At 40.6% G+C, this 57,671-nt stretch carries 50 protein-coding genes, 1 tRNA gene and 1 pseudogene (1 of these 52 running past the window's edge); 23 read left to right on the plus strand and 29 right to left on the minus strand.

Features of this window, described 5'->3' with window-relative positions; all coding sequences use genetic code 11:
- Positions 1 to 93 (plus strand): annotated as a pseudogene (locus H6G18_RS25350) (IS982 family transposase); the annotation flags it as partial.
- A gap of 120 nt (positions 94 to 213) precedes the next feature.
- Here H6G18_RS25350 and H6G18_RS17925 read toward each other — a convergent pair.
- Positions 214 to 669, minus strand: a complete 456-nt coding sequence (locus H6G18_RS17925; protein ID WP_190408457.1) for a YraN family protein — start codon at positions 667 to 669, stop codon at positions 214 to 216.
- Between the two features lie 163 nt (positions 670 to 832).
- Between H6G18_RS17925 and nrtS the strand changes: the two genes are divergently transcribed.
- The gene (gene nrtS / locus H6G18_RS17930) at positions 833 to 1,075 is read left to right on the plus strand and encodes a nitrate/nitrite transporter NrtS (RefSeq protein WP_242040396.1); all 243 of its coding nucleotides are present in this window, start codon (positions 833 to 835) and stop codon (positions 1,073 to 1,075) included.
- Between the two features lie 22 nt (positions 1,076 to 1,097).
- Here nrtS and H6G18_RS17935 read toward each other — a convergent pair whose 3' ends face one another.
- The 5 genes from H6G18_RS17935 to H6G18_RS17955 form a co-directional block, all read right to left on the minus strand.
- Positions 1,098 to 1,532 (minus strand): hypothetical protein, encoded by a 435-nt coding sequence (locus H6G18_RS17935; RefSeq protein WP_190408458.1) that lies wholly within the window; start codon positions 1,530 to 1,532, stop codon positions 1,098 to 1,100.
- Between the two features lie 98 nt (positions 1,533 to 1,630).
- Positions 1,631 to 2,482 (minus strand): polysaccharide deacetylase family protein, encoded by an 852-nt coding sequence (locus H6G18_RS17940; protein WP_190408459.1) that lies wholly within the window; start codon positions 2,480 to 2,482, stop codon positions 1,631 to 1,633.
- 39 nt (positions 2,483 to 2,521) lie between these two features.
- Positions 2,522 to 3,241: a GDSL-type esterase/lipase family protein gene (locus tag H6G18_RS17945; protein ID WP_190408460.1), complete on the minus strand. Its 720-nt coding sequence runs from the start codon at positions 3,239 to 3,241 to the stop codon at positions 2,522 to 2,524.
- A gap of 110 nt (positions 3,242 to 3,351) precedes the next feature.
- Positions 3,352 to 4,023 (minus strand): hypothetical protein, encoded by a 672-nt coding sequence (locus H6G18_RS17950; RefSeq protein ID WP_190408461.1) that lies wholly within the window; start codon positions 4,021 to 4,023, stop codon positions 3,352 to 3,354.
- A complete protein-coding gene (locus H6G18_RS17955; protein ID WP_190408462.1) occupies positions 3,998 to 5,269 on the minus strand; it encodes an urease accessory protein UreH domain-containing protein in 1,272 nt (423 codons plus the stop codon). The genes H6G18_RS17950 and H6G18_RS17955 overlap by 26 nt, the downstream gene beginning before the upstream one ends.
- Positions 5,270 to 5,465: 196 nt before the next feature.
- On the opposite strand from H6G18_RS17955, the gene H6G18_RS17960 reads away from it, so the two are divergent.
- Positions 5,466 to 6,461 (plus strand): M20/M25/M40 family metallo-hydrolase, encoded by a 996-nt coding sequence (locus H6G18_RS17960; RefSeq protein WP_190408503.1) that lies wholly within the window; start codon positions 5,466 to 5,468, stop codon positions 6,459 to 6,461.
- Positions 6,462 to 6,592: 131 nt separating this feature from the next.
- On the opposite strand, the gene mgtE is transcribed toward H6G18_RS17960, so the two are convergent.
- The 6 genes from mgtE to H6G18_RS17990 all read right to left on the minus strand — a co-directional run bounded on the left by mgtE (position 6,593) and on the right by H6G18_RS17990 (position 12,559).
- Positions 6,593 to 7,987, minus strand: a complete 1,395-nt coding sequence (mgtE, locus tag H6G18_RS17965) for a magnesium transporter (RefSeq protein WP_190408463.1) — start codon at positions 7,985 to 7,987, stop codon at positions 6,593 to 6,595.
- A 243-nt stretch (positions 7,988 to 8,230) separates the two neighbouring features.
- Positions 8,231 to 9,676 (minus strand): hypothetical protein, encoded by a 1,446-nt coding sequence (locus tag H6G18_RS17970; RefSeq protein ID WP_190408464.1) that lies wholly within the window; start codon positions 9,674 to 9,676, stop codon positions 8,231 to 8,233.
- The gene (locus H6G18_RS17975; RefSeq protein WP_190408506.1) at positions 9,673 to 9,816 is read right to left on the minus strand and encodes a hypothetical protein; all 144 of its coding nucleotides are present in this window, start codon (positions 9,814 to 9,816) and stop codon (positions 9,673 to 9,675) included. The genes H6G18_RS17970 and H6G18_RS17975 overlap by 4 nt, the downstream gene beginning before the upstream one ends.
- A gap of 37 nt (positions 9,817 to 9,853) precedes the next feature.
- On the minus strand, positions 9,854 to 11,176 hold the full coding sequence (locus tag H6G18_RS17980) for a ferredoxin reductase family protein (protein ID WP_199311740.1): 1,323 nt from the start codon (positions 11,174 to 11,176) through the stop codon (positions 9,854 to 9,856).
- A 168-nt stretch (positions 11,177 to 11,344) separates the two neighbouring features.
- On the minus strand, positions 11,345 to 12,157 hold the full coding sequence (locus tag H6G18_RS17985; RefSeq protein WP_277875608.1) for a superoxide dismutase: 813 nt from the start codon (positions 12,155 to 12,157) through the stop codon (positions 11,345 to 11,347).
- Positions 12,158 to 12,205: 48 nt separating this feature from the next.
- Complete coding sequence (locus tag H6G18_RS17990) at positions 12,206 to 12,559, minus strand: phage holin family protein (protein ID WP_190408466.1); 354 nt, start codon at positions 12,557 to 12,559, stop codon at positions 12,206 to 12,208.
- 742 nt (positions 12,560 to 13,301) lie between these two features.
- On the opposite strand from H6G18_RS17990, the gene H6G18_RS17995 reads away from it, so the two are divergent.
- The 3 genes from H6G18_RS17995 (at position 13,302) to H6G18_RS18005 (ending at position 17,564) form a co-directional block, all read left to right on the plus strand.
- Entirely contained in the window at positions 13,302 to 13,730 is a 429-nt protein-coding gene (locus H6G18_RS17995) for a hypothetical protein (RefSeq protein WP_190408505.1), read from the plus strand.
- 411 nt (positions 13,731 to 14,141) lie between these two features.
- Positions 14,142 to 15,815, plus strand: coding sequence for a mechanosensitive ion channel family protein (locus tag H6G18_RS18000; RefSeq protein WP_190408467.1), 1,674 nt, complete (start codon positions 14,142 to 14,144; stop codon positions 15,813 to 15,815).
- 270 nt (positions 15,816 to 16,085) lie between these two features.
- On the plus strand, positions 16,086 to 17,564 hold the full coding sequence (locus H6G18_RS18005; RefSeq protein ID WP_190408468.1) for an alpha-amylase: 1,479 nt from the start codon (positions 16,086 to 16,088) through the stop codon (positions 17,562 to 17,564).
- 140 nt (positions 17,565 to 17,704) lie between these two features.
- On the opposite strand, the gene H6G18_RS18010 is transcribed toward H6G18_RS18005, so the two are convergent.
- Positions 17,705 to 18,289, minus strand: a complete 585-nt coding sequence (locus H6G18_RS18010; RefSeq protein WP_190408469.1) for a DUF2459 domain-containing protein — start codon at positions 18,287 to 18,289, stop codon at positions 17,705 to 17,707.
- Positions 18,290 to 18,696: 407 nt separating this feature from the next.
- Between H6G18_RS18010 and H6G18_RS18015 the strand changes: the two genes are divergently transcribed.
- Positions 18,697 to 21,738, plus strand: coding sequence for a DUF4912 domain-containing protein (locus tag H6G18_RS18015; RefSeq protein ID WP_190408470.1), 3,042 nt, complete (start codon positions 18,697 to 18,699; stop codon positions 21,736 to 21,738).
- A gap of 91 nt (positions 21,739 to 21,829) precedes the next feature.
- On the opposite strand, the gene H6G18_RS18020 is transcribed toward H6G18_RS18015, so the two are convergent.
- From H6G18_RS18020 to rppA, 11 genes are all read right to left on the minus strand, one after another.
- On the minus strand, positions 21,830 to 22,369 hold the full coding sequence (locus H6G18_RS18020) for a DUF6174 domain-containing protein (protein WP_190408471.1): 540 nt from the start codon (positions 22,367 to 22,369) through the stop codon (positions 21,830 to 21,832).
- A 117-nt stretch (positions 22,370 to 22,486) separates the two neighbouring features.
- A complete protein-coding gene (locus H6G18_RS18025) occupies positions 22,487 to 23,398 on the minus strand; it encodes an ABC transporter ATP-binding protein (RefSeq protein ID WP_190408472.1) in 912 nt (303 codons plus the stop codon).
- Position 23,399: 1 nt separating this feature from the next.
- The gene (locus H6G18_RS18030) at positions 23,400 to 24,173 is read right to left on the minus strand and encodes an ABC transporter permease (protein ID WP_190408473.1); all 774 of its coding nucleotides are present in this window, start codon (positions 24,171 to 24,173) and stop codon (positions 23,400 to 23,402) included.
- A gap of 165 nt (positions 24,174 to 24,338) precedes the next feature.
- Entirely contained in the window at positions 24,339 to 25,796 is a 1,458-nt protein-coding gene (locus tag H6G18_RS18035; RefSeq protein ID WP_190408474.1) for a BamA/TamA family outer membrane protein, read from the minus strand.
- Between the two features lie 273 nt (positions 25,797 to 26,069).
- Positions 26,070 to 27,308, minus strand: a complete 1,239-nt coding sequence (locus tag H6G18_RS18040; protein ID WP_190408475.1) for a glycosyltransferase — start codon at positions 27,306 to 27,308, stop codon at positions 26,070 to 26,072.
- Positions 27,305 to 28,384: a glycosyltransferase family 2 protein gene (locus H6G18_RS18045; protein WP_190408476.1), complete on the minus strand. Its 1,080-nt coding sequence runs from the start codon at positions 28,382 to 28,384 to the stop codon at positions 27,305 to 27,307. The genes H6G18_RS18040 and H6G18_RS18045 overlap by 4 nt, the downstream gene beginning before the upstream one ends.
- Before the next feature lie 19 nt (positions 28,385 to 28,403).
- On the minus strand, positions 28,404 to 29,579 hold the full coding sequence (locus H6G18_RS18050) for a glycosyltransferase family 4 protein (RefSeq protein ID WP_190408477.1): 1,176 nt from the start codon (positions 29,577 to 29,579) through the stop codon (positions 28,404 to 28,406).
- 5 nt (positions 29,580 to 29,584) lie between these two features.
- Positions 29,585 to 30,565 (minus strand): hormogonium polysaccharide biosynthesis glycosyltransferase HpsE, encoded by a 981-nt coding sequence (hpsE, locus tag H6G18_RS18055; RefSeq protein ID WP_190408478.1) that lies wholly within the window; start codon positions 30,563 to 30,565, stop codon positions 29,585 to 29,587.
- A gap of 17 nt (positions 30,566 to 30,582) precedes the next feature.
- Positions 30,583 to 31,578: a hormogonium polysaccharide biosynthesis glycosyltransferase HpsE gene (gene hpsE / locus H6G18_RS18060; protein WP_190408479.1), complete on the minus strand. Its 996-nt coding sequence runs from the start codon at positions 31,576 to 31,578 to the stop codon at positions 30,583 to 30,585.
- Positions 31,579 to 32,216: 638 nt separating this feature from the next.
- Complete coding sequence (locus H6G18_RS18065) at positions 32,217 to 32,999, minus strand: TIGR01548 family HAD-type hydrolase (protein WP_190408480.1); 783 nt, start codon at positions 32,997 to 32,999, stop codon at positions 32,217 to 32,219.
- Positions 33,000 to 33,111: 112 nt separating this feature from the next.
- Complete coding sequence (gene rppA, locus H6G18_RS18070) at positions 33,112 to 33,786, minus strand: two-component system response regulator RppA (protein ID WP_190408481.1); 675 nt, start codon at positions 33,784 to 33,786, stop codon at positions 33,112 to 33,114.
- A 211-nt stretch (positions 33,787 to 33,997) separates the two neighbouring features.
- On the opposite strand from rppA, the gene H6G18_RS18075 reads away from it, so the two are divergent.
- Positions 33,998 to 34,579 carry a hypothetical protein gene (locus tag H6G18_RS18075; protein WP_190408482.1) on the plus strand — a complete coding sequence of 194 codons (582 nt, stop codon included), beginning with the start codon at positions 33,998 to 34,000 and terminating at the stop codon, positions 34,577 to 34,579.
- Between the two features lie 147 nt (positions 34,580 to 34,726).
- On the opposite strand, the gene H6G18_RS18080 is transcribed toward H6G18_RS18075, so the two are convergent.
- The gene (locus tag H6G18_RS18080) at positions 34,727 to 35,584 is read right to left on the minus strand and encodes an acyl-CoA desaturase (RefSeq protein WP_190408483.1); all 858 of its coding nucleotides are present in this window, start codon (positions 35,582 to 35,584) and stop codon (positions 34,727 to 34,729) included.
- A gap of 269 nt (positions 35,585 to 35,853) precedes the next feature.
- Between H6G18_RS18080 and H6G18_RS18085 the strand changes: the two genes are divergently transcribed.
- The 5 genes from H6G18_RS18085 (at position 35,854) to H6G18_RS18105 (ending at position 41,461) form a co-directional block, all read left to right on the plus strand.
- Positions 35,854 to 37,068, plus strand: coding sequence for a TetR/AcrR family transcriptional regulator (locus H6G18_RS18085; protein WP_190408484.1), 1,215 nt, complete (start codon positions 35,854 to 35,856; stop codon positions 37,066 to 37,068).
- 345 nt (positions 37,069 to 37,413) lie between these two features.
- Positions 37,414 to 37,851: an NUDIX hydrolase gene (locus tag H6G18_RS18090; protein ID WP_190408485.1), complete on the plus strand. Its 438-nt coding sequence runs from the start codon at positions 37,414 to 37,416 to the stop codon at positions 37,849 to 37,851.
- A 423-nt stretch (positions 37,852 to 38,274) separates the two neighbouring features.
- The gene (argZ, locus tag H6G18_RS18095; RefSeq protein WP_190408486.1) at positions 38,275 to 40,386 is read left to right on the plus strand and encodes a bifunctional arginine dihydrolase/ornithine cyclodeaminase; all 2,112 of its coding nucleotides are present in this window, start codon (positions 38,275 to 38,277) and stop codon (positions 40,384 to 40,386) included.
- A 333-nt stretch (positions 40,387 to 40,719) separates the two neighbouring features.
- Positions 40,720 to 41,223 carry a DUF2085 domain-containing protein gene (locus H6G18_RS18100; protein WP_190408487.1) on the plus strand — a complete coding sequence of 168 codons (504 nt, stop codon included), beginning with the start codon at positions 40,720 to 40,722 and terminating at the stop codon, positions 41,221 to 41,223.
- Between the two features lie 4 nt (positions 41,224 to 41,227).
- On the plus strand, positions 41,228 to 41,461 hold the full coding sequence (locus tag H6G18_RS18105; RefSeq protein ID WP_190408488.1) for a hypothetical protein: 234 nt from the start codon (positions 41,228 to 41,230) through the stop codon (positions 41,459 to 41,461).
- Positions 41,462 to 41,504: 43 nt separating this feature from the next.
- Here the strand turns inward: H6G18_RS18105 and H6G18_RS18110 are convergent.
- Positions 41,505 to 41,576, minus strand: a tRNA-Gly gene (locus tag H6G18_RS18110).
- A gap of 346 nt (positions 41,577 to 41,922) precedes the next feature.
- Here H6G18_RS18110 and H6G18_RS18115 point away from each other — a divergent pair.
- The 5 genes from H6G18_RS18115 to H6G18_RS18135 all read left to right on the plus strand — a co-directional run bounded on the left by H6G18_RS18115 (position 41,923) and on the right by H6G18_RS18135 (position 46,613).
- Positions 41,923 to 42,798 carry an Npun_R2479 family HD domain-containing metalloprotein gene (locus H6G18_RS18115; RefSeq protein WP_190408489.1) on the plus strand — a complete coding sequence of 292 codons (876 nt, stop codon included), beginning with the start codon at positions 41,923 to 41,925 and terminating at the stop codon, positions 42,796 to 42,798.
- A gap of 322 nt (positions 42,799 to 43,120) precedes the next feature.
- Positions 43,121 to 44,269, plus strand: coding sequence for an ABC transporter permease (locus H6G18_RS18120; protein WP_190408490.1), 1,149 nt, complete (start codon positions 43,121 to 43,123; stop codon positions 44,267 to 44,269).
- Between the two features lie 97 nt (positions 44,270 to 44,366).
- Complete coding sequence (locus tag H6G18_RS18125) at positions 44,367 to 45,257, plus strand: ABC transporter permease (protein ID WP_190408491.1); 891 nt, start codon at positions 44,367 to 44,369, stop codon at positions 45,255 to 45,257.
- A gap of 91 nt (positions 45,258 to 45,348) precedes the next feature.
- Positions 45,349 to 45,552 (plus strand): hypothetical protein, encoded by a 204-nt coding sequence (locus H6G18_RS18130; protein WP_190408492.1) that lies wholly within the window; start codon positions 45,349 to 45,351, stop codon positions 45,550 to 45,552.
- A 164-nt stretch (positions 45,553 to 45,716) separates the two neighbouring features.
- Positions 45,717 to 46,613: an ROK family protein gene (locus tag H6G18_RS18135; protein ID WP_190408493.1), complete on the plus strand. Its 897-nt coding sequence runs from the start codon at positions 45,717 to 45,719 to the stop codon at positions 46,611 to 46,613.
- 17 nt (positions 46,614 to 46,630) lie between these two features.
- Here H6G18_RS18135 and H6G18_RS18140 read toward each other — a convergent pair whose 3' ends face one another.
- Together H6G18_RS18140 and H6G18_RS18145 are read right to left on the minus strand one after the other, a co-directional pair.
- On the minus strand, positions 46,631 to 47,053 hold the full coding sequence (locus tag H6G18_RS18140) for a hypothetical protein (protein ID WP_190408494.1): 423 nt from the start codon (positions 47,051 to 47,053) through the stop codon (positions 46,631 to 46,633).
- A gap of 185 nt (positions 47,054 to 47,238) precedes the next feature.
- Positions 47,239 to 48,876: a CTP synthase gene (locus tag H6G18_RS18145; protein ID WP_190408495.1), complete on the minus strand. Its 1,638-nt coding sequence runs from the start codon at positions 48,874 to 48,876 to the stop codon at positions 47,239 to 47,241.
- Between the two features lie 96 nt (positions 48,877 to 48,972).
- On the opposite strand from H6G18_RS18145, the gene H6G18_RS18150 reads away from it, so the two are divergent.
- The 3 genes from H6G18_RS18150 (at position 48,973) to H6G18_RS18160 (ending at position 52,080) form a co-directional block, all read left to right on the plus strand.
- Positions 48,973 to 50,727 (plus strand): N-acetylmuramoyl-L-alanine amidase, encoded by a 1,755-nt coding sequence (locus H6G18_RS18150; RefSeq protein ID WP_190408496.1) that lies wholly within the window; start codon positions 48,973 to 48,975, stop codon positions 50,725 to 50,727.
- 437 nt (positions 50,728 to 51,164) lie between these two features.
- Positions 51,165 to 51,755, plus strand: coding sequence for a ParA family protein (locus H6G18_RS18155; protein ID WP_190408497.1), 591 nt, complete (start codon positions 51,165 to 51,167; stop codon positions 51,753 to 51,755).
- 28 nt (positions 51,756 to 51,783) lie between these two features.
- Positions 51,784 to 52,080 carry a CopG family transcriptional regulator gene (locus tag H6G18_RS18160; RefSeq protein ID WP_190408498.1) on the plus strand — a complete coding sequence of 99 codons (297 nt, stop codon included), beginning with the start codon at positions 51,784 to 51,786 and terminating at the stop codon, positions 52,078 to 52,080.
- A gap of 3 nt (positions 52,081 to 52,083) precedes the next feature.
- Here the strand turns inward: H6G18_RS18160 and H6G18_RS18165 are convergent, their stop codons facing one another.
- Positions 52,084 to 52,605 (minus strand): GerMN domain-containing protein, encoded by a 522-nt coding sequence (locus tag H6G18_RS18165; RefSeq protein ID WP_190408499.1) that lies wholly within the window; start codon positions 52,603 to 52,605, stop codon positions 52,084 to 52,086.
- Positions 52,606 to 52,846: 241 nt separating this feature from the next.
- Between H6G18_RS18165 and H6G18_RS18170 the strand changes: the two genes are divergently transcribed.
- Together H6G18_RS18170 and H6G18_RS18175 are read left to right on the plus strand one after the other, a co-directional pair.
- Positions 52,847 to 54,310: an integrase gene (locus H6G18_RS18170; RefSeq protein ID WP_190408500.1), complete on the plus strand. Its 1,464-nt coding sequence runs from the start codon at positions 52,847 to 52,849 to the stop codon at positions 54,308 to 54,310.
- Positions 54,311 to 54,413: 103 nt separating this feature from the next.
- A protein-coding gene (locus tag H6G18_RS18175) for a PAS domain-containing sensor histidine kinase (RefSeq protein ID WP_190408501.1) crosses the window boundary here: on the plus strand, positions 54,414 to 57,671 show its 5' portion. 60 nt of this gene lie beyond the right edge of the window; the window shows 3,258 of its 3,318 coding nt (coding positions 1–3,258); the start codon lies at positions 54,414 to 54,416; the stop codon falls past the right edge of the window.

Here is a 57,671-nt window from a genome sequence, read left to right on the forward strand (position 1 = left end):
ATTGCTGCCAAAATCGCCTCTCACACACTACGCAAATTGCTTCGCCGCCTTTTTGGTATTGATGTTCTCACCTTCCAGTCTCATTCTCTTTAATTCACATTAGACGTAATTGGTAATTGATGATATATCTCATTCACAACCAGTTACCAATGTCCTAAAATTTTGATTTTCCAGTAGCAAATTGAGAAGTAATAATTACACCTACGGGCTATATTAATCGATTAGACAGTCAAAAGCCCCCGCAATATATTCTTGTAACTGAAACTGATATTCTCCAACTAAAAAGCTAGTTATGGTGTCTTGAGTAGCGGATAACTCATGATGCTGTTTTGTCATTATTTGACAAGAAACTATAGCCACATCAAAGCGACAGGAATACTCTGCTTTTTCAGGGTATTTAGTTAAAAAAATCTGTGATGTTCTCTCAATTTTTGCTTGCTTTTTCAGCGTAATTGCACCTCTTCCCCCATCATCCCAGTTACCTGGACTGCGAGTTTTGACTTCGACAAATGCCAGTATAGATTCTTGATTAGTTCCATCATATTGAGCGATGATATCAATTTCTCCCCAACGGCAAGAAAATTGACGATGTAAAATCATCCAACCCGCAGATTGTAACCATTGGGCTACGAGGTCTTCGCCTAAATTGGCAATATTTAAAGATTGCATAAAAAAATATATAATCTAGAGTGTGATATGACAGACTAGAATGTTAAATCATGCTTTTCTTGTGGAATGGACTAGAAGACCATCCTGTGTAGGTAAGATGCACACATTACAAAAATCTATTTTATGCAATCTTTAAGGTCTGCCAGTCCAATACTATGAATCTATGGCAAAAAGTAGAAAATTCCTCAAAGGCTATTTTGCTAGCCTGATAGAGCCTAAGTTTGTGCCAACTGCTTTGAAAGTTGCGGTTGTTGTTGGCTCCATTTTATTTGCTATAAATCATGGTAGCGCTTTATTAACAGGAAATATGGGACGCGATCGCTGGATTTCAGCAATTCTAACTTATGTAGTACCCTATTTCGTAAATATTCATGGTCAATATATTAGTATCCACCGACGTAAATAAGTTTGTATTTAAGCTGGAATTGTCAAAGCCATTCTCCTCCCCGGAAACGCGAACGGGGAAAGATAATTCTCATAATGCTTTGGGAAGCAAGAAAAACTGCTAACCAAACAACGCTGTAGTGAAAAATTAAACCATCAATAGGTAGGATTTCTTTGGGTATAGGTAATGGTAAGAAACCAAAAAGTTTAGCTCCACAAAAGACAAATATGAATTCCCAAATACCAGCCATGAGTTGATAAGCACCAGGCCAATCTCGATCCCAACGGAACTTTTGCAGATAATTATAAAGGACATCCCACCCTAAACCAAAGATAGCCACATAGGCTAATATCCAAAAATAAACAGAATCAGCACCGGGGCCAATTAAACCCATTGCAAAAGGCAATGATACTAATACACCAACAGTAGCAAGTAATAATAGTCTAGTTTGCCAACGACCAAATAAAGTTGGAGTCATGTTGCTTCGCTCCTAATTTAACAATCAATAAATTTAGGGGATTGTCTGCTTTTAATTTTTCTCAAGTGAATGAATTATGACGAATTACGAATTAAATTTTACGGTTTCATTTCTAGTAATTCGTTAACTGTGACAAATTTGTAACCTTGTTGTTTCAATCCATCAATGATTGCTGGTAAGGCTTGTACTGTTCTTCGGCGATCGCCTCCACCATCGTGCATTAAAACTATATCACCGGGTTTTGCACTTTTGACAACATTTTTCACAAATACTTGATATTTAGCGCGGGGGTCAGTATCAGCTGAAGTCAAAGACCACATAACTACAGCGTTTTTTTGGTTTTTAGCGTAAGTTGCTAAACCATTGTTTAAGACTCCTCCAGGGGGTCGAAATAACTGAGTTTTCACTCCTGTAGTTTTGTAAATTAAATCTGATGTGCGTTCAATTTCACTCTTGGCTGTAGCTTGATTCATCCGCTTATACCAATGATGCCAAGTATGATTACCAATAGCATGACCTTCAGCTACAATTCGTTTAGCCATGTCGGGATTTGCTTGTATGGCTTGTCCTACCCAAAAGAATGTTGCTTTTATCTGATTTTGTTTAAGAATATCCAAAATTTCTGGAGTGGTTTTAGGCCAAGGGCCATCATCAAAAGTTAGGGCAATGACTTTTTCATTGCTATTAAGTTGTACCTTATAGACTGTTTTCCCTTGATATTGCACCGGCACAGTAAAGTTAAGGTTAGTCGGTTTAACTACTGGGGGTGATTGGGGTGTAACTGGCGATTGTACCTGATTGCTGGAAACAGGTACATCTTGGGTGACTATTGCAGATGGATGTTTACGAAACGCTAAAAGAGTGCCGACTGTAATAGAACAAGTTACCAAAAAAGTGGCGATCGCTATCACGCCAATAAATTTTTCTCTCTTTACGGGGTTGTTGGTCATCTCAAAATTCCCAAAACTCACCCCATGATAAGCGATTAGTTAAATCAGCTGATAATCAGGTCGAGCATGATAGGCTGCTAACGGTTCCCAATTAATTACATCTTCCAACAAAGCTTGATAACCGAAGGTGTTGGGATGCAGTCCATCTTCGCTTAGACGTTTGTTTCGCCAAGTGTCACCCCGTGACATCCATTGGTCGAAAATATCTAAATAGGGAATTTGCCGTTGATTGCAAGCAATCTTCGTTGCTTCTTTGTAGCGGTATTGATCGGCATGATTAAAATAAAAGCAATTTAAAAAAGGCATTTTGGCTTCATCTACTGGAACCATACCCACAAATAATACGGGGCAAAGTTGCTGCGCTTGATCTAGTAGAGAAGCGATTTCTGATTCAAATACAGCAAAATCTGTACAGTTACGTCCATTAAGACGGGTTAACCGCGCTGAATCATTTACGCCGACAGAAAGGATAATCAAATCGGGGACACGATTCCGCAATTCGCCACGATGACGAAATTCTACCTCTAACCTTTGTGCTACTTGCTGGGTGCGATCGCCTCTGACTCCCAAATTATACAGGACATGACCAGAGCTATCGGGCAACATCCACCAGCGCCGCAATTGCTCTACCCATCCGCCTTTCTCTGGGTCGCCGAAGCCATATACTAAACTATCCCCCAGTGCGATAATCTTCAAAGGCTGGCATTGAGTTGGCGATAAAGACAGCTGCATTGAGGAATGAATGGGAAATGTTGGCATCTTAAAAGACTATATTTTATATCTTTACAAGATTCTATACATTTCTACACCATTACAGGGTATATTTTCTTTCTTTTGTCCTGAAAGCTTGGTATTGCGGATAATTAAAGTTATTCAATATCGGGGGGTTTTGCATCATTCTTATTTCCCCTGAAAGTTAATTGCCAAGCAGTAAAGATTATGCCCAAGGCAGCTAAAATCGGCAGAGCGATCGCCCATAATGGTAGAGATTTTAATTCACCATCTACTGCATCATTCTTGATATCTGGCGCATTTTGTGTATTTACTTTATTAGTTCCACCCGCTACAGTCACCTCAAATTTGAACTCAAAGGGTTGAAAGTTTGCCCCAGGCGTCGGTTTACCACTTAGCTCTAGTTGATAAATCCCCGGTTTGGGAAAGGTAATTTTTGCCCCTGGTATGCCCTGATAACGTTCAGCATTCACGGATGTTAAAGATGGCTCCAACAGTGCTGGTTCTCCTGGTATATGAGGTTCGGCGTAAACTGCTAACTGACAATTACATTGCTGGAGAGGAATTGCTGTACCACCTTTACGGGTGAGGGCAAACCAAGCTTGTGTCGGTTCCCCTGCACGGGGATTATCATTCGGTTCGATGTGTAGTGTACCGCCAACATCTGTTGATACTTGTACCTTATGGGCAGTAGCCGGGTAAATATTAGTTATGGATAGAGTTAAAAAACTGAGAAATAATATTGGTGTTGATGCCCAGGTTTGCTGTTGGGCTTTGGTTACTTTACGGTGACTTGGTAGGGGGGACATAAAACTTCTCTAAGGCTAACTTTGACCAAAAAAAGTGCGAGCGCGCCAGCAACACGGCGAGAATTATAATTCCTAACAGCACTGTTGCTAACTTATTCCCCCACGTTGATTGTAGAGAACCCAAATAATGAGAACCAATCAACACTGCATGAATCGCACTCAAAAGCAAAGCCGGTACACTCAATAAATGAATTTGTCGCCAGTGCTTGCCTAAAGATTTTTGCCATGATTCCCAACTTGTGAAAGCTGCGGGGGTCATTAATATCAATGCTACAGCACCCGCCGTCATCCCTACTTGAAATTGTGGCGGTAAAAAGAAGAAGGCGGCAAAATTCCATTGCAATGAATGTTCAATCATGTGAGTGGTATGTACCACAGATAACACAAATGCCCCTACCCCCAAGGCGCGACGGTAACGTAGAGGTGATACCCAAACTTTACTGACAGGACGAGCAATCAGCGCCAAAATCAAGCAGAATAGGGCTGCGTGTCCGGTGTAATCTGCCATTGTGTCACCAGTCCGCAGCAAGGTAATTGTCCCAATAGTTAAGGTAATCCAACCACCTAAGCGAAATAATTGACTACGCCTATCTTGACTTACCAAGGAAGTAGACACACCCACACCAAGCATTGTAGGGAGTGTTCCCAAACCAAAAGCCAGCATCGTTGCCCCACCCATCCATAAATTACCAGTCTCCGCCGCTTTAATTTGAGCAGCGTAAAGGAAGCCACAGGGCATCAAACCCCAAGTCATGCCTAAAAGTGTAGGTGTCCACCAGCGCGGTTGTAGAGAAAGTTTGACCATTCCTGCGCTCAGGCGGTTGTGTAAGTTTCCCTTTAATAGAGGGTGTAATACAGGAATGTGAGGCAGTAAATTAGGTGCTAATTGTCCTAACCCAAACCAAATCAACATGACACCAGTAATAATTGCCATGACACGGCGGAAGTCGCTACCTATACCCGCTAACTGTCCGCCTTGGAGTAACACCGAACCGACTCCCCCAAGTCCAGCACCAACAAGGGCATAACTCAACATCCGCCCCAAGTTGAGGAGAAAATGAAACTTTAATTGCTGTTGCCAAGTCGGATTGGTTTTGGTGGGTGATGTTTTTCCCTGAGAGTCTTTTTCAGGAGTGGTGTGTTGATGAGACAGGGAAAACGCTACTGTTAGCGGCCCACACATCCCGAAGCAATGCCCAAAACTGCCCAAGAACCCCAGGATGGTGATGAGTGATAAATCTAACATAAGGAAAGTCTTGAGGCACTTTTGTAATAATCCACCAATCTAAAGTTATTGGGTAAAGGGAATAGAGAAAGAAGCTTTTTCTGAAACTTTTATTCCCTGCAAGGTTGGCTCGACAGAATACTAGGGCAAAACTTTAAGTCATATTAGTAACTTTGTCAAAAGACGAACGGTCAAACTTATTGGTTAATAGTCAATGATGAAAAAACGGATTTGGCTGACATTGCTGGTGCTGGTGGTAATTGTCATTGTGGGTAGTAGGAGTAGTGCATTTTTTGAGCAGCGTTCCTTGCCAGAAATGGTTGAGAGTCAGCCAGTAGCAACACCTCAACCACAACTGGAGCCTCAGGAAGTCAAGAATGAGTTAAAAATATCTGTTGATAAATTATTAGCTCATGTTCAAAAGTTAAATTTTCAACGCTACACAACGACGGAGCGATCGCGCACTCGGACGTATATCATTAATGAACTACGAAAATTTGGCTGGACACCAAATCTGGAAAAGTTTTCTGGTGGTGTCAATGTCTTTGCTGAACGCCAAGGAACTGAAAATACAGCCGATGCAATTTTAGTAGCAGCTCATTATGACACTGTACCTGGTTCCCCTGGTGCTGATGATAACGCTAGTGGTGTGGCTGTCTTACTGGAAATAGCCAGACTGTTTGCTTCCCATCCCACACCCAGGACTTTGCAGTTAGCTTTTTTTGACCTTGAGGAAGCCGGACTAATTGGTAGCAAAGCTTTTGTTACTAACACTCAACGCTTGGAAAAACTCCAGGGTGTGATAGTTATGGATATGGTTGGTTATGCTTGTTACACTTCTGGCTGTCAGAAATATCCGGCAACATTGCCTGTCACCCCACCCAGTGACAAGGGTGATTTTTTAGTAGCAGTAGGTGATATTGAAAATTTACCTTTACTTAACGCTTTTAACAATTCTGATACAAAGAATCTACCCACCGTCCTGACTTTACCAATTCCCCTGAAAGGTTTACTCACGCCTGATACACTCCGTAGTGATCATGCCCCATTTTGGTATCAGGGAGTGGGTGCGGTGTTAGTTACAGATACGGCGAATCTGCGTACACCCCATTATCATCAACCTAGTGATACACCCGAAAATATTGAGAAGCCCTTTTTTGTTGGCGCTGCACAATTGGTAGTTAATGCAACTAATAGCTTGTTAAAGAGTTGATGTATTTTCAGGTACTACCCACAAGTAATACCAATTCAAAATTCAAAATTCAAAAACCGATGTTCGTAGTAAGTACTTTAGTCCTTACTACGAACATTGAATTATTTACACCGTTCTACTTAGGCAAAAGTTCATATTCTTAAAATCAATCTTGCTACATTGAAATAAACTAAAACTCCAAACACATCAACCGCAGTGGTAATAAATGGTGCTGACATTAAAGCAGGATCTAACTTCATAGCACGAAATAAGAAAGGTAAAGCTGCACCTGCAAATGAAGCCATGATCGAAATTGCAAATAAACTTATACCTACAGCTAGTGATACTCCCACATTTCCTTGAAGAAAAGTAGCCCAAACTGTGACGACCACTCCTAGCATTGCACCCAAAACAATACCTGCGGTTGTTTCTTTGCGGATAATTTTTCCAGCTTGGTTACTGCGGACTTCTTGGGTATTTAAACCTCTAATTACTACTGTTGAAGACTGCGCTCCTACATTTCCGCCAGTATCAATTAACAATGGAATAAATGCAGCTAGGGAAACTACTTGTTCTAAAATATCTTCTTGACCACTAATAACTGTACTTGTCAGAGTATTAGTAAGTAAAAGAATCAACAACCAAGATACTCGTCTACGAGCTACTGTAAACAAGTTAGTTTGAAAATAGTTGTCAGCAGCAGATTCTAATCCTCCCAATTTATAAATATCTTCTGTTGTTTCTTGTTGTAAAATATCAAGAACATCATCAACAGTCACGATACCAACTAATCTTTTTTCATTATCTACTACAGGTACGGCAAGAAAGTCATAACGTTGAATCGTGCGAGCAACTTCTTCTTGATCGGTGTCGGTATGAACATAGACTACATCTCTAGTCATGATGTTACCAATGATGTCTTCTGGTTGGGCTGTAATCAAATTTCGCAAAGAGAAAGTTCCCGTTAAACGACGAGCATCATCAGTAACATAAATGTAATAAATCAGTTCGCTTGCATCGGCCAGACTGCGAATCCTTTCGAGAGTCTGGGTTATGGTCATATTTTCTTTAATTGATAAATATTCTGGGGTCATGATTCGCCCCGCAGTATTGGGTTTATAACCCAATAGCAAGGCTGTGCTATCCCGTTCCGCCGGTGTTAGTTGTTGTAATAATCGCCGGACGACTTTTGCTGGTAATTCGTCAAATAACCTGGCGCGGTCATCGGGTGACATTCTATCAAGAATTTCCTGCACATCTTGACGCTTAAAATCTGAAATTAGCGCCTGTTGGACATTGGAATCAAGATATTCAAATACTTCGATCGCTTCTTCTTTTGATAATAAACGAAAGGCGATCGCTTGCATCGGTTCTGGTAAATTACCGATAACTTCGGCAATATCTACATACTGAACCGGAATCAATAAAGCTTTTGCTCCTTCATAGTTTTCCTGAGAGAGCAATCTTTCTAGTTGTGCTTGTACAAGTTCTTGTAATTCTTGCCGGGAACTAGTCGGTTGGTACGTAGGTGGAGTTTCTTGGTTCACTGCAAGCCTCCTGTATTTACAAATATATAGAAGCAGGTGTAATTTTAGTATATTTATTTTTGAGTATCAAGTGTTACATAAATAGACACAATTAAATATAAAAGATTTTTTTTAGTGATTATTTGATTAATCTCTCATCAGTTTTTAGAGGGCTAAAGCCCTTAATACAAACTTTAATTTTATTAAAAATTTGTAATTACTAGGGCAGTTATTTTTAATTAATAAACTTAGATTGGTTGAATTTTATTGACCTTTTTTAACTAAAGAATTTGATGAAATCTGAGAATAAGATTTAATTTTATACTGTAACTGCTCGGCTTCATCAATTAGTTGCTCAATACCAAATTCCTCCACACCTCTAACGTAGTTAATTTTAATTTCCTCTAAAAGGTCTATAAGTAAACTTTGAATTTCCTGCATATTATGTTTTTTCTGTAACTCTGCTTCTAAAGCATCACGAAAGTTTCTGCTCAAACGTTCTGTAATTTCTGCTGCTATTGGGTCTTCTATCGCATTAACTAAATTTTTATATGCAGTTTGAGAGATAAATTTAGATAAATTTTCTGTCAGTTGGGCTGGTAGTTGCTGCAACGCCGGAAAATATTGTAACTGCTGCCAAACTGGTAATTGATTGAGGGTTGTAGTAATGCTGTGATGTAATAAGTCTTCAATATCTGGCTGTACTTTTGGTAACACATCATAAACACTGACGTTAACTACCCGTTTAGTTAAAGCTGCAACTTCATTAGTGTTATTTATTTGTACATAAGGTTGACGACTTTCAGGGTGAAGCAACCACGTAGTTACATCTCCTCGTTTAATAGCAGATTGCATTTGATCAATTACTTGAATACCGACCATTTCCGTCAATTGTGAGGCAAAACCAATGACAAAATCACGTTGTGCTTCTGCTTGTAAGGGTGCTAAATCCAATAATTCTGTTTGGTATAAGCGGATTAATACAGGAATTACTCTGAGCGATCGCCAAAATGGTAATAATAAGAAAATGTCGTACCAACGTCGTAATAAAGCTTTCAACCAACTCAATTTAGGATGATGGCGTTTAATCAAGGAGATACGTACTAATAAATCTAGAGCAAATATAATTATAAATGGTAAATCAATCAGCCAAAACCAATCAACGAATTTACCAAATTTATTAATATCCCGGTAGTAATTAATAGCAATCAAAGGTTGAATTTGAGTATTCCAAAAATTGATTTCTTGCTGCCAACCTCTACTTTGTAAGTGATTTTGACTCCAAAAAGTTGTAAAAGCATCACGACCAGAGTTTTCACCAGTCCTCTGCCGCAATTCATCTTTAATTTTTTCTAAAATATTACTTTGGTCGGTAACAGCAAATGGGTTATCTTCAATCATTTGTAGACTAAGTTGACGCAGTTGTGAAAGTTGATTTTCTACCTGTGATGAAGGTAATCCCGTAGCTATGACTTGTGCTTGTAAATCCTCCACCTGCGTTAGATAATTCACTGTTTCTGGATGAGGTTTTATCCCCTTGACTGGATCATATAAACGAGTAATTTCGGGGATAAATTGCCAGTAAAAATCCCTTGCATATATATAACTGATGTCAAAAAATACCAACACCAAATTAATCAGGGCAATAATGGCAATAAGACGTTCTCGCCAAAGATGGCGGCGTTCAAAATGGGGCGTGTATTTTGTCATTGTAGATTTGTTGGCACAGTATTTAAAGGATTTCTGTCATCCATCGTTTCTAGATTCTCTGCGGGACGATTTTGTATCCAGGCAAACATAGCTGCACCGCCAACTAAAATTAGGGTAATGCCTGTGACAATTTGAAGCATGATACTGTAACGCATAATTGAGAAATGAAAGTAAGGACTAAACAAGGTTGAAGTGTTCCATGTGAATGTTTGTTGGTGGAACTTCTAGTTGATGCAAAGCTAACTCTACTTGATCCATCATTTTGGGAGATGCACAGATGAAGTATTGGCGGGTAGCGCGGCGTTTCGGGATGTAACGTTGCAAAAGTTCTTTGTCTACATAACCTGTTTCACCTGACCAATTTTCCGGTGGTTCCTTGAGGACATGAACGACAGTTAGGTCTATCTTTTCTTTGAGTTGTTCTAATTCTTCACGGAATGTGATGTCTTCCCAAGTCTTACTGGCGTAAATTAATAAATAAGGGCGTTCATCTTTTCGCTCGGCGTGGGTACTCAATATACTAATCATGGGTGTAATTCCGATACCCCCAGCAATCAGCACAAAACCGGCTGCATCTTCATAACGGTCTGCGGTAAAAACTCCATAGGGGCCATCTAAGAAAGCTTTGGTTCCGGCGGGGACATCTTTAATAGTATTGGTGAAGTCTCCCAAGGCTTTGATGCTAAACTCTATTTTTTCTATGTTGTCACCATTGGAAGACATGGAAAAGGGATGTTCTCGCATTCTGAAAGGAGAAATATCCAAGGTAATCCAGGCAAATTGACCGGGTTGAAATGGAAAGCCGTTGTGTCCTACTGGGCGTAGTGCAAGTGTCCACACATTACCGCGTTCTGGGCGTACTTCTTCGACTAGATAAGGCTTTTTCAGCATTAACCAAGGTTTAACCAAACGCACATATACTAGTAACCAGAGAGCAGTGAAAGCGATCGCACTCCACAATACAGCCTTCCAAAACAATCCCAAGTAGTTCTGCACACCAATGGCGTGTCCCAATCCCAAACCAACTGTTAACACTGCTAAAATTCCATGAGCAGTACGCCAAGGTTCGTAAGGGATATTTAGTTTCTGTCGCCAAATGGTGGTAATTACTAATACAATTAACGCCAAAGTTGCTGTGACAGCCATCCTTGCGCGCCACGGTGCTGTGAAAATGTTTAATAGTTGCAGTGTTTCTGGCTCTACTATAAACAAAATTAAGGGATGAATCAGGACAAAGGCAAAGGCTACAAGGGAAATGTAGCGGTGAAATTGAAGGATAATATCAACACCGTAGGAAGATTCTATCCGATTAATTCGGGCGGTGAGAGCAAATTGTAATGCCATCATTGCTAAAGCAATAAAACCCAAAGCCACGGAAAAATCGACCCAAAACCCTCGCCCCGAAGGTGCAGGATAGATAAGCAAAATTGTTAAGGGTGATAGGGCGACAAATATATATGCACCAATCCAACCAGCTGCAATCACAACTGGGCTTTTCATCAATAAACTTCTCATATTAATTTGTAGTGCGTCATTAAAATGGAGTCAAACAGGTTTTTTATTGAAATTATTTATTGCTCTGCGTGTGTCAGTTGTTAAGTAGGGTGGGAAATACCCACCCTACAGATACTCAAATTTTTCAAGAATCAAATCGGATTCTTATATGAATTACGAATTATTTTGTTGTGAAGCTTGGGCGCGTCTATTAATTTCTGTCCAGTTGACTACATCCCACCAGTTATTTAGATAGTCAGCCCGGCGATTTTGATATCTCAGGTAATAGGCGTGTTCCCAGACATCATTACCCATGATTGGGTATGAACCTTCCATGATAGGGCTATCTTGATTGGGAGTGCTGACTATTTGCAACTGTCCTTGGGGATTACGCACCAACCAAACCCAACCACTACCGAAGCGATCGCCTCCTGCTTGGTTAAACTGTTTTCTAAATTCCTCAAAACTACCGAAGGTTTGGTTGATTTCTTGGGCAATTTCTCCTGTGGGTTGTCCGCCACCTTCAGGACTCATGATTTGCCAGAAAATCGTATGGTTGAGATGTCCGCCACCATTGTTGCGTACTGTCGTGCGAATATCTTCAGGTACACTGTTCAAGTCACGCAGTAAAGCTTCTACACTCCTGTTTTGCAGTTCTGTATGCTTTTTCAAGGCATTATTGAGGTTATTAACGTAAGCTGCATGGTGTCTATCATGGTGCAGTTTCATTGTTTCTGCATCAATGGCTTTTTCCAGGGCGTTATAACCGTAAGGTAACGGTGGTAACTCGGCGGGGTTTGTACTCAGTTGGCGGTCGAGAAAGGCTATCGGGCGTGTGTCTGTTGTGGGTGCAGTTTTTTGCACCGGAGTTGCTACAGGACTTGTGGACGACTCAGCTACCTCTTGAGGTTGACAAGCATAAAGGGTAGATATCAAGAAAATTCCCATGCAAAAGCAGATAAATTGTTGCCATCGAGATGATTTCATCGTATTTTCTCCTACTGATGCTTAAAATTGAGACATATTCTGCTGTATTTATGTAATTGAAGCCAAAATTCTTAATAGCACGGAATTAATAATTGCTAGAGAAATTGAGCCTAATAAGGCACTCCAAATGCCATAACGTAGTCTAAATCCAGGCACGATCGCCGCAGATAAGCCAAAGATGATGGCATTTAAGACAAAGAAAAATAAACCTATGGAAAGAATAATCAGTGGTAAGGTAAAAAACGTCAGAACTGGCAACAAGACAGCATTTAAAATGCCAAAAACGATCGCAGAAATTAATGCTTTACCAAAACCGTCTACTTCAATTCCTAAAAATGGTAGTCTAGCAATGATCAAAAAACTCACAGCAGTGACTAACCAGGTAAGTATGATGCCTGCCATAATTATTCCTCTTGTTTGCAACCATGAATAGCTACTGATGACAACTTGTATTGGTTTTTATCATCGAAAATAAATGTGATTGAAAAGTGAGTGGGGAGTTAGAGACAGGTAAAGCCAATGCAACAACAAAAAGCTCGACGTAATCGAGGTGTAATCTTGACCTTAAAAGACTGGGATAGATTTTAAGCAGCTAAGATTCAAGCCGAGTTTGATGAAAATGTTGGAGATAGCTTTTCCTTAGAAGAACTGGGCGATCGCTGATATTAACCCAACTTGAGTTCGTCGAACTTACGTTAACTCAGATTCCGCAGGTGCGATCACCAAAGGATAAAGCTTTATTTATCGCAGTATTTTTTTAAATCTTTAATTACTTTCTCACTTCAGTAAATTTAGTTAGCAAACCGGAGTTTGTTTGCTCATTTGGCTGAAATGCTTGCTAATTTTGGTATTTTCCGCAAGCAAACCGGAGTTTGTTTGCTCATTTGGCTGAAATGCTTGCTAATTTTGGTATTTTCCGCAAGCAAACCGGAGTTTGTTTGCTCATTTGGCTGAAATGATCGCTCATTTTAGTATTTTCCGCAAGCAAACCGGAGTTTGTTTGCTCATTTCGGTAGTTCACGCATTTATGACAATTATTGCTTGTAGCAAAAGTTGTTACAGATTTGCCAAAATTCGCTCAGGCTGATCGATACGGATATTATTTAAGGTAAATATATTAACAGTAATATTTGACAAAGTGCGTATTATGCGTAGAAAAAGAAGCTCTCCAGTGCTAAAGAAAGCAGTACGTCGTGCAGCTGGTATAAACTCAATTAATCCCAAGTTAGATGTGGGTAATGGACTTACTTTACCTGCTTTTTCAATTTTAATTGAGACAATGCAAGCTAAAGAAAACGCATACAATAGCGCTCTTTCTAACTTGGATAAGTTGTACCGTGAAATGCTCGAAACAGAGCGTGAGTTAGGAGATATGACAGAGCATATGCTGATGGGAGTGGGTGTTTTATATGGTAAAAGCAGTGTAGAATATGGCATGGCGGGAGGAGTTCCGAAGAATCAACGACGCAAGGGACTGCGAGGTGAGTCACCAATTTTTAGTTCACAGCAACCATCATTTGTTGTCAATGTAGACGGTAACGAAAATGGCAACAAACGAGTAGTGACAAGCTAGTACAACGCGGCGTAAATAAGCGTAAGGGACTTCCAGATAAAAAATATCCAAGTAGGTAGGGTGCGTCAGTGCAAGAAAACCTAGCTGTACCAAGAAATTATTCATACTGACGCACCTTACTAACCGTCAATTGGGAATAATTTATTTTTTGGTGTTTCCTAAATTTGGCGAGGGGAACACACTATTCTCAATAGCGCAACAACCCAACATATAATTTTTTGAACGCCAGTTGCTACAAGTCGGGAAACCTACTTAACGCACTGGCTTTTTTTAATTTTGTAAGGCGATCAGTTAAGCTGAGGAGAATGCGATCGCCTACATCATTCAGTACTTATGATAGTTGAAATTTTGTAATAATTAAAATTATAGTCTTCTTCATATCAAATCAAGCTCTTAACAAGAAATGATACCATGAGCAGCTTTCATCGCTTTCGGAAGGCAATTGTCATCTTAGTAATTGTTTTAACTATGACAATAGGATGGCTATTTACTACTGAAATGATGGTGCAAGCTCAATCTAGACCAATTGCTTACATTACAGTAGATGGTCGTCAGTTATTTGAGGTGTCGGAAGCTGGACAATTTAGCGCAGAAAATCGTGTTGCTGATGCCAACTTAATTTTAAGAGAAGCAGTCCGTTCTCCAGATGGTGTCAAGGTAGAGATTGTAGAAACTAATCAATTACCTGTGATTTTGGTAAATAATCGGCATTTATTAACGGTGACTCAAGAGGATACTCCTACTGGAAGAACAAAACAGGAACAAGCAAAAATTTGGGTGCAACGAATTACGGAAGCAGTTGCACAAGGCCAAGCAGAACGCAGATTAAATTATTTTTGGCGGGCTATATTATTAGTAATTTTATCTGTATTAGGCGCGATCGCTCTCCATTTACTTTTAGGTTGGGTTTGGCGCTATTGGTTACGGCGACTGGTTCCTAGAGGAGTAAATCACCCAGAAACGGGAGCGCAACCCAAGGGAATTGAGTTAATTTTACAATTGACGCTGGTTATAGTGCGATCGCTCCTCTGGATAGGAATCGCTATTTACATTACCGATTTATTCCCCCTAACGCGAGAATGGAGCAGAAATTTTGCTACTATTCTTTGGATGAGTTTAACTTCACCAGTAATTACTATTGGGGAAAGCTCTTATTCAGTCATTAATATAATTATCTTTATTAGCTTATTTTTTGGGATTTTAGCAATAGCTGGAACCTTAACTAATTTGCTGCGATCGCGTGTATTACGTCTGACAAATGTTAACCGTGGTGTGCAAGAATCTATTGCTATTGCTATTCACTACAGTTTAATTTTTATCGGCACAGTTTTACTACTGCAAATTTGGGGTTTAGACATTAGTTCTTTAACAATAGTCGCCAGTGTTTTTGGTGTGGCGATCGGCTTTGGTTTGCAGGGAGTTGCTAAAGAATTGGTAAGCGGTTTTGTGATTACCTTTGAACGTGCTATTGAAATTGGTGACTTTGTAAAAGTTGGGGATTTTATGGGAACTGTAGAGCGTTTAAATGCACGCAGTACTCACCTCCGCACTTTAGATGACATTGTGGTAATTGTGCCAAATTCTCGTTTATTAGATACAGAAGTAGTTAATTGGAACCATCGTGCTTCAGCATCTCGGTTAGTTTTACCTGTGCGGGTTGCTTATGGTGGGAGTATCAATACTATCCGCACTGCATTACTAGAAGTAGCGCAGACAAATGCTGATATTTTAAAAAAACCAAATCCTACTGTTTGGTTTCAAGGGTATGGTGAGGATTTTTTAAATTTTCAGTTATTAGTTTGGATTTCTAAACCCCGTAAGCAGTTTCAAATTAAGAGCGATTTATATTTTCAGATTGATGAAATCTTCAGACAAAACAATATTCATATTCCCTTTCCCCAACGTTCTCTACATTTGCGTACTGGTAGCTTACCTTTGGAACTTTCACCCCAATTAGAAAATTCCTTATCACAACTTTCTGAAAGTTTAATTACTTTATTAAAAAGTCAGTTGCAAAAAGATACGGGAAATGGTGCTAATAATTCATCGATGGAAACTAAAAATAAAAAATCAGATTCAGATTAAACTAAGTAGGTGAAGACAATTAAATATAGGAATCCAATTTAATTTTTGAAAAAAATCTAAGTATATGTAGAGTGTGCTAGACTTAACCGTAACACACCAGAATCTTTAGATCCAACCACGAAATTTTATTTTCTTGAGCATTTTTATTTAATATAGCTAGTTTTTGATTGTCATTTTCTTAATTATTTCTTTCAGATTTTTAGATTAAAATTCCGAATTCCTATCAATCTCAACTGTATCTCTTGTCAATATCTACAAACACAACGAGACATGGCAGAGATTAACGGTACAATGATGCAATATTTCCACTGGTACATCCCTAATGATGGGAACTTGTGGAGCAAAGTTGAAACTTCAGCAGCAGAATTAGCAGATGCAGGTTTTACAGCCTTGTGGCTACCACCAGCATACAAGGGCTTTGCCGGGTCTTATGATGTGGGATATGGTGTTTATGACTTATTTGATTTAGGTGAGTTTGAGCAAAAAGGCTCCACTCGGACAAAATACGGTACACGTCAGCAATATCTTGATGCAATTCAATCTCTGCAAAAGCATGGTTTACAAGTTTATGCGGATGCGGTGTTAAATCATAAAATGGGTGGTGATCAAGTAGAAACACCAAAAGCAACGCCTTTCCATCAAGATGACCGTCTAAATCCAAAAGGCGGGTTGCAAGAGATTAAAACATACACTCATTATAATTTTCCTGGAAGACAAGGCAAATATTCTAACTTTGAGTGGCATTGGTGGCATTTTGATGCTGTTGATTATAACGAATATAATAGTGGCGATCGCAGCACACTCTATTTATTAGAAGGTAAAAAGTTTGACGACTACGTAGCCTTAGAAAAAGGCAACTTTGCTTACTTGATGGGTTGCGATGTCGATTTCCAAAATGATTGGGTACGTAGTGAAATTACTTACTGGGGTAGGTGGTATCTTGACACCACTAAGGTAGATGGTTTTCGCATTGATGCGATTAAGCATATTTCTTCTTGGTTCTTTCCCCAATGGATAGATGAACTAGAACACCATGCTGGTAAAGATTTATTTATGGTAGGAGAGTATTGGTATAATGATATTAATACTCTGCTTTGGTATGTTGATGCTGTTCGTGGCAAAATGTCAGTTTTTGACGTACCACTACATTACAATTTTCACCAAGCTAGTAAATCTGGAGGCAATTATGATATGCGCCGGATTTTAGATAGCACAATGATGCAACAACGTCCTACCCATGCTGTGACATTTGTGGAAAATCATGATTCTCAACCGTTACAAGCATTGGAATCCGTAGTTGAACCTTGGTTTAAACCTCTAGCGTATGCAATTATTTTGTTACGACAAGAAGGTTATCCTTGCGTCTTTCATGCTGACTACTATGGCGCAGAGTATGAAGACTGGGGGAAAGATGGCAATCGTTACAATATTTCCATGCCGTCGCACCGTTGGATTATTGATAAACTACTTGATGCACGTCAGCATTATGCTTATGGTTCACAATACGATTATTTTGACCATTGGAATACGATTGGTTGGACACGTTTAGGTGATGAAGATCATCCCAAAGCAATGGCTGTAATTTTAAGTGATGGGTCAGAAGGTAATAAATGGATGGAAGTTGGTAAACCCAATACTAAGTTTATTGATTTAACAGAACATATCAAAGAACCTGTCTACACCAATGAGTGGGGTTGGGGGAATTTTCATTGCTTAGGTGGTTCAGTATCAGTTTGGATTCAAGAATAAGTTTAAGTTCTGATACAAGTTCTTTGCCTCTGCTTCATCAAACTCCTGAACTTATTAGGGTGCGCTGCTACAGCTAGGTTTCTCGCAAGTAGCGCACCCTACACTTTAGATATTTTTTTATTTATAAATTTCTAAACTAATTAACTTTTTAACCGAAAATTAGCCCACATCACAAAACCTTTAACTTGACAATCTAACTGTTCTAACCACACAACTAATTCATGGTTACTATTGTGCAATATTGTATAATTTTGCTTATCTTTGACTAAAAATAATTCAGTTTGTGAATTTTGAATGCGCGTGGCAATGTTTCTTTCAAAGCGTTTATCTAAAGATTGAGCTAACTTAAAAGCGTTGACTTTGGCTATTTTTATATTTAATAAATTAGCATTTTGCTGTTTTACTATCTGCTGCAACTCCTCAACATTACTTAAGGTGCGTTTTCCTAAAGTCCCAGAAGTGGGGATGAAAAGAGCTGCTAAACCATTGTTGATGTTTCGCTGATTGAGCGCAAAATAATTCCAATCACCGTAAGCATACATCATCAATCCCCCTTGGGGATGAGGTAAAACTAGTTCGGGATGTAAATCCAGTATAATTACGTAGGCGGCGATCGCTCCCTGAGGATTAGTAGGGGGTATGATAGTTGCTGGAGTTAAGACCCAAACCAGCAACGTAAAAATAACAACTATTAAAGTAAATATGGTAATTCGGCGTAAACTCATAGCTGTATATAGGCTGACTTTTCACGGGATCTGGAAAACCCCTCTCCAAACCTCTCCCCTACAAGGAGAGAGGCTTTAATTTTTCCCCCTTCCCTGTCTCCGACACGCTGCGCGAACGCAGGGAAGGGGGTTAGGGGGTTAGGTTTTACGTTAGCTTTTCCACATAACGTGAAAAGTCAGGTATATAGGAATTTCCCACTGCTACGTAATCAAGAAGCGCAAAAATGTTTATTTACCTCTGATTCTACAGACTCACAAAAGAATAAGTATCTAATCAAACCCAGTAAATAAACAATCTGAGAATAAATATTGACACCAGATGTATAATTAGCCCGTCTTCTGTTGATATAACAAGATAAATTTAAAACTTATTGGTTTTCTGTTCCCTGTACCTGAGATAGGAGCGTATGAGGCAAAAACAAAAAAAAGATAGTGGGATAGTGAATCTGGCGTTATTGTTTGCCTTAACGACCACGCCGATCGCTACAAATCTGTTATTGTCAGATCCGATGCTGGCACAATCGGAAGCGGACACACCCAGTTTTGAGCTACCAGAAACGGTGGAAACTGGAACTACAGTACGAATCGATGGCTCAAGTACTTTGGTAGCGGTGAATCAAAGCCTGAAACAGAGTTTTGAACAACAGTTCACGGGTACAAGAGTGGACGTGGCTAATAACGGAACAGAAGCTGCACTCAAAGCTGTATTAGATGGAAGCATTGATGTGGCGGCTATTGGTCGGGGACTCACACCGGAAGAAAAAGCCCAAGGTTTAGAACAGGTCAGGTTACACCGGGAAAAAATTGCCATTATTGTTGGGGAAGAAAACCCTTTCAAGGGTAGTTTGACAGATAGACAATTTGCTAGAATTTTTCGGGGACGCATTACTAATTGGTCGCAACTAGGAGCGCCATCTGCAAAAATTCGGGTCTTAGACCGTCCTGAAACTAGTGATACTCGTGAAGCATTAAATAACTATCCAGTGTTTAAGGCTGCTAGATTTGCCACAGGTTCCACTGCTACTCAGGTGACAGAAGACAACACCACCGAAATTGCCAAACAACTAGGTAAGGACGGTATCAGTTATGCTAGAGCCAATCAAGTATCAAAACTGCCTGGTGTGCGGGTGCTTCAGTTACATGACACCTTACCGGATGACCCTAAATATCCTTTCTCCCAGCCGCTAGTTTACGTTTATAAAAAAACTCCTAACCCTGCGATCGCCTCATTTCTCGGTTTCGCCTTAGCATCACCAGGACAGAAGGCGATAGAGACAGCGAGAGTCAATGAGGCTGAAGCGATCGCTAAAGGTGAATCTCAATTACTGTTAACCACGGCTAATCCTACAGGTACACCAGAAGCTAACAGTTCTCCAATTGAGGGAACCACACAAATTATTAACCCTACGGCGGAAACTACACCAGCAACGAATATTTTTCCTAATGCTGAAGGTACTACTACCAATGTCACTCAGCCGGCTATTGTTGCTCCCCCAGAAACACCTAAATTGGATCGTTCTTTGTTGTGGTGGCTATTGTTGCCTGTAGGTGCTATTGGTGGATTATTGTTGTGGTTTGTCAAACGCCCATCTACAGCCAAAGCCTTAGAGAGTGAATCTACTCCTGACGAGATGGACACGGCTGCACCTGTAACTGAGCCATTAGTGGAAATCCGAGACCACACTACACCTATCCCAGTTGCAGATACCAACCCGACTGTATTGCAAACAATAAGTACAAAGCCTGTTGCTGCTCAAGAGTCGGAAAATAACCATAATTCCGGTGGTTATCAAGTCGCAATTCCTCCTGAGCTTGAGCAATCACCTTGGGACATGGAAGCGCCAGCAGCTGTTGTCAACACTTCCTATCCCCAAATGATGGAAGCAGGGAAAACTCCTACTTATGGAGAACAACAAACAGCAGATATTACTAACGAGATTTCCCAAGTTCCATCTGCTGAGGAAAGTTATCAGGAACCAACAGAAAATTCGCCAGAAACTACAGAAGATACCCAAGAAGAGGAATTAGCACCACCTACAACTAGCGAAGATACTTTAGAGATAGTAGATTCGCTCCCTGATTTGCCAGATTTTTATGCTATTTTTGCTGATGAAGATACGGCGATCGCTGAAGCACCAGCAGAAGAACAAACGAGTATTTCCGATATTCATGAAGAGATGAATGACACCACAGAAGTTGTCATCCCGGCTGAGTTACCTGAAGCCGAAATAACATCAGAAGTAACAACCTCTCTGCCAAAATTTTCTGATATTCCCGAAGATGCGCTAAATTTGGTAGCTGATGCAGCCGAATTTAATGAAAGTGAAACACTGGAAGATACAGAATATTTAACTCCATCCAGTTTAGGAACTTTAGCTAGTGGTGCAGCCTTAGCAGCCGCAGGGACGGAAGTTTGGGCTAGTAGCAATGAGATTGAGGAGAGTAGTCCATCGCCAGTACCAGCAAATAACACTAGTGAAGAAAACTTACCCGCAATCTTAGCCACAACTGCTGAGTTAGAAGATGAAGAAGAAGAAAGTAGCATCATCCTCAAACCCCGTAATTCTGAGTGGGCTTACGTTTCTTGGTATGTTTCTCTTACTGACCAGCAAAGGTTGCAGGAGCAAGGGATCTCAGAATTAGCATTGCAACTTTATGATGTCACTGACATTGATCTGAGTTACCAAAGTCCCCAAGCCATACAGCAGGATAAATGTGAGCCAGGAACAAGCGATCGCTATATCTCTATTCCGGCGAGCGATCGCGATTATATGATAGACATTGGCTATGTTACCGTAGGCGAACAGTGGACTACTATCGCTCGTTCCCCTATTGTCCGTGTCTTTGATAGTCCGCAAATAGAGTCTTTGTTGGCAAATTCGCCAGCATTAGACGAAAAAAGTACTGTTACTTTTAATTCTCGTACTCCCAAGTGGGCTTATGTAAGTTGGGATATTGCCGATGATCATCAGCAATTACTTAAGGATCATGGGATTTCACAACTAGCACTCAGGCTTTATGATGCCACCAATGTTGACCTGAGTTACCAAAATCCCCAATTAGTTCAGCAATATGAATTTGATGAAATCACCCGCGATCGTTATGTGTTAATTCCCAATAGCGATCGTGACTATATGGCAGAGGTTGGTTATCTTACCACAGCAGGGGATTGGGTAACTATAGCCCGTTCCGCTACTGTTCGTGTCTTCAATAGTCCTCAAGAAGATTTCTGGTTTGTCGCGGATACTGAATTAATTATCCACGGAGCCACAGATCCCAGTGCAACTGTAACTATTGCAGGTAAGCCCATCACCCTAAAATCCGATGGAACTTTTCACTTACGTGTCCCTTTCTCACAAGATTTACTAGACTATCTAATCACGGTAAGTAGTGGACAACAAAAGAAAACAATTCATAAGAAGTTTGCTCAGGAAACTTCCGAAAGCTAACACTCTATCAATTTCGTAAGCAAGTTTGTAGTAAGGACTTTAGTCCTGATGATTCTAAGAACTAAAGTACTTACTACCAACCATCAAAATACTAAAGAGGAGTGAAATCACGCACAGCAATTCTTCTGTTGATAAACCCAACTAATGTGCAGTTTTTCCCTGGATATATATCACTCAAAGAATTGAAATGTAACCAACGTCTTTCAGGCTGTAATTTAATTGCAACTCGGCGCGGGTATCCAAATTGAGGATCATAACTAGCATCTAAGCCTATCGTTCCATCACAAGCACATCCATTCGGCCCGCATTTTTTACCTTTCGCAATAGGTTCAATTTCTTGAAACAACTCAGTGATAGTTAATGGCGATAGAGTTGTGCAAGTATTTTCTGTGACAGCAATTACTTTTTCGTCTTTGATTTCTACCTGTTTTTGACATCTATCCGGAGATGAATAATGAAGAGTTAATCGATAATGTGATATTCCTTGTTTCAACCAGTTTTCTTGCGCTACTTCTAATTGCTTTTTTCCTATATTCCTAAATAGAAATTGGTTACTTAAGTAAGCAAGACTACTAATTGTTAATATTGAAAAAATAATTACCCATTCCAGGTATGAGCGCTTATTCTTCATAGTTATACTTACGCATAATTTGTTGGTATATTACACAAGTTAACACAAAACCATAAATCAATTCAAAATGAGAGGCTCAGATTCCCGACTTCTTTAAGAAGTCGGGAATCTTTTGGTTTAAAATGATTTAGGACTGCTATATTTTTGTGTTACTTCTAAATAAATATGTTCTAATCGCACTGGTTGACGGGAAATTGCATCAATCGATATCCCTTCAAATTGAGAAATAATTTCTTTCAAATCCCAAGATTCTGGTAACCAAAAAGCTAATTCATTGTCATAATATCTATGGGTAAAACCATATTTTTGGACGCAAGCGATCGCTTCTTTTTCTTGTGTCGTTTTAATTGTTAAAATTTCTTGTGCTGGAATTAAATTTCTTAACTCAGCTAAACTACCTTCAACTAAAATTCGCCCATCTTTAAGAATACCAATTTTTTGACAAAGCCGTTCTGCTTCATCGAGTAAATGGGTTGTGAGTAAAACGGTTATTCCCTGATGTTTCAATTGTCGAATTAATTCCCAAATTTCATAACGCGCTTCAATATCTAAGCCTGTAGTTGGTTCATCAAGAATGACTAATTTTGGCTGATGTACTAAAGCCACTGCAATATTTAATCGCCGTTGCATACCTCCACTCAAAGTTTCTACTGGATTTTTGGCTCTATCTAATAAGTTTACAGCCGCGAGAATTTCTTTAATTTGTTTTTGAACAGTGGCTCTATTTAAACCATAAATTTCCGCAAAAAATTGTAAATTCTCTTCACAAGTCAAAGTTTTATATAAGATATTTTCTTGAGGTGCAATCCCAATTATTTTCTTAGTTGACTCGGAAATAAGCTGATTATTGATTTTAATATCACCAATATCGGCTTTCAATAAATTACAAATAATATTAATTGTTGTAGTTTTCCCGGCTCCATTTGCACCCAATAAACCGTAAATTTCCCCACTATCAACATTGAGGTTTAAATCTTGCAATACTTGTCGCTTACCGTAAGATTTATTTAAGTTCTTAATATTTAGCATTTTATAATCTTCTTTCCACAACTAACATTCTTTGATAAGCTAACCAACCACCTATCACCATAACTACAGCAAAAATTAATAAAAAATTAAAATTTGAGCTTATTTTATCAATAGATTCTCCTCTAGATGACACAGCAACAAGCGCCTCATTCATGTGATATATGGGATTAAATCTAGCTATATTTATCAATGTTTTAGGAAACAATGCAGTTGGTAAAAATGCCCCACCTAGAATTAACAAAGGAACTCCAAAAGCCGCCACCAAAGAATTGACATCTTCAATACGTCTAGCTAATTGTGTACCTAAAATAAAACCCAAACCAACATAAGCCGCAATACTCAGAAAAATAATGCTTAATCCTAATAAAATTGCACCCTTGAAAGTCGCCCCCCAAAAAGCAGCGATCGCATAAATTAATAAAGTCTGACCAATACCAATGCAACTATGCGCCAGGAAAATTCCCAAAAAATAAGACGTACCACTCAAGGGAGAAAGAAAAAGGCGTTTGAGGGTTTTTTGTTCTCTTTCCGCTACCACAGTGGACACAGTACCACCCAAGCAACTAAAAAATAGTGCAGCACCCACTAACGTTGAAGGTGCTGCATAGGAAAAAGCATCATCCATTGGTAGTTCCGCCCGTTCTGCTAAGATAAATCCGCTTAGAATTAGCACAGAAATCGGGAAGATACACCAAAAGATTAAACTGCGTCTACGGCGTAACAGTTCAATTAAAATACGTTTGCTAACAGCGATCGTTTCACGCCAATATTTCATAATTAAGAAGCAGGGAGAGGAAGTAGGGGAGCAGGGAGCAGGGAGCAGGGGAAGACAACAAATATTATCTGAGTAAATTGGATAATTTATTCTCTGGAAGTTCCTAATATTTGCTCTCACCCATTGAATATTTTATTTTCTGGAAGTCTATTAGCAACTAACAACTTAAAACCTTTGACCAGTGGTAATTTCAAATCTGACTTCTCCTTGGTCACTAACTCCCAAGTCGCCGCGAAATAACCCGAAAGGAGAGTTCAGGCGGACTCCCAAGCCGTAACCAAAACCGCTTCCGGGTTTGTCTCTGACTACGCCTGGTTCCCCGATGACTGTTTTACCAGACCCGAAATCTGAGGCGAAATCGGTAAATAAAACTCCGCCAATTGACTCGACAATGGGAAAGCGATACTCCACAGAAGCTAAACCATAACTGCGACCACTGGCGAGTTTTCCGGAACCGTAACCACGAACAGAATTTAAACCACCTAGATTAAACGCATCAGCTGGGGGAAAATCTCCAAAAATTGTGCCAAGTTGTAAATTTACAGCCAACATTTCTGGATTATCTGTAAGATTTGGATTACCTATCCAGGTGACTGGTAGATACTGAATATAGTTTCCTTGGAGGCGATGACTGAAAATATTGCCCAGTCCTAAGGGTATGGCTTGTTCAGTGCTGAGAGTGAGAATTGATCCTTGAGTGGGATTGAAGCGACTGTCTCGTAAATCTCTAGTCACAGACAAGGATAATGTATATAGGTCATCAATTCCCTGACCACTCACAGAAAGGGGATTACCTAATTCATCAACCTGGACAACGTTATAGTCTTTGTTACGTAAACTAATCCTGGCATAGTTAAGGGCTAAAGCTGCGTCCCATTCCTCAAAGGAACGTAATAACGCCACAGAACCGCCAAATCTACCTTCCCTGGTTCTGTCACCGTTGGCTAGTCTAATCTCATCATCAAATGTACGGGATATTTGGCGATCGCGGAAAGCCGTAACTCTGTAACCCAGGCGTTCTGGTTCTCCTAAACGATAAGGACTAGTAAATCGGCTATTAAATTGAATATCTTTACCACTAAGTTGCACGGTTGTAGCTAGTTGGTCATTCAAACCACTAATGTTGCTATCCCCGTAACGTACCTGACCATATAAACCGATATCACTATTACTACCTACGCCATAATTCCAAGTAGGAAAGCGACGTTCGTTAATGTCATAAACAATACTGACACCAAAAGGATTTTCCTCACGGTAAGCCCTGACATAATTGAAAGACTCTAATTTTTCCAACCTCCGCAAATCCGCTTGTAGTGCTTCATCGCGGAATATTTGCCCAGGCTGTAACTTTAACAAACCCAGAATAAAATCTTTTTGAGTGCGTCCTCTAATCGGTTGTCCCTGGTTATCAACTGACTGATTGTTGTCATTAATAAACCGAATTTGGATATCCTGAACAATTTTTTGGGAAAATTCATCTGTTTCGGGAACACCTACATAATTGCCATATTTGGCGTATCCATCGATCACCACACCATCAGATGCAGTGTTCGCCAGCACTGGCTGATGTTGTCCATTTACGAACAGCCCTATAAGTAAAAACCCAACTATTGGAACACGCATTTTGGCAACCAATTAGTGCTATTAATTTTGCCTTATTTCATGGGTGTAAGCAACTGTTGAGGAGTAATGAGTAAGAAATATAGTTCTTGCGTTGGTTTTATGGTGGAGGATTAAAATAGCAGTTTTATAGAAAGGCTCAAAAACTTAAAACCTAGTTACAGCAATAAATTGAGTCTATCTTTATGTTTTATTTATTATTCTGTTCTATAAAATGAACTGAAGAACCAAAAATATTTACTCCTTACTCATTACTCACTCATTACTCCTTACTCATTACTCATTACTCTTGTATATTTTCACCAGATCATTATTCAAGGTATGAATGTCATAGTGGGTTTCCACATACTTTCGTCCAGCTTCTCCCATTGCTTGCCAGATTGAGGGATGATCAATCAAGTATTGTAGTTTTTCTGCCAAGGCATCAGCATCTCGTTCTGCTACTAGAAAGCCGGATATGCCATCTTCTACCACTTCCGGAATGCCTCCGTGGAATGTACTGACTACAGGTAAACCCATTGCTGCGGCTTCTTTGATGGTGTTTACTGGTGCATCTTGGTTGCCATCTGCGGCTGTGACGTTTGGTGATAGAAAGATATGGGAACGATCAAGTATGTTAATCAATTCTTGTTGCTGCATCCAACCCAAAAGCTTGACTGATTTGTCTACGTTTAATGAGTCAATGAGTTGTTGAAGATTTTTGTGGAGGGGGCCATCACCTACTACATAATATTCAACGGAGGCTCCAGCCGCAATTAATTTAGCGATCGCCCGAATCCCATATTCTACCCCTTTCTTTTCGGTTAACCTTCCTGTGGTGACAATGCGAATCGGTTCTCCTGCTATGGGATGGCGTGGTTTGAAGATAAAGCGATCGCCATCAATACCTGAACGTAAAACGGTGATTTTCTCTGGAGGACATCCCAACTTTAACAAGCGATCGCGGAAAAAATCGCAGTTGGGTAAGAATTGATCTCCATCGGCAAATATCTGACGATGAATGGACTCACTCACCTCTTCCATGTAAGCACTGATGTCGTGTCCCCGACATGATACTACTAGTTTGGCATTGGCTGTTCCCACTTTAGGCAGGGCGACGGCTCCAATAAAGGTTAAGGTGGCAAATTGACAGTGAATCACATCATAGGAACCCTTATCCAACAAGGGAATCACCGCATAAAGCAGTTTTAAGGATGTGGCTTGCCACCCATACTTAAAACCATTGAGCGATCGCATCAATGTTAAGGGTGCTTTATAAAAATTGGTGAGTAATAACCACAGTCCTAAAACAATCCGCCAGATGCGATTTGTGGGGGGGGTTTGGGCATAGAAGGTATGTTCTAGGAGGTGGTATTTAGTCACATCCGAGTGCATCTTCTCAGTATTTTTCGGGTCAGGACTGTAGGTGGTAAAAATGTCTACTTCATGCCCTAGATCAATCAATCCAGTTGCCTGATTGAGAATAAAAGTTTCCGATAACATGGGAAACTGATTGACGATAAATGCAACTTTCATTGGGATATGGATTTGATGTGGGTATTAATTGGCTCAGGTAATTGCATTTTGGCGCGTTGACGGGTGTAGCGATCGCTCCAATAGCGGTTAAAGATGCGGTCTGCTTTTTCCAACACTTTTTCTAACCAAGGGTTAGGTTTGCCAAAGTTCAAACGGCGTACAATTGGCTTCACCACCCAAATATGTCGCCGCCAACCCAAGCGATTCCGGCGCATTTTGAAAAAAGCTGAGTCATCGCTTAAATTCCATTTTTCCTGCAAATGAGTCAGGCTATCCATTTCCCAGCCATCACTCCACCGCAGCAGGTAATAAGGAATGTCATATACTTCCATCGGTGGCCCTGGTACATAAGTGACAACTGAATCAGGTTCAAAATAAATTGTGCCACCGACCTGTGTCACCAACATACAAAAATCGATGTGTTCACGGGTATTAAGTAATCCTTCATCCAAAAGCCCCACTTGTGCAAACACATCGGTGCGAGCTAACATACAGTGAAATTCTGCTAGTCCTGTCTGCATCCGATGGAGGCGATCGCGCACGTTTTCTAGCTTCTTCTCAGCGTAATATTGCTTTTCCCGAATCCGCCGCTTTACTTGTCCATCTTTTTGAGATTCCAGAATGTGAGCCAATCCCCCGGCACAGTGGACTTTACTATGTAAGGGCAAACTAATACAAGTTAAGGGGCCGACGATGGCTGCTTTGGTATCATCGGCACACTCCAACAATTTTTCTAACCACTGGGGTGACACAATTACATCATTATCTACAAATACGGTGTATTCAGTGTCAACCTGACTCACACCAATGTTTCTGGCCAGATTTGGCGACAGGTATTCCTCAGTGCGAATCAGTTTAAACCCTTTTGCTTGGGATTGTGCTTCCAAATAACGGCGAATTTTGGTTGGTGAACCCCCATCAACGTACACCAGTTTAAAGGGACAGGTGGTGTATTCATAAATACTTTCTAATGATTTTTGGGCGTAGCTAAACCGTTCTCTGGGAACCACCACAATTGTCACGTTGGGTTCTTTGGTGTCGGTGTTTGGTTTGATGGTATTTTCGATTGCAACCATAATATTAGTTTGATCCTCCTTAGACTATGTTGGACAATAAATTTCTCACCGATTGACCGGCGGCTGACCAATCAAATCGTGTTTGATATTCGTGAAAAGCTGATAATGCTAAAGATTTGTATGTGGAATAGTGGGAAAATATATCTTCAATGTAGGTGCAGTATTCTTGCGGGTTAGCATCAGGTGAGAAGGTTTTGCCATTTATCCCATCGCGGATGATGGTAGCAATTCCCCCTGCATTGGTAGCGAGACAGGGAACACCAAAGGAATTGGCTTCACAAAAAACATTGCCATAGGTTTCTGCTTGGGACGGCACAATTAAAAAGTGAGATTCGGCAATCAAGCTGTTAAATTTAGCTAGTCCGGCTGGTGTTGATTTATTAATGAAACCCAGGGGTTTGACAAAATCAGGGAGTGGATATTCGTTTTCTGGGGGCTGACAACCTACTATAATTAATTCCACATCCAAGCCATTTTCTTGGAGTTGCTTGGCAACATTTAGAGCAATGGTTCCACCTTTCCTCACCCAATCAACGCCAATGAATAGGAGTTTACAGGTTTGTTGGGAGCGTGCATTGACTAGTGATTGAATGTCTGCAAGGGTGCGATCGCATTCGATATTTGCGCCAAAAGGCACTACCTCCACCTTAGCTGGATCAACTTGGTAGTTTTTGATGGCAATATCTGCTGCCCATTTTGATGGGAAAATGACTAACTGACATTTATGCAGTGTCAACCGATCCATTGTGGTGAGATGGTTGATTGTTTCTCTACACAAGTGGCTAAAATCGGTGTAACCATCAAATAGCCCAGCGTAGGGGGTATCTGTCCAAAGGACTAGGGGGCGATCGCACTCCAAATAAGCTAGTAAATTAATTTCTGGAGCCATCACCACATCTGATTTTACATTAGATAGGCGCTGTTTGATTTGAGCAGCATAATTCTGACTCACTGATGGTTCTGCCCAGGCAATGTATCTCTGCTGTAAAATATAACGATAAAATCGCCATTTCAATTTAGAGATGAGGGCTGATTTTCGAGATAAAGGACAAAGGTACTGCACCGTTGTTTGCTCATCTACCAGCGACTTAGCAGCATAAAAACATCGCCCCCGATGCCCTACGGCTTTGGGATGATGGCTGTTCCGTTCCGTCGGATTTAAAATATCAAAATCTGTAATATAAGTAATTTTCATAAATATTAAAAAAGCCCGATAAACGGACTGATAAATCTGCCCAATCGTGATTCAAATTCACAGGCTTTAGCAATATCATCTGCAAATTGTTGGCGATATTTGAGATAATAAATTAAGGCTTTATATCCATCAGATATTACATAAAATGGCAGTAAAATAAATATTAAATGTCGTTGTGAATTTTGCAATCTCGCTATTCTTAAGGCATGGTTTGATAGACCAGATGTGCGGGCAACTTTTAATAAATAGTTGCGTTCTAAACGTCGGGAGGGGATATGATGCCATATTTCCATTTGGGGATTATGCCAAACTTCCCAATCACTATTTTGGATATAGTACATCATCTCTAAATCTTCACAGGCTCCTAACATTGTTTTACCTGCTTCATCCCTACCCGCTAATAACAATTGCTCAGGGATACAATCTTGCCAAGCTTGCTGGCGAATTACACAACCTGGAGCGATGGGAACTTTACGAGGCTTGGCTGAACGGTGATATTGGAAGGCTTGATTACCCCGATTGAGGATAGCTAACATAATTTTGATGCTATCAAAATAATCAGGTGGTGGCTCATCTAAACGAGCGTGAATGATCCCCCCATAAGCACCCGCCTGGGGATGTTCTTGACCAAATTGGTAAGCTGCAAATACCCACGTTTGTGAGGGTAAATTATCATCATCTAAGAACCCTATCAGGTCTTGACTTTGAGCCATCTGCACGGCTTTTTGCCGAGCATAGGTAGTTCCCTGTCTACCCTCAAACACATACCGTAGTTGGCAATCTTGTCGCCAATGCTGGGCATAATCCATCACTACATCTTTAGTGTTGTCGTTACTGTTGTTATCGACTACCAAAACTTCCCATTTAATACCTGTCAGGATTTGACACTGCAAACAATCAAGAACAGCAGGTAGACGATCCGCCCCGTTGTATGTACAGATTGCTACACTAAAGTCTATGGAGCCGATTTCAGATTGTTCAACCATAGTAATTAGTACAGATTTTAACGAGTCGAGAGGTTTTTCTGGGAACGCTGCTGTTTACGAAAATACTCCTTGATATATTCCGCCCAGATGTAAGAAGGACTTAGTAGACTACCAATGAATAGTTCTAGTTCACAGGCTGCAATCAGATCACTCTTGACCTTCCCCCGATATCTGTATAAATGAACGACAATTTTACGCATATCATTCAAAACATACAACCAAAACATTAGAGGCGCTTGCCAAAGCTTAACACTCAACATCCGTGTATGATAACGACTCAATCCAATACCGCGAGATAGATTAATTAAATAATCTTTGTTTAACCGCCAATGAGGGATTTGGTGAGCTATTTGCATCTGTGGATTATACCAAATTTCCCATCCGCCTCGTTGTATATGTAACAGTGCTTCTAAGTCTTCACCAGGTAAATAGGGTTCACGAACTCGACCTTGGAGAAAACATCGTTTCGGGACATTCTCTAACCAAGCTTGCTTTCGCACCACTAACCCAGCGCCAGGGGGAAGTACCTTTTTTTTGGGTTCATAGAGAAGCACTTTCGATCCTTGATCTGTTAGCGCTAATAGAGAAGCTATGCGTTGGAAATTATCTGGAGGTGGAATCTCAAATTCACCATGAATTTGGCTACCATAAGCACCTGCGCGGGGATGAGTTTGAGCGAATAAATATGCACTAGCAACCCATGTTTGACAGGGAATGTTGTCATCATCTAAAAAGCCAATTAACTCTCCCCTAGCTTCTGTAACAGCGTGTTGACGAGCGATCGCTAATCCTTGTTCTGGTTCAAAACTATACCGTAATTCCCTTTGATTAAACCAAGCATTTCGATACTGCTGAATTACTTGTTTCGTTTCATCCGTACTGTTGTTATCAACTACAAGCACTTCCCAATAAATATCTTCTGTCCCGACTTGATTTTGCAGTCGATTGAGAACATGGGGAAGGCGTTCTGCGCCATTATAGGTGCATATAACTACAGTAAATTTGTTGATCATATTTTCTCGATGACATGAAATAAAAGCAATCAATTAATGCTTGGTTTGTCAAACGCAGTTACACGTGCCAATGAGATACTCCGCGTAGCTGATCTCTCCGCAGAAGCACAATACAAACCTTTAATTATTGCCACTTACCTACTTATCTCTTTATCTCTCTTGTTAGTTTGCTGGACAAATTGTTAAAATTTTAAAATCTTGGTATTAAGAATAAATTAAGAGAAAGTTATGAATTGCGTGATAACAGAATGGTAAAGCAATCAACGAATTTTGAATTTGTTTCACCAACAAGGAGGAGTCACTGCGTTGGGCTGTTCTGCGGACTTATTCGCTCTTAGCGTTGAGGCATATAGTTTGTTTGTTTCACCGCAGGAGTACTAAAAAAAATCTAAAATTGGCACGGTCAAGATAACATAGAAAAGCTTTACAGGCAGCTAAAAAATGCAGAATTCATTGGTATTTTTGGTCTGCCAAATGTCACGCGACAGTTAAGTGAAGAAATGTCAGTCTACACTTTTCTGCGGAACACTACGGCTACGCGATCGCTTTGTACATTCGACAAATAATTATGTCAATCTACTTAATTATTTTTATCTCTATCTTTTGGTGTTCCCATAACTTCATGATGGGGAATGCTATTACTGCAATAATTCTTGTATTTGGTCTGAATGTAATTGTTCCACATTACTCAACACTACTGCTGCACCTGCTGTTATTAGTGTTTGTGCATAATCTTCTTGACGGGCTGCTGTTTCTTGGACATGAGGCGGTAAGATACCTACCCCAATCCAAGTGCGGTGAGGCTTGAGTTCTCTAGCCTTGCTGACTGTATACATATCCGCCACAGTATCCCCGACGTAGAGAACTACTGATGTCCCTTCTACACCATTTTCTAACTGGCTAACAGTGGCGAAAAGCCCGGTGGGATCTGGTTTACCTGGCGCATCTTCCATTGCAATCAATACTGGAGAAGATAAACCTAAGCGTTGTGTTAAAACATAGTTAGCAGAACCACGAGTAGCACCACTAAAAAATCCCCAAGCAATACCTGCTTGTGTAAGTTCGTCTAAATAACTTGGTTGTAATAATAACGGTTCATCACAGATATATCCCGTCCAATTGTCTGGGTCTGGGCCGCGATAACGGGATTGAAAAAAGGTCACAATAGTTTTGTAGTCTAGTTGCAATTGTTCAGGAGACTTTCCTTGAGCCACAAAGTAGCGGTAAATTAATTCCTGAGAAGCTTCCCAATCGTTATTCCAAATACCTTCAGATTTTAGTTGGTCAATTTCTATAGAGGTGGGACGATAGGCGTTGTTTGTAAAGTACTCTACCGTATCTGCCAGCGCCCGACGATAAGAATTGCCAACATCGCGGATAACTCCATCTATATCAAATACTGCGATCGCTTTTGTCGTCATGGGAATAAGTATTGGGTAACGAGGATTGGGTAAGGGGTATGAGTCTTTTTCCCAGTTTCACTTAGTACCCAGTCCCGATCTTTTACGTAATTATCCCATTTCTTGAGAATATTTAATATTGTGGATTTAAGCGATAGCCCATGCCATATACTGTCCTAATCCAATCCCCTGCATCTATTTGCTGTAAACGCTGCCTTAATTTGCGTATTAGTACAGTTAAAGCATTGCTTTCTGGTTCCATACCCCACTCCCATAGGGCTTCTTCTATCTGGTTGCGAGATAAAACCTGATTGGGGTGACGCATCAGGTATTCTAGTAGTCGTGCTTCACGCGGAGATAGTTCTACTTTGACTTGTTCTCGTTCTACAGTTAAATATGCTAGATGCAATTGTAAATCTGCAACACGCAAGCTCTCCCCTTGCCAATTGGGAACTCTCCTTCCTAAAGCACGTACCCGCGCCAAGAGTTCCACTAAGTCTGCGGGTTTGACGATATAATCATCTGCGCCTGCATCTAAGCCCATGACTTTATCATGAGTGGTATCTTTAGCAGTTAGCATCAATACAGGGGCGGTTTTACCAGAGCAACGATACTGGCGACATAGACTTAAACCGCTCATTGTCGGTAACATCCAGTCCAAAATCAATAGATCGTAATCTTTTTGGGAAATCAACCACTCTGCAATTTCCCCATCTTCCGCCGCATCTACAATATAGCCAGCTTCCGATAGGATACCTTGTAATGGCTCTAATTGTTCAATGTCGTCTTCTACTAGTAAGATCCGCATAAAATTTTTTGGGGTAAAATAGGCAGACCTTTCTCGATCAGAAAAAGCTAATCTATTTTTGTGTCTGTCATCATTACTATCTCAATTTAAGATTTTGAAGTATTCGACCATGAGACATATTATGTATCTGCCAAGAGATAGTTTTTAGGACTGCCAAAATTGCAGGGATAAGACCAGTGAGTATTATCAATAAACGCAGCAATTCTCCACTATGCCTGATTTACGTCCACAAATTTTACTAATTATTCTCTCCCTGTTGCTAGTCGGAATTTCCTTTTGGGCTGGTAGTGATTTGTTGACAAAACAGTTATTAGCTCTATCTTACAGGACGGTAGATAAATTACAAGCTGATCAACTAACACAAGTGCTAATAAATATGAATTTTACGGTGATTGATACGCAAATACAGCAAGAGCAAAAATTTACTCAAGTTAATATTAAAATCGGTGATTCTGTGCTTAAAAGAATAGAATTGGAATTTCCTGATGCTAATGTTCCAGAAGTGGCGATCGCTAAAACATTTGGATTATATCCTCAACTAAAAAAATTAGAACCTAATCAACCAATACAAGTAACAATTCCTGTAACATTGAAAGTGATTAAAGCTGAAATTGAAAAAGAACAAGGTTTAACATTTGTTGAAGTAATAACTGCTAATAACTCGCTGAAAAAGTTGAATTTTGTGTTTCCAGTCACTGAGATAAGTATGGTAGAAACATTGGCTGCTCAGATATTAAATTTATCTTCGGAAGATGTCAGAAAATTAATACGTTATCAAGTGAGAAAATTATAAATATTGGATACTGAGAGATTAGGCAGCAAAAGTTGAAATAGGAGCAACCCTTGGGGCGCAAAATCATACCGAGCTAGCAAAAAAAATTAATAAGCCGACTGCTTATCTGCTGTCGGCTTGGCAAATTCACTTAAGAATGGTGTTAATTCATCCTTGATTCATTCTTTGCGATGGTGGTAAAACTACTTTCTTCGCTAAACCCAAAGTTTGCAACAGTTTAATACTCCACCAAGTGACATCAATTTCCCACCATTGGAACCCAGCTTTTGCTACATTGGGGTAAGTATGATGGTTGTTGTGCCAACCTTCGCCGTAAGTAACGATAGATACCCACCACAAATTACGAGCATCATCGTCAGCATCAAAGGTGCGATAACCCCACATATGGGTTGCAGAGTTGACAAACCAAGTGGAGTGCCATAGTAACACTGCTCTCAGAATTACACCATAAATCACAAAAGACCATCCTCCCACGGCGTAAAGCAGCAATGCTAAAGGAATTTGCATCAACAGGAAGTAACGATCTAACCAACGATAGAAAGGTTGTCTTGCTAAATCAGGCGCATACTTTTGATAGATTTCATAGTCAAAAAATTCAGACCGGGGATATAGAATCCACTGCATATGGCTCCACCAAAATCCCCGCTTGGAAGAATAAGGATCTAGATTGACATCTTCGGTGTAAGCGTGATGCTGGCGGTGTCCCCCAATCCAAAAAATCGGCCCTCCTTGCATAGCTAATGCTCCGATAATGGCGATCGCATATTCCAACCATTTGGGTACTTGAAAACTCTTGTGACTAAGTAATCTGTGATACCCAAGGCAAATGCCAATGCTGCCAAACAACCAGTGGAGAAACAACAGCAAACCCAATGCTAACCAGGAAAAAAACCAAGGAGCCAACAAAGCTAGAGCGTGAACGGTTGTAAAAAACGCCACATTTGACCAGCTGAGGCGCAATGACTTCTTCCCCTCAGGGGCAATTGCCAGATGTTTTACGGTCATAAAAATTCCTAATTAATAGATCAGGTTGCGATTTGCTCTTGTACCTGGTGCATCATACCAATTCAAAATACCCTGCGGGAAGCAAGCTACAAAATTATCGGGCATCAGATTTAATCAGGATTGCTGGTTTTGCTTCTGGTGCTTGATTTTGCAGAATTGATATGACTCATATAGACCTATGCGTTACAGTAAATTAGAGCAAGTATCACTTACATTTGATATCCTAGCACTTCTCTTTTTTCTATGCAAGTAGCACTTGCATTTTGTCTATGGCCACTCAACCTCTTTCAACTCGCAAACGCTTGATTCAAGCTGCATTAGAGTTATTTACTGCTCAGGGAGTCAGTGCCACTACCACCCGCCAAATTGCTGAAAAAGCAGCAGTTAATGAAGTGACCTTGTTCCGCAATTTTGGTAATAAACATGGACTGCTTTTGGCTGTTTTAGAAGAATCAGCCGCTTTTACAAATTTAGGTGAATCTCTCGTACAACGGGCAACACCTCCAGGCAATGTTTACCAAGCCTTAAAAGACTATGCAAGTGATAGCTTACAGGCTTTGGAAAGAGTGCCAGAGTTAGTTAGGTCTGTAGTCGGTGAAGCCGACCAATTTCCGGCAGAGAATCGCCGTGCTTTGGGACGGGGACTAACGGAAGCTAACCGCTATGTAGCCCAATATCTGGCCACTGTAATTCAACAGGGAGACTTAAACACCTATCTACCCGCAGAAAAATTAGCTAGTTTACTCAATGGGATGATTTTGGGATATGCCGTCATCGAATTCACCAGCGAATTTCATCAATTGTGGGAAAGTAGGGATGATTTTCTGGAAAATTTGGTGGAGTTATTTCTGCACGGGGCGATGTCACCCGCAACCAATATAGAAAGAAAAGTTATTACTCAAGAAGTAGCTGATTTACCTGCTGCATTAGTTCACGAAATCCTCCGACAAGCTAGAAAGTCAGGAGTACAAGATTATGCAATTGCATACGTTTTATTTGCTGCTGGTTTATCTGCGACAGAAATAGTTAATTTACAACGCAATCAGCAAATCTACGACTCTCACGGACACTTTCTACAAATTATCATCCCCAGATTTGTCCGCCAAGTCCCCGTCAATCAGTGGATTTTGGGTAAACGCTATGGTTCTTACACCGACAATCCTTTAACTAAATGGCTGAAAAGTCGTAAAGATAATTATGCTGCCATGTTTATCAATACAGCAGGTGAGCCAATTTCTGAATCTGAAGTTTTAGCATATTGGCAAGCATGGACTCAAGCCTTATTAACTCCCCAGGGAAAACTACCGGAAATCAACCAAGCACAACATACCTGGCGTGTAGAAATGTTAATGCGGGGGATGAGTCTAGAAAATTTAAGCATCATCACAGCTTGCGATCGCACTCAGTTACAACTCTACGCCCACAGGGCTAAGGAAAAAGCGGCTCTTGAACAAGCAACTCGTTTGGATCAAAAACCAGGCTAAGGACTAGAGAAAAGTGATTTTTAATACTTTTATATGAATAATCACCTGTGAGTATCTATCTTGGAGTGGTGGTTTTACAGGTGTGTTAACTGGGAAACTTTCCGAAAACTGCTGCTTGCTTGAAGAAGGGTATAGGGAGGTGTGGGAAGAAACCTTTTTTCTGTTTGATTGTGGGCTTTTCCCATGATTCGCTGATTTTATGTTGTGCAGATTTTTTGTTGAGAAAATTCACAACATTTTATGTGAATAATAAATGTTAATAAAGCAGAATATAAGTTTACGAAAATTCATTTTGTTAAATTACAAACCGCACACCAAAGCCGTAACCAAGCAGAGGCAAATTCCATGAGACGAAAAATGAACAAAGTCTTAAACCAGTCTGGGGTCATTCCTTACAGAGAGAGAAATGGCAGAATTGAGATATTGTTGATTACAACGCGCGATCGCCAAACTTGGGTAATTCCCAAAGGTGGGATCGTCAATGGTATGACTCCTCCTGCGTCAGCCGCCAAGGAAGCTTGGGAAGAGGCCGGAGTAATTGGGCAAGTAGATGTTAATGAACTGGGTACTTATAAGTATCGTAAACGAGGTAAGATTTACCGAGTTAAAATGTATTTATTACCAGTGGAAATAGTAAGTAATAGTTATCCAGAAGCAAGTACTAGATATCGACGTTGGCTAGATGCAACTCTAGCTATCAAGTTGATTAAGAAAAGTTCTCTCAAACGGATATTAAAAGGATTTCTCGAAACAAGATTACACTCTTGTGCTTCGTCTCTTTAATCACGTCAAGTCCATACCTCAAGTACTGGAAATGGGGATGAGCCAAAAACAAGTTGCACAAGTACTAAGGTTGACCATAGCGGAAGGGAGATGAGGAAGTAAATTAATCAAAATTCAAAATACCCTATGGGTAGACTTACGCCTGCCTAGCAAAGGCTGCGCCCACAAAATTCAAAAATAACTCAGGACTTATCACTCATCAACACGAAACTGTTACTTTAATGCTATGCTACTTACCCGTTATCATTTGAGTATTTTATAGCTTTGTTCCCATTACTTTGTATTTTCCAGTAACTAGAATGGGAGCGAAACTGTTGTAAATGTGGCGACTATCTTAAGATAGGGTCGGTGTGACGGATTGTACTTACCTGGAAAATAAAATACTGGTGTCGGAAATAATTCTGTAGCATTTGTAATATTTTTATGACTTCTCGGATTCGTTTTTTGATGTGTCCTCCTGACCACTATGATGTGGACTATGTGATTAACCCTTGGATGGAAGGGAATATTCACAAATCATCACGCGATCGCGCCGTGGAACAGTGGCAGGGATTACACCAAATCCTTAAAGAACACGCCATTGTAGATTTAGTTACACCTCAAAAGGGTTGGCCTGATTTAGTTTTTACAGCCAATGCTGGTTTAGTCTTGGGTAACAATGTGGTATTGAGTCGCTTTTTACACAAAGAGCGTCAGGGAGAAGAACCATACTTCAAAGAATGGTTTGAAAGCAATGGTTACACAGTTTATGAACTACCTAAAGACTTACCATTTGAGGGCGCAGGCGATGCGCTTCTAGATCGAGAAGGGCGTTGGTTATGGGCGGGTTATGGTTTCCGTTCCGAATTAGATTCTCATCCATATTTGGCTAAATGGCTGGATATTGAAGTATTATCACTGCGATTAATTGATGAGCGTTTCTATCATTTAGATACCTGTTTTTGTCCCTTAGCTAACGGCTATTTACTCTACTATCCTGGTGCATTTGATTCCTACTCAAATCGCTTAATTGAGATGCGAGTAGCAGCCGAAAAGCGCATAGCAATTTCTGAAGCCGATGCTGTGAATTTTGCCTGTAATACGGTGAATGTGGAAAGCATCGTCATTATGAACAAAGCCAGTAATGCGTTAAAGCAGCGCTTGGCCGATTTGGATTTCCGTGTGTTGGAAACGCCACTCACCGAATTTCTCAAAGCAGGCGGTGCGGCCAAATGTCTTACCTTGCGGGTGACAGAACCCGTCAGATCAGAAGTTCACGCTAACGTATCAGTTGAAAGCCGAATTATTCGTCTAGAAGGGCATTTACTAGATTCTGGTTTGATTAATCGCGCCTTGGATATGATTGTCGATACTGGCGGTAGTTTCCAAGTATTGAATTTCAACTTGGGAGAACAACGCCAAAGCACATCCGCCGCCGAGGTGAAGGTTTCCGCACCTTCCCACGAGGTAATGGAAGAAATCATCTCTCTGTTGATTGATTTGGGTGCTGTAGACTTGCCCCAAGATGAGCGTGATGCCAAACTAGAGCCTGTAGTGCAGAATGGTGTAGCCCCTGATGATTTCTATGTGAGTACGATTTATCCTACCGAAGTCCGAATTGATGGGCAGTGGATCAAAGTAGAAAATCAACGCATGGACGGCGCGATCGCTATTACCCAAACCGCCAATGGTCTAGTAGCAAGGTGTAAAATCTTACGTGACTTAGAAGTAGGCGAACGGGTAGTTGTAGACGTGCTAGGTATCCGCACCATCCGCAAAACAGAATCACGGGAACAACGCAATACCCAAGAATTTAGCTTTATGTCCTCTGGAGTTTCCAGCGAAAGGCGGGTGGAATTAGTTGTTGAGCAAGTTGCTTGGGAATTGCGAAAAATTCGGGATGCTGGCGGTAAAGTAGTTGTTACAGCCGGGCCTGTGGTAATTCATACTGGTGGTGGCGAACACCTATCTCAACTGATTCGGGAAGGTTACGTACAAGCGTTACTTGGGGGAAATGCGATCGCTGTCCACGACATCGAACAAAATATGATGGGTACATCCCTTGGTGTGGACATGAAGCGTGGTGTCGCCGTCCGTGGTGGACACCGCCATCACCTGAAGGTAATTAATACCATCCGCCGTTATGGCAGTATAGCCAAAGCTGTGGAAGCAGGGATAATTCCTAGCGGTGTCATGTATGAATGCGTCCACAATCAAGTTCCCTTTGTCCTGGCTGGTTCGATTCGGGATGATGGGCCTTTACCAGATACCCAAATGGACTTAATTAAAGCACAGGAGGAATACGCCAAAAACCTGGAAGGCGCGGAGATGATTCTGATGCTGTCATCAATGCTGCACTCGATTGGTGTGGGGAATATGACCCCCGCAGGCGTGAAAATGGTCTGTGTAGATATTAACCCAGCTGTTGTGACAAAATTGAGCGATCGCGGTTCAGTTGAATCAGTAGGCGTAGTCACAGACGTGGGATTATTCCTCAGTTTGTTGATTCAACAGCTTGATAAGTTGACAAGTCCTTATCGTGCAGTGGTAGGTTAGGAAAAGTTTCACGCAAAGAAACAGCACAAAAAAGATAACAGTAGGGTGGACAATGTCCACCCTACTGCTTTCGAGATTAATTCGTTTAATTATTAGTTTAGATGTGGGAAATCAGAAGTGTTGAATGTTAAGATGCTTAAAATGAATACCCATTTTAAGGTAGTTAAATTTCATAATATTACCTCAATCAAGTATTAAGAATAGCTAAACAAAGCAGTCTCAATAGGAATTAGCTTGTGAAAAACAAGCATGATAAACAATAATATTGAATGTGAACATGAAACCAGTACCTGACAATACCAAAAAATAGGAAAAGATAGAAAAGTAACTTTTATGCAACAAACTGTTTCCACAAATCAGTTACAGCGTTTCAAGAATATTAAATTAGTTAGTTTCATTGCTGACTTCATGCTAGTGGGAATGGTCTTCGGCCCTCCCATAGCTCCCTTTCTCGCTGCGTCTGGTGTATGGTTGCTTGGGGGTATTGCGGACATTATTTACTTCATGGGTAATCATGTATGTCCCCAACCAGATATGGGTTTAGATTTAGCATCCCCATTTCTCATGGCTGTTTGTATGCGTTGTTATGGTACCGTTACAGGATTGCTAATCACTCGCCTACTTTATGCTGTAACCGGTGGTAAAGGCGTTTACTGGCTCAGTCAGTATGGTTGGAATGGTGCAGCCTTAGCCAGTGTGTTGATGATGGCTTATCCTTTGGAATTAGCAGCGCAAATTTTTGGTTTGTGGGATTTTAATAATTATTTAGTCACACCCTTTGGGTTAATTACAGGTTTGGCATGGGGGTTATTTGTAATGCCAATTTTACATCGTTAGCAATATGAGTTATTTAGATGTAGATAACCAGTTTGAACTGGAAGATGAAGTTGACTTCCTTTTGGATGGTGAGGATGCAGACATACTCGATTTTTCAATTGAAGTTGAGTCATTGAGTGATGATAGAAACTCTGTAGCAGAAGACAAATTAGTTGAGTTTTTGGATCAGAGATACTTAGAGGACTCAGAATTCAGACTGTCAGGAGAACAAAGACTCAAGCTAGAAAAACGACATTAATTTGCGAATTGCGACATATAACGTGCGAATGTACAACAACAAAAGCGGGCGATGGGACTCGAACCCACGACGTTCACCTTGGGAAGGTGACATTCTACCACTGAATTACACCCGCACATAATATAAAGAATACTGTAACACTATTGTTGCACTGATTCAAAGCAAAGTATTTATACTTATACGATGCCTTGGTGTTTCTCTAACCATAGGCGATCGCTCATATTTGCATCACACAGTTGTTGTATTTAGATCACCGCCACACTGTGAAAAGTTATGGAACATAGATAGTCATGATTGCATAGCCTATTTTCCACCTAAAACAGAAATCTAGTTAGCACAACACCAATACCTGAGTTAAAAAGGATAAATCTGAATTGTCTTACATTCTAATTGGGTCTTTCCTGATTATGTATTTTTGTAAACAACAAAGTGAGAATTGCCATTCTACTTGAGTAACTGATATGTTCAACGCCACAGAAATTTTAATTGATGCTTTTGTTAACCAAATTCGAGAAGGTTACAGTCGGACTTATGGCTGCTTAAAGAATGATTACCAAGACATCATCGCTTGGGCTGGTAGTATGGCTTTGGAAAACATTGCCAATAGTGATGCTCTCTATCACAATGTTGAACACTCTATATTAGTTACTCTTGTAGGGCAAGAAATTTTACGCGGTAAGCACATCCGCGAAGGTGGAGTTTCTAGCGAAGATTGGTTGCACTTTATTATTTCTTTGGTCTGTCATGATATTGGTTATGTGAAAGGAGTCTGCCGACAAGACCAAGAACAGGCCGGTTTATATGCGACTGGAAGTAATGGCAGAATGATTTCTCTAGCCCCTGGGGCTTCTGATGCCAGTCTGACGCCTTATCATGTTGACAGAGCTAAACTATTTATTGATGAGCGTTTTGGCGGACATAAGCTGATAGACGCTGAGGTAATTAAAAGTAATATTGAATGGACTCGTTTTCCTGTACCAACAGCAGAAGACCATCAAGAGACAACTAACTTTGCTGGGTTAGTTCGTGCTGCTGATTTGATTGGGCAATTAAGCGACCCGCGTTATTTGAAAAAAATCACATCTTTATTCTATGAGTTTGAGGAAACTGGTATCAATAAAGTTTTAGGCTACGAAACACCAGCCGACTTACGCAAGAACTATGCCAAGTTTTACTGGAATGGCGTTCATCCCTATATTAAAGATGGACTGCGCTATTTGTCTCTGACACAGCAAGGCAAACAAATTCTGGCTAATCTTTATTCAAATGTGTTTGTCGTAGAACATGAAAAAACTCAAGAAGAACATCTCTACCTAGTTGAGCAACTCCATGCTTAGATATTAGTCATTGGTCACTAGTCATTAGTAACCAGCCAATGACGACTGACAACTGACAACTTACCCTTCTCTTCTGCTTCGGAGACGCTAACGCGAACGAGAGGCTGCGCCAACGGGTGACGCTCGTTCCTCTCTACGAGACGCTGCGCTAACGCCAGTTGCTCATGGGGGAAACCACGCCAGTTCGTACAACGGAGGGAACCTCCCTCCGGATTAACCAGTCCCCAGGGCGCGGGAAACCCGCCTATAGGGCTGGATTCACCGCAACGGACTGGCTCCCCAAGACCGCACTGGCTCACAACTGACAAAAGGCAAATAAACTATGAATTGGTGGCGAAGACTTCAGAATAATCCTTTGGCGAGATTTGGGGCAATTCTGCTGATAATTTTCTATGTAGCAGTGATTGGTGCTGACTTTGTCGCCCCCTATCGACCTTGTGACTCTGCCGATATATCTAGTGGTCGATGTGATTTGCCACCAAACAGTTCGCTGTTACCACCAACGAAAATTTATTGGATTTCAAAAACATCTGGTCAGTTTATAGGCCCCCATATTTATCCGACAACCCAAGGCAACACTGACTTAGAAACAGGCGATCGCCAACTCATTGTAGACTTTAAACAGCCTTCACCAGTGCGCTTGTTTGTTTCTGGACCAGAGTACCGGGTATTTCAGCTAAGTTTACCGCTACCGCCCAAGTGGGAAGAGACTACTATTATCCCTGGTATCCCCTTAAACTGGCATTTATTTGGCGCAGATGGCGAGGCTAGACTAAATATTTTAGGTACGGACGAACAAGGACGCGACCAATTCAGCCGTTTGTTGCATGGTGGACGTATTAGTATGTTTATCGGCCTTATTGGGGTGGCAATTACCTTTCCCCTTGGTTTGCTGATTGGTGGTATTTCTGGTTATTTCGGCGGTTGGACGGACAGCATCATTATGCGTGTAGCAGAAGTTCTGATGACTTTCCCCAGTATTTATCTCCTAGTTACCTTAGGGGCAGTTTTACCAACTGGTTTAAGTAGTAGCCAGAGATTTTTGCTAATTGTGTTAATTACTTCTGTCATTAGCTGGGCTGGTTTAGCAAGGGTAATTCGTGGACAAGTATTGTCAATTAAAGAACGAGAATTTGTCCAAGCCGCAAGAGCTATGGGTGGTAAGCCAATATATATTATTCTGCGCCACGTTTTGCCGCAAACTGCGACTTATGTCATCATCTCTGCTACCTTGGCGGTTCCTAGCTTTATTGGTTCAGAAGCCATACTCAGTCTTATTGGTTTAGGTATTCAACAACCAGACCCGTCTTGGGGTAATATGCTATCTCTAGCCAGCAACGCTTCTATATTAGTGTTACAACCTTGGTTAATTTGGCCGCCAGCCGTGTTAATTATTCTGACAGTGTTAGCTTTTAATTTACTCGGCGATGGGCTAAGAGATGCCCTTGACCCTCGGAGTTTACGCCGCTAGTACTTTTAAAACACAATATATAGTTTTGCCCAGTCCCCAATCCCTAGTTTGATATGTAAAATGGTCAGCGTATCTTGCGCTATGCAGGCGATCGCTCATGACCATCACTAAACGTCAAATGCCTAAATTGGGGCTTTTTGTCAAAAATCCCAGTCTTTCCCAAAAATTAATGCTGATTGGGTTAGCTATTACCCTGTTTTTCATCTTCTTGGCATTCTTTGCCCCTGTAATTCAAAGTTGGGGATGGCTACAAAACCCTAAAGAGTTTCTTTCTAACCCGATTCAAGAAGCACCATCTGCTAAACATTGGTTTGGAACCAGTCGTCTGGGGCATGATGTTTTCTCTCGCACATTGTTTGGCGCTCAAGCTGCGTTGCAAGTAGTGATTTTGGCTACAGCGCTGAGTATGGTAATTGGCGTGCCTTTGGGGATGCTGAGTGGCTATCTAGGGGGTAGGTTAGATAAGGCGCTGCTGTTTTTAATGGATAGTATTTATACGTTGCCAGGATTGCTACTGTCAGTAACACTGGCGTTTGTTGTAGGAAGGGGGATATTAAATGCAGCGATCGCTATTAGTATTGCATACATTCCTCAATACTACCGCGTAGTGCGTAACCACACCGTCAGTGTCAAAACCGAAGTATTTATTGAAGCAGCTCAAGCAATGGGCGCTTCTACTTGGGTTGTGCTTTCTCGATATCTCTTTTTCAATGTTATTCAAAGTGTACCTGTACTTTTCACTCTCAACTCAGCCGATGCAATTTTAGTACTAGGCGGTTTGGGCTTTTTAGGGCTAGGATTACCGGAAGAAGTACCAGAATGGGGACATGATTTAAAACAAGCCCTAGAAGCACTACCAACAGGTATTTGGTGGACTACACTTTTCCCTGGTTTAGCAATGACATTGATGGTAGTAGGGTTATCACTACTCGGAGAAGGGTTGAATGAGTTTGTCAATCCGCGATTACGGGGAGAAAATCGGAAATAGTCATTGGTTATTGGATTATGGACAACTAACAACTGACAACTAACAACTGACAACTGACAACAATTTTCTTATTAATTACTGAGAGATTAGAGTGAAAGATAACATTTCTTTAATAGCTGCTGCTGCTGGTGGGTTTATGCTTTCTGTGGCGTTGGCTGGGATTTTAAGAGGTGCGCCAGTCACAGCTTGGCATGAAATATCTAGTTTTCATTCCAGTATGGTTACAGATTTAAGAGTCACCAACAAAAAAAACGATAACTTAGAATTTTTTGGCTCAGAAACACCAAAAAGCTAATATGCTTTTGTGAAATACTCCAAATGGGGAATTATTGTCAGCTTAGTCAAACAATTTTAGATTTTAGATTATCTTCTCATCCAAAATTGGTAATTTAAAATCTAAAATTCCCAGAGTCAACGCTGATAATTTCTGCTGTGGTGGCTTGGTGTGAGGAATTGAACGTGGGGAATTTTCAAGTAATTGGCATTGACTTGGGGGGAACAGCCATAAAATTGGGGAGATTTAGTCAAGATGGTACTTGTTTACAATCTTTGACTGTGGCGACTCCCCAACCGGCGACACCAGAAGCGGTTTTGTTGGTAATGGTGGATGCGATCACGCAAATTGACCCAGATAATCAAACTATAGCTATAGGTGTGGGTACTCCCGGCCCTGCTGATGCTACAGGACGCATTGCCCAAATCGCTATTAACTTACCGCAATGGGTAAATGTGCCTTTGGCTGATTGGTTAGAGGCAAAAACTAGCAAGCCTACCGTGATTGAAAATGATGCCAATTGTGCTGGAATCGCGGAAGCATGGTTGGGAGCTGGTCGCCACTTCAAAAATTTTATGATGTTAACCTTGGGAACTGGTGTCGGTGGGGCTATTTTTTTAGATGGCAAATTATTTGTCGGACAACGAGGTGCGGCTGGAGAACTAGGATTAATTACACTCCAACCCGATGGCCCAATGTGTCAAAGTGGTAATCAAGGCTCTTTAGAACAACACACCTCAATCAAAGCTATTCGTCGTCGTACTGGTAAAGAACCTGCACAATTAGGTGTACTTGCTCAAGCTGGAGATGCAGAAGCCTTAACATTTTGGCGAGAATATGGTAAGGATTTAGGTATAGGTTTAGCTAGTTTAATTTACGTTTTAACACCAGAAGCGATCGTCCTTGGTGGTGGTGTTAGTGCCAGCTTTGAATTTTTCTCACCAACTCTCAAGGCAGAGATTAACCAGCGAGTCATGCCAACATCTCGCGCAGGTTTACAAATCCTCCCAGCACAATTAGGGAACTCAGCCGGAATGGTAGGCGCGGCAAGATTAGCATGGCAGAAAATAATTCGTAACTAAGAACTAATGACTATGGACTAAGAAAAAGAATACCCCGTAGTCTTTTGAACGTATTGCCAAACTTTTTTATAAGACTCTGGATTACTCACAGGATTGATGATGATGGGGATAGTACCATCGGGTAGCCAAAAGGTTATTCTGCCATTGGTTTCTTGGCAAAAAGAACTAATACAATTGAGGTTGATTACATATTCATTTCTTTCGTAAATGATTTTTACCCAATGGGCATTTTCTACTGCCACGTTTGTCACTTGTTCTAGATATTCCAGAATTTTGTGATAGTCTTCTAAGTTGGTTTGGGGATTAATCACAATCGGAATGGCACTATCGGGCAACCAAAATGTTACCCTGCCGTTCTTTTCGTAACAAAAAGCATTTACGCGGTCAAAATTGATTACATATTCTTTCCTCTCATATAGAATTTTCACCCAGTACGCCACAACAGCTCCTCAAGTCCGAAATTCATGAATGATGCTTACCCTGTATGTTATGAAATCTGTTGACGTTCTCGGTTGATGTTACAAAATGTTAATGCAAAATCCAAAAATTTATTTTGAATTTGGCGGAAAGTGCGGTCTTGGGCAAAGCCCAAGATGAGCAACTTTCCCAGACTAATTTTGAATTGTTAAGACACTTCTACTGGTGTCTGGAAATTAGCGGTAGGATTATTTAATGCGATCGCAGCTTGCACAAAACCTTTAAATAAAGGATGGGGGTTACTGGGACGCGATTGAAATTCTGGATGAAACTGGCAAGAGATAAAAAATGGATGTTGGGGATATTCCACAATTTCCACTAAGCGCCCATCGGGAGATGTGCCACTAATCACATAACCTGAATCTAATAATAGCTGACGGTAATCGTTGTTAAACTCATACCGATGGCGATGTCGTTCTTGAACTACTTCTGCTTGATAAAGCTTAGAGGCTAGAGTATTCGGGGCTATATGACAAGAATACACGCCTAAGCGCATTGTTCCACCCAAATCTACTACATCTTGTTGTTCTGGTAGTAGGTTAATAACTGGATATTGAGTGGATGAATCAAATTCGGCGCTATTAGCACCACTTAACCCGCCGAGATTTCTCGCCCATTCAATCACGGAACATTGCATTCCCAAGCATAAACCCAAGAAGGGAATTTGGCGATCGCGTGCGTATTTAATGGCAGCAATTTTGCCATCAACCCCACGAGTCCCAAATCCCCCTGGCACAACTATGCCATCTACACCTGCAAGATAGGTTTCTGCTGGTTGGGTTTCCAAATCTTCGGAGTTTACCCACCGCAAGCGTAAATCTCCATGAGTAGCAATTGCTGCGTGGCGCAATGCTTCTACTACAGATAAATACGCATCACTTAATCTGACATATTTACCAACAATGGCAATTTCTACTGTGTGTTTGGGACTATATAAGCCTTGCACCATCGCTTGCCATTTTTCTAGATTTGGTTGGCGTTGTTCCATTTGCAACAAATCTAGGGCTTGTTCTGCGAGTCCTTCACCTTCTAAAATTAAGGGTACTTCGTAGATACTTCTGGCATCTTGGGCAGTGATCACGCACTCTACAGGAACATCGCAAAATTCCGACATCTTTTGCTTTAGTCCTCTAGGTATGGGGCGATCGCTCCGGCATACTAAAATATCTGGTTGAATGCCAATGGATCTGAGTTCTTTTACTGAATGCTGTGTCGGCTTAGTTTTCATTTCCCCTGCCGAAGCAATGTAAGGTAATAAGGTAACGTGCATATACAGCACATTTTGCCTTCCTACCTCTTTGCGTAGCTGGCGAATAGCTTCTAAAAATGGCAGTGATTCAATATCACCCACCGTCCCACCAATTTCGGTAATCACTACCGAGGGATTCGTTTCCTTAGCAACCGACAAAATCCGTTCTTTAATTTCATTGGTAATATGAGGAATTACCTGGACTGTGCCACCATTGTAGTCACCACGACGCTCACGCATGATTACCGCTTGGTAAATTGAACCAGTGGTAACGCTGTTGAGTCTTGACATCGAAGTGTCGGTAAAGCGTTCGTAATGCCCCAAGTCTAAGTCTGTTTCTGCGCCATCTTGGGTAACAAACACTTCACCGTGTTGAAAGGGACTCATTGTACCCGGATCAATATTAATATAAGGGTCGAGTTTTAAAATCGACACCGAATAATCTCGTGATTTGAGTAAACGGCCCAGACTTGCTGCTACAATGCCTTTGCCAATACTGGAAACGACACCTCCAGTTACAAAGATAAACTTAGTCATAGTAGTTTGAATTTTTATCAACTGCTAACAATACCATCCAAAACACATCCCGTCATTGTGCCACAGTCACATAGTGAATACTTCTGTGATCCTGCTGTGAAAAAAGTTATCATCCCAGTAATATTAAGCTTCCTTGTCACCTCCTCAGTTGCCTTGGCTTCCTCACCTCTGAAAGTTGTTTATCCGCCGACAAACCACCAGACTAGTGCAGAAAAAATTTTTTTTATTGGTACAGCACCAGTAAATGGACAAGTTCTCATCAATGGTAAGCCAATTAACCGTAGTCGCTCTGGTCATTTTGCACCAAGTTTTCCCCTACAGTTAGGAGAGAATATCTTTACAGTACGTCACCAAAATCAAGAGCTTCAGATTAAGGTCACAAGGCTGAGTACTCAGCCAGAGATACCACAAGGTTTAGCTTTTGCTAAAGGTTCTCTCACACCAACCGCCGATATCGCCAGACTACCAGGAGAACTAATTTGTTTTAGTGCTGTTGCACCTCCTAACGCCAATGTCTCGGTGAAACTGGCAAATCAAACTGTGGCACTTCTGCCTCAACAAAAACAGGTAAGACTACCAAGTAATTTGTCTGCTCTCACTGGGCAAAACCAACCCACTACCCAGTCTATCCCAGGAAAGTATGAGGGTTGCACAACAGTAACAGCCGCAGCTGATTTGGGACAACCTCAATTTCAACTGACGTTGAACGGTAAGACGATAAATCAACCAGGGAATGGCAAAATTACAATCCTCTCACCCGCGCAGTTACCTGTAGCTGAGGTGGTAGCAGACGCAGGAGTTGCCCGGACTGGCCCTAGTACCGATTTTTCTCGACTTACACCACTGCCTAAGGGAACACGAGCTACTGTCACAGGAAAAGAAGGTGAATGGTTGCGCCTAGACTATGGCGCTTGGCTTAATAGTCAGGAAACCCGCATTCTTCCAGGAGCCGTTCCGCCACGCACAATTATTCGCAGTGTCGGATATCGAAGAGTTCTTGGTGCAACAGAAATGCTTTTCCCTCTGCAAACTCCTGTACCTGTGAGTGTGCAGCAAGGAGAAAAAACTTTCACCCTCACACTCCACAACACCACTGCCCAAACAGATATTATTCGCTTGGATGATGACCCTTTAATTTCTCGTCTAGATTGGCAGCAGATGGCATCAGGAGAGGTAAAATACACCTTTAACCTCAAAAAAGCTCAACAGTGGGGATATAAGCTGAGATACGACGGTACAACCCTGGTTTTAGCTTTACGCCATGCGCCTGTTGTCAAGCAAAATAGGCAAAAGCCGCTTTCTGGTATCAAGATTTTACTCGATCCTGGTCACGGTGGCAAAGAATCTGGTGCAGTTGGGCCTACTGGATATCCAGAAAAAGACGTAAATTTGGTGGTATCTAAGTTATTGCGCGATAAATTGCTCAAATTAGGGGCAAATGTGGTGATGACTAGGGACGATGATCGCGATGTCTCACTGGTAGAGCGTCAAGCAATTATCAATCGAGAAAATCCAGCGATCGCACTTTCCATCCATTACAACGCTCTCCCCGATGCTGGTGATGCGGAAAATACTCAGGGTGTGGGTATGTTTTGGTATCATCCCCAAGCTCATAACCTCGCCGTGTTTATGCACAATTATTTAGTAAATAAACTCCGTAGACCTTCCTACGGTGTATTTTGGAATAACCTTGCACTGACACGCCCAGCCGCAGCACCCTCGGTATTATTAGAGTTGGGTTTTATGAGCAATCCCAATGAATTTGAATGGGTGACCAATCCCCAAGAGCAGAAAAAGTTAGCCAAGGTTTTGGCTGAAGGGGTAACTGAGTGGTTTAAGACTGTTAAGTAGAAGGTACGAATGAGGATACAAGGATGATCAGGCTAACTCATAACAAATGACTTTTCACCTTGAGTCCTCACTCAATTAATACCCAAATTTTGTACTGAAAGTAAAAGCGATCGCCTAATCCAAATAGCATAGCAGGATGTCTCTCTGGTACTGCTGTTGAGCCTGTTTTTGGTAAGTAATAGTAGGTTCTGGCTCTGGTTGTACCAAGAAGCTGCCAAGGATGGAAGAATTCTCAGATTTACACACTACTACTTTTGTAATGCAGTGATATTTTGTTTACTTAATATCAACTATCGAATAATACGTACTTAAAATATTGATATACTTAACATTTAAATGTTTGAATTTATAAATGCTTAAACATTTAAATTTAAATAAAATGTCCAGATGTTTAGATATGGAGTACAATCTTGGGATGATTTGCGTATGTAAGAAAAATGATTATTACTGTAGCGGCCTTCAAAGGCGGTGTCGGTAAATCTACGACTGCACTGCACCTAGCTACTTACCTCCAGAAAAAAGCTGACACACTGTTAGTAGATGGCGATTTAAACCGCAGTGCTTTAGATTGGTCAAATCGGGGCTGTTTGCCCTTTAAAGTAGCTGATGAACAGCAGGGAGTTAATCTGGCAAAACTTTATGAACATATAGTCATCGATACACCAGCCCGTCCAGATGCGGAAGAACTCAAAACTCTAGCGAAAGGATGTGATTTGTTAGTAATACCAACAACTCCAGATGCGATCGCTTTAGCTGCTACGTTGCACATGGTTGATCTGCTGAAAAAAAATAAAAGTAAGTATAAAATTTTACTTACTATCATTCCCCCAAATCCTAATAAAGCAGGAGAGGAAGCAAGAACAACTCTCTTAAATGCAGAACTACCCGTATTCAAATCAGGAATTCGCCGCTTAGCTGTGTTTCAACGTGCTGCTTTAGAAGGTATTCCAGTTAATGCGGTCAAAGACCCTTACGCCCAAATTGCTTGGCGATGTTACGCCGAGGTTGGTAAGGAAATATTAAACTAATTCGTAATTCTTAATTGAGTGGAGTTCCTTGGATAATAAGAAAAAAACCAGCCGCTTTGATGATTTAATTGATGCTGCTCGCAGTCGTCAACAACGAGATCAGCCACAGTCAACGGAAGACAAACTCAGTTCCCAAAGCAAAAGCACTGACCCAGCTTATACCCGTACAACTATCTATTTACCAAAGCAATTACATCGACAACTTAAAGCAGCAGCAGCCTTTCAAGAGCGTCAAATGAGCGATATTGTGACGGAACTGGTTGAGCAGTGGCTTTCGAGAATAGGGAAAGAAGCAGGAGAGCAGGAGGAGAAAACTAATGACTAATGGCTAAAGCACAATATCTTCGCCTTTTTCGGTGAAGCGAACTTCTTTAATCTTCCATTGGGTATTACTGGTTAAGGTTTTACGGAGACTACCAAACAGGGCAAATTGTTCACAACTAGATAAGGAGACGAATTGTCGTTTTGACTGTGGTGAGAGTCTTAAATCAACTGTAGCAACCCCATTTTTGACTCTGATGCGATAACCAGATAAGCTAAAGTCAGCTGTGTCTTGTCCTTGTATAATTTTACCTACAGCATTGGTTACAGGTTCGGTTGCTGGTACGGCGACATTTTGCGGTACAAGTTCTTGGCATTGAATATCGCTAGTATATAAAGTAACATTTACTGTTTTACCCGATACAGCTTGAGATTTGGTGTTATTGGGTTTCGCTCGCAGTTGAGCCATGCTTGGGGCTGGGGTTGGAGATATTGTATTAGTTGTACTGGTAGGCTTAGAACTACAACTGCTGAGGCTGGCGATCGCTACAACCATAAATGGTAAAAAATATCTATTGTTCATTTTCATAATATTGCTTGTATATCTTTCTCTTAACTTCAGTATTGCTGGTATCAATTCCGTATAAAACCAATTAAGCTTCACTTTTTTACTGTCATTGGCTAAACCCAGCCATTTCAAATTGACGCAACGCTTACGCTATATTAATTTTGCAGTTTGAATTTTGTTGGCGCAAATATAGCCTTAGGTTATTTTAACTTCCGCCTTGCGAAACTAGTCTCTAACCCCTAACCCCTCATTTCTAGCCTCTATGTCTCAGAAAGAATCAAATAATTTTGTCCCACATAAATCACAATGGGACGGTACACCAATCGAGGAATGGGAGCCTTCTAAATGGAAGCAATGGAAGGCTAAACAAGCCGATGAACAAGCCAAAATGGAACGGGAATATCTCCGCATTAAATACGCGATTCAGCAGGCTAACACGGCATTAAATTTAGATAGGGTTAAAATTAAACTTAAACTGACTAGCTCTAAAACTATAGGTCTACAAGGTACTTTTCCGTGTAGACCTGGTGATGTTGGTAAAAAGGGTAGTCCTAACAAACAATATACTATTTCTTGCGGCTTTACGGCTAATGATTCTGGCGTAAAAATGGCTGTTTTGAAAGCACGAGAATTAGATTTATTGTTAATTACGAAACAATTTCAATGGACACCAGAATTACTAGGTAAACAGGCACAAAAAATAGAATTATCAATTGAAAAAACTTCGGGAAAATTGATTAGTGAATTAATTCAAGAATATGAGCATGATTTTTGGAAAACTCATGAGTCAAATAGACGAGGGATTCGGACATGGGAAACTCATTACATGAGACATCTAAAAAAACTGCCTCAAGATTTACCAATATCTGCCAAAGCATTAGAAATAGCTTTAGAAAAGACTAAGCCTAATACATCGGCTAGGTTTTTTATGGTATGGCAATTAAAGAAGTTCTGCGAGTTTTGTGGAATTGATGATTTTAAAACAATTTATGCTTATGCGACTCCTAAGCCTCATCCAACTATCCGTAAGGTTCCTTCAGATGAGGAAATTGTCCAAGGTTTCGATAAGATTGGTATGCCTTTATCAACCTACACTAGCAAAGATAACACTACACAACCAGAACAATGGCAATGGGTTTATGGAATGTTGGCTACCTATGGTTTAAGACCTCATGAATTATTTGCGGTAGATATCGAAGCTTTTATTAATCCTAGTAATACTTTTCATTTAGTAAGTTTAAATCCTAGTTTGACAGAAGGGACTAAAACTGGTGAACGGAGTTGTGGTATTCCACCACTGTATCCTCATTGGGTAGATTTATTTAAGTTGAAAAATATTCGCCTGCCTTATAACGAAGGTAAGTTGAACAATAAAACAGCAAAGCTGCAAACCAGATTTAGAAATGCAGAAATAGGCTTTAGACCCTATGATTTACGTCATGCCTATGCTATACGTGGTCATCGTTTACGAATGCCTATAAAGACTATGGCGGATTATATGGGACATACTGTCCAAGAGCATACTAAAACTTATCAAAGATGGATGAATGAGGACACTAATTTAGCGATTTATAAAGAGGTAGTTATTCACAAACAAGGTACGACAAAGGAGGCAATGAAAGAAAGAATCAATGAATTAGAAGCTGAAAATCTAGCTCTCAAAGCTGAAAACGCCACACTTAAAAGTTTATTAGTACAACATCAATTGGGTGAATTACTGAGTTAAATTTATTTTGCCAAAATGTATGTGCAATATTGATATTGCGGCATTGAGATTGGGCAGAATAGATACTGAAGTTAACTTCAAATCCTTGGTAAATAGTATACCTATGACTGACCATCTCATTACTATACATAAAAATACTTATGATTCTCTTCAACAAGAACTGATAGAACTGCGTCAGGCAGTGGCAACGACTTTAAAATCAGATTTATATATTGAATATACGCCTGCGGCGATCGCTATATTCGACCACCAGATGCGTTACTTGCTGGCTAGCCGTCGCTGGCGTGAGGACTATAACTTAGTTGATGAGAATATTATTGGTTGTTCACATGATGATGTTTGTCCAGAGAGTTCTTTAGGTTGGCAAACAATTTATCAGCGTTGTTTGGCGGGAACTAGGGAAAAATGCGAAGAAGACACTCTCGTTCGTAGCGATGGTACCATCGACTGGGTGAAATGGGAAATAAATCCTTGGTATGAAGAATCAGGTGAGGTGGGTGGTTTAGCTATTTTCTCTGAGGTAATTACTGCACGCAAACAGGCAGAAATGGCTCTAGTCAATAGTGAAAGGCGTTTAAGAGATATTGCAGCAAATATGCCTGGTGTCATCTTCCAGTTCACAAATTGCAACGGTAACTGGCAAGTAGACTATATCAGTGATTTTATCTGGCAACTGGCAGGTGTCACTCCCGCAGAAATGATGACAGATTTAAGTTGTTTTTTTGCGCTTGTCCATCCAGACGATTGGGACAGCTACATTGCTTCAGTAGTGGAAGCAGTAGAAAATTCTACTCCTTGGCACTATGAGGGACGTTTGGTGAAGTCTAACGGTGAAATTCGCTGGTGGCAAGGAGACTCAACTCCTACAAGGACTCAAACTGGAGAAATAATCTTTTGTGGAGTCATGATAGATGTTACTGAGCGTAAGCAAACAGAAGCAGAACTTCAAAGATTAAATGAAGAGTTAGAAGCCAGAGTTGAGGAACGTACAGCAGCTTTGCAGCAGACAGAAGCACGGTTGCAGCGACTAACTGATAATATGCCAGGGATGCTTTATGAATTTCGCCTCAAACCCGATGGCACAATGTTTTTCCCTTATGTTTCTTCTGGGTGTCGAGAACTGATGGAACGAAAACCCCAAGATTTACAAAATGATGCTGCACTCATCTTTGCAGATATTCATCCTGCGGATGTGATGGGGGTACGAGAGGCGATCGCTCACTCTGCCCAAACTCTGCAAAACTTTGAATATGAGTGGCGACTTATAACTCAATACGGGCAGCAAAAATGGGTCAAAGCAGCCTCCAGAACAGAAAGCCTCAGGGAAGGAGAAATTGCCTGGTATGGCTATCTACTTGATATAAGCGAACACAAAAAAGCAGAGCAACAACTCCAACAGCAAGCACAGTTTTTACAAGGTATTTGGGAAGGTGTAGATTACTGTATTTTTGTCTTAGATGTTGTGGATGATGGTACTGAGTTTCGTTACGTTAAATTCAATCCCGCCATGCTCCGAATTAGCCCCATACCTCTTGAAAATTTCATAGGAAAAACAACAGCAGAAGCACTACCACCCCAAATGGTAGACTTTTATTGCCAACGGTATAGGGAATGTATCCAATCCAAAAAAAGCCTATTCTTTGAGGATAGTTTTTTAGCTAATGACAAAGAAACTTGGTGGCTGATCAATGTTACACCTCTTGGTGATAGCAATTCGTGTATTTCTCAACTCGTAGTGACAGCAACGGATATTACAGAACGCAAACAGGCTGAACAAGAACGGCAAATGTTCGTCTCTTTGGTTGAAAATAGCAGTGATTTTATTGGTTTTTCCACCTTAGCAGGAAAACCTTTATTTGTTAATGAAGCTGGACTTAAATTAGTTGATATTGATAGTTTAGAAACTGCCAAAACACTACATATTACTGATTTTATTTTACCAGAAGATAGAGAGGATATACAGCAACGAATCTTGCCTATTGTTAATGAACTTGGTTTGTGGCAAGGTGAATATCATTTTCGCAACTATCAGACTCACGAAGCAATACCAGTAGATTTTAATATGTTTACTGTCAAGAGTTCAGAAACTGGTAAGCCTTTGTGTTTGGCAACAGTTACTCGTGATATTCGAGAACGCAAACAAGTAGAAGCCTTGCTACAAGAACAAGAGCAGTTTTTACGTAATATTTATGATGGTGTTGATCAAATTATCTTTGTGGTTGATGTTTTAGAGAACTTTGAGTTTCGTTTTGCTGGTTGGAACTCCTCAGCAGAAAAATCCACAGGAATTAGTCAAGCTGATGCTATTGGTAAAACTCCTGAAGATTTGCAGGGTAGTGTTAAAGGTGCAGCCGTTCGTCAACGATATAAAAACTGTGTAGAAGCTGGTACTAGTATTTCCTATGAAGAGTGTTTAACTTTCCATAATCAAGAAACTTGGTGGCTGACCAAAATCACACCCTTGAAAAACAGTGAAGGTAGAATTTATCGTCTGGTAGGCACAACTTTAGATATTACACAGCGTAAATACGCTGAAATTCAGTTGCAACAACAAGCCGAAAACTTAGAACATACTCTGCGTGAATTGCAACGTACCCAAACTCAACTTATCCATAGCGAGAAAATGTCTTCTATTGGGAATATGGTTGCAGGTGTTGCCCATGAAATCAATAATCCAGTTAACTTTATTCATGGTAATCTGATTCCAGCTAGTGAATATGCTCAAGATTTATTACGGCTAGTGGAACTTTATCAACTCCATTTTCCCTATCCACCAGAAGAAATTCAAGAAGCTATTATAGATATTGACCTCGATTTCCTGAAGGAAGACTTGGTTAAACTCCTTCAGTCTATGCGGGTAGGAACCCAACGCATTCGGGAAATTGTCCTATCACTCCGCAATTTTTCTCGCCTTGATGAAGCTGAATTTAAGCAAGTAGATATTCATGAAGGTATTGATAGTACTTTGATGATTTTACACAATCGTCTGAAAGCTAAATCAGATCATCCAGAAATTGTGATAGTAAAAGATTATAGTAATTTACCATTAATTGATTGCTATCCTGGTCAATTAAATCAGGTATTTATGAATCTTATAAGTAATGCTATTGATGCTTTGGAAGAGTCATTGGTCAGTGGTAATCTGTCAGTTGCTACACCCTCAATTTCTATTCAGACTGAAGCTGTTAATAGTAACTGGATACGTATTATTATTGCAGATAATGGTGTTGGAATTCCCCCAGCAATATTATCAAAACTATTTGACCCATTTTTTACTACTAAATCTGTGGGTAAGGGAACTGGACTAGGCTTATCTATTAGTTATCAAATTGTTGTGGATAGACACAATGGAAAATTATCT

This window comes from Anabaena subtropica FACHB-260 (genome assembly GCF_014697105.1).
Taxonomy (GTDB): Bacteria; Cyanobacteriota; Cyanobacteriia; order Cyanobacteriales; family Nostocaceae; genus Trichormus; species Trichormus subtropicus.

Coding starts and splice junctions, on each gene's coding strand:
- rppA (WP_190408481.1), bottom strand. CDS start 33,786: ATGCGGATCTTACTAGTAGAAGACGACATTGAACAATTAGAGCCATTA.
- H6G18_RS18030 (WP_190408473.1), bottom strand. CDS start 24,173: ATGAAATATTGGCGTGAAACGATCGCTGTTAGCAAACGTATTTTAATT.
- hpsE (WP_190408478.1), bottom strand. CDS start 30,565: ATGGTTGAACAATCTGAAATCGGCTCCATAGACTTTAGTGTAGCAATC.
- H6G18_RS17925 (WP_190408457.1), bottom strand. CDS start 669: ATGCAATCTTTAAATATTGCCAATTTAGGCGAAGACCTCGTAGCCCAA.
- H6G18_RS18040 (WP_190408475.1), bottom strand. CDS start 27,308: ATGAAAGTTGCATTTATCGTCAATCAGTTTCCCATGTTATCGGAAACT.
- H6G18_RS18090 (WP_190408485.1), top strand. CDS start 37,414: ATGAGACGAAAAATGAACAAAGTCTTAAACCAGTCTGGGGTCATTCCT.
- H6G18_RS18170 (WP_190408500.1), top strand. CDS start 52,847: ATGTCTCAGAAAGAATCAAATAATTTTGTCCCACATAAATCACAATGG.
- H6G18_RS17960 (WP_190408503.1), top strand. CDS start 5,466: ATGAAAAAACGGATTTGGCTGACATTGCTGGTGCTGGTGGTAATTGTC.
- H6G18_RS18100 (WP_190408487.1), top strand. CDS start 40,720: ATGCAACAAACTGTTTCCACAAATCAGTTACAGCGTTTCAAGAATATT.
- H6G18_RS18050 (WP_190408477.1), bottom strand. CDS start 29,579: ATGAAAATTACTTATATTACAGATTTTGATATTTTAAATCCGACGGAA.
- H6G18_RS18120 (WP_190408490.1), top strand. CDS start 43,121: ATGAATTGGTGGCGAAGACTTCAGAATAATCCTTTGGCGAGATTTGGG.
- H6G18_RS17970 (WP_190408464.1), bottom strand. CDS start 9,676: ATGACAAAATACACGCCCCATTTTGAACGCCGCCATCTTTGGCGAGAA.
- H6G18_RS17975 (WP_190408506.1), bottom strand. CDS start 9,816: ATGCTTCAAATTGTCACAGGCATTACCCTAATTTTAGTTGGCGGTGCA.
- H6G18_RS18105 (WP_190408488.1), top strand. CDS start 41,228: ATGAGTTATTTAGATGTAGATAACCAGTTTGAACTGGAAGATGAAGTT.
- H6G18_RS17990 (WP_190408466.1), bottom strand. CDS start 12,559: ATGGCAGGCATCATACTTACCTGGTTAGTCACTGCTGTGAGTTTTTTG.
- argZ (WP_190408486.1), top strand. CDS start 38,275: ATGACTTCTCGGATTCGTTTTTTGATGTGTCCTCCTGACCACTATGAT.
- H6G18_RS17935 (WP_190408458.1), bottom strand. CDS start 1,532: ATGACTCCAACTTTATTTGGTCGTTGGCAAACTAGACTATTATTACTT.
- H6G18_RS17950 (WP_190408461.1), bottom strand. CDS start 4,023: ATGTCCCCCCTACCAAGTCACCGTAAAGTAACCAAAGCCCAACAGCAA.
- H6G18_RS17985 (WP_277875608.1), bottom strand. CDS start 12,157: ATGAAATCATCTCGATGGCAACAATTTATCTGCTTTTGCATGGGAATT.
- H6G18_RS18145 (WP_190408495.1), bottom strand. CDS start 48,876: ATGACTAAGTTTATCTTTGTAACTGGAGGTGTCGTTTCCAGTATTGGC.
- H6G18_RS18005 (WP_190408468.1), top strand. CDS start 16,086: ATGGCAGAGATTAACGGTACAATGATGCAATATTTCCACTGGTACATC.
- H6G18_RS17940 (WP_190408459.1), bottom strand. CDS start 2,482: ATGACCAACAACCCCGTAAAGAGAGAAAAATTTATTGGCGTGATAGCG.
- H6G18_RS18075 (WP_190408482.1), top strand. CDS start 33,998: ATGCCTGATTTACGTCCACAAATTTTACTAATTATTCTCTCCCTGTTG.
- H6G18_RS18045 (WP_190408476.1), bottom strand. CDS start 28,384: ATGGTTGCAATCGAAAATACCATCAAACCAAACACCGACACCAAAGAA.
- H6G18_RS18015 (WP_190408470.1), top strand. CDS start 18,697: ATGAGGCAAAAACAAAAAAAAGATAGTGGGATAGTGAATCTGGCGTTA.
- H6G18_RS18165 (WP_190408499.1), bottom strand. CDS start 52,605: ATGAAAATGAACAATAGATATTTTTTACCATTTATGGTTGTAGCGATC.
- H6G18_RS18115 (WP_190408489.1), top strand. CDS start 41,923: ATGTTCAACGCCACAGAAATTTTAATTGATGCTTTTGTTAACCAAATT.
- H6G18_RS18085 (WP_190408484.1), top strand. CDS start 35,854: ATGGCCACTCAACCTCTTTCAACTCGCAAACGCTTGATTCAAGCTGCA.
- H6G18_RS18035 (WP_190408474.1), bottom strand. CDS start 25,796: ATGCGTGTTCCAATAGTTGGGTTTTTACTTATAGGGCTGTTCGTAAAT.
- H6G18_RS17945 (WP_190408460.1), bottom strand. CDS start 3,241: ATGCCAACATTTCCCATTCATTCCTCAATGCAGCTGTCTTTATCGCCA.
- hpsE (WP_190408479.1), bottom strand. CDS start 31,578: ATGATCAACAAATTTACTGTAGTTATATGCACCTATAATGGCGCAGAA.
- nrtS (WP_242040396.1), top strand. CDS start 833: ATGGCAAAAAGTAGAAAATTCCTCAAAGGCTATTTTGCTAGCCTGATA.
- H6G18_RS18065 (WP_190408480.1), bottom strand. CDS start 32,999: ATGACGACAAAAGCGATCGCAGTATTTGATATAGATGGAGTTATCCGC.
- H6G18_RS17980 (WP_199311740.1), bottom strand. CDS start 11,176: ATGAAAAGCCCAGTTGTGATTGCAGCTGGTTGGATTGGTGCATATATA.
- H6G18_RS17955 (WP_190408462.1), bottom strand. CDS start 5,269: ATGTTAGATTTATCACTCATCACCATCCTGGGGTTCTTGGGCAGTTTT.
- H6G18_RS18010 (WP_190408469.1), bottom strand. CDS start 18,289: ATGAGTTTACGCCGAATTACCATATTTACTTTAATAGTTGTTATTTTT.
- H6G18_RS18125 (WP_190408491.1), top strand. CDS start 44,367: ATGACCATCACTAAACGTCAAATGCCTAAATTGGGGCTTTTTGTCAAA.
- H6G18_RS18155 (WP_190408497.1), top strand. CDS start 51,165: ATGATTATTACTGTAGCGGCCTTCAAAGGCGGTGTCGGTAAATCTACG.
- H6G18_RS18025 (WP_190408472.1), bottom strand. CDS start 23,398: ATGCTAAATATTAAGAACTTAAATAAATCTTACGGTAAGCGACAAGTA.
- H6G18_RS18000 (WP_190408467.1), top strand. CDS start 14,142: ATGAGCAGCTTTCATCGCTTTCGGAAGGCAATTGTCATCTTAGTAATT.
- H6G18_RS18020 (WP_190408471.1), bottom strand. CDS start 22,369: ATGAAGAATAAGCGCTCATACCTGGAATGGGTAATTATTTTTTCAATA.
- H6G18_RS18080 (WP_190408483.1), bottom strand. CDS start 35,584: ATGACCGTAAAACATCTGGCAATTGCCCCTGAGGGGAAGAAGTCATTG.